Below are 57,671 nucleotides of genomic sequence, written 5' to 3' on the forward strand. Positions count from 1 at the left end.
GATAATTAACCAGTCCCAGACGTGAGACCAGAATTCCGTGTCTTTTTCAATCATGCGCATATTCCACCCCATCAGAACAATGGGCGTCCGTGGGGGGAGAGAGTCGCCCCTGTGAGTAGGTTAAAAGTAATGAGTTGATACTTAAGGTATGTTGTTAGATCAGCCAAATATTAACCAACCGAAGCGATGGCTGATTAGCTTCGGCATGAGGGTTTCAGATGTCTTATCAACCTATTGACTTAGCGGCTTTAATCGTAAAAATTGAAGCTCTTGAATCTGCTTTATCTATTACACTAGCTGGTTTGGATGCAGCTTCACCATCAGTTAAAAATGATGTGGTAGTTAATCTTAAGCGGTTTGCCGATCAACACCAAAACCCAACAGTAAAACAAGTTTATACGGAATTAGCCAATAGTCTTTGTGGACTAAATGTATCCATAAAATAACTGTCTTAAGATTTACTAATAATTGCGTGCTTAATTGCAATTGAATCCGCTCTTAGAGCATTAACATCGCAGCTCACTGATTTTTGAAAATTAGCGAACTGTTTTTCCAACTCGACAACTTTTCTTTCCAGTTCTTCAATACGCTTTTCCATCATTCACCTCACGTGAGTTAATAGGATGTCGTTATGGGAATTCCCATATCGGATGAGTTTCAAATAGTTAGGGTTGCCAGCCGCAATGCATGTATACGGATGTGATTAGAGTGATTGCGGTGGCAGATATGGAAAAGGCCACGCAATGCGCAGCCTTAGATTCAGGATTTGGGTTATTTCCACTTGAGGCTAAAATGCAGGGTTTTATCTACGTTTTGTTTTATTAGGTCGCCTAGTCTATTTGCGCCATCTGCCGGGTAATTGAAACCAGATTTATTCTGCCAATTAGAAATGAAAATACCATAAATTGAGCCATCAACCGTTACGTTACAAGAGTTATACCCTAATTCTGGGTAGTTTGGAGTGTCAATTTGCAATAATATAAATCCCCGTCTATCCCCGTCCTGCTTACAGAACCTGAACGATAGGATTTTCCCAACATCTATATTGCTTCGAAGATTAGTTAGAACGCCAAAAGGAGGTTTATCTGGATTTATGTCCCCAAAGTTCATATATCCCCAGTGTTCCCAGTCTTGCCGACGAGCAGTCCCTATCTTAAGGTCAAAAGAGAGCCTATAATCTTCTATCTTAGGTTTTACTTTCACCACTTCCCAATCACACTCTACCATATCTTCAACATTTGGTATCCACGGTTTCCAATGGCCATGTTTATCATGTGCTTCGATATAATCGTTTTGCTCTGTACCAGCTTCAACTTCCTTTGATGATATCAGGCGCAGATATTGATCGGGAGAATCCCAATCCTTACGCCGCAAGTTCTTACCTTTATACACTTGGATCATTGCCCAAGGAAAAGAGCCAACAGGGGCTGTTGCTGCATCAATCTGGTATTGCTTAGGATCAATCTGGCACAGGTTTGCCGGATTCTTGTTTTCTGGCTTATTCACTTCAGACATAAACACCTCACTTATTATTAATTATTAAAGGTCATTTCATCCTACTAATAAACAGCCAATTGATATTACTTAGGTCAGGTTTTTATCTCAATTGAATAGCCTTTGACAGAATCAATACGCATTGAAATATGGTAAAGCATTATAAAATTTGTCTGTTAATCGAGTACACAATTTAGTGAGGTGTAAATTTGAAGTTTGGTGCTGGTAGCGAGCCTCGTTTCGTGAGGCTAACGGTCAGTGACGCCATTCTGGCACCTGATGCAAGATAACATTGCCACGATGACAATATGTTTTGCGTTTTGAAACCTGTCATGCTGACTTACAGGTTGAGCTGTCCAGTAATTTCGGAGAGTTGGAGCATTATCTATGGGGATCGGAGTATTGACCAAACCGTACAGAATCAACATTAACACATTGATTTATAGATACTATAGGCGTTGACCGCCCCTGATCGAGTTGTAAACTCAAAGTTGACAACTGTCAGAAAGTAAAAAGCCCCGCGAGTGATCTGACCCTGCAACTGGGACTCACCCCGGTCATCAGCTATCGTCGGCCAAACAAGGGCCCCAATACGTTCCAAAAGAAACAGTTTATTTATGATCCACAACAGGATTGCTATTCCTGCCCGCAGGGCGAAAAGCTGATTTATACCACCACAGGCCGCCAAGGATACCGCTATTACCAGACGGCCGCCGGCATTTGCCAGAACTGTCCATTGCAAGCTGCCTGCACACGGGCTAAAAAGGGAAAAACCATAACGCGACACATCTGGGAAACAAGCAAAGAAAAGGCCCAATACATTCGATTGACGCCATGGGGCAAAAAAGTGCACAAGCGACGGAAAGAAACGATAGAGCGCAGTTTTGCGGATGCCAAACAGCATCACGGGCATCGTTATGCCCATTTCCGCGGGTTGCTGAACGTGCAGATACAGTGCCTGTTGGCGGCCACTGCACAAAATATCAAGAAGATAGCGTTACTGGTGGCGACGCTTTGCTGGTTTTATCTGAGGCTCCTCGGTGGATTTACGGTCAGACATCCAATCCTGTTCGGGAAAAGGGGAAATAACGGAGATACATCAGGAAAAACCTGAATAGGGTGATTGATAAGAGAGATTGCAACCGCGTTGAAAACCACGCGGTTTGTCAGCAGTCTGAAAACCAACCTTAACAGGTTGGTTTTTTTTATGTCTGGGATTTACAAGGGAAAATATGGAGGAAAAGCTAGACAGAAATGAATGATAAAAAATAACTAGAAGGGACTGATTTTTATAATTAGCACTCTTAAGCCACTATTTCCTTTACCGCTCTCTTTAATTCATCTTTAGCATTGGCTGTTCCCATTTGAAGATTATGATATCTTCCCCCCATAGCCGTCCAACTGAAATGAGTTTTCTGATAACCTAATACAACTCCCAACCGGTATGCAGGTTTATTTAAAAACCATCCTTTAACATTAAACTCATTGGGGTAATGCAGGTGGGTATGAGGATCGATTGATTAATCAACTGTTCCGGGAATAAACCAATCATAGTCATTAATTCTACCTGAGCTAACTGATGTTACAGATGTCCAACCTCTGGCATTTACTGTCAGCCAACTTAAAGCATCCCATTAAAATATTGTGCAAGACAGTTGCTCGTCCTTTGGATTGTCTCTTGGTTACATCTTGGAGATCTGTTGTTGGTCATGGCTTTGATAAAAGCCAGATGAAATGGCCGACATGAAACATCAAAAACTCCCCCCAATTTCATCAGTAATTCACCTATGGTTGAAAAAATGAAGGATATCAAATCGATAGATGAACAACAAAAATTAGAACTTGTATTTATGCCTTCACTTATCTCCATTCTTGTTCATCTTCAAGAAAAGAAAGGCTCACTGCTGACACAAGAAGAAGTCGAAGAAATTCGAGATAAGGCAGTATGTATTACTGTACCTACAGAAGTACATGAAAAAATAGAAGAGGAAAGAGGCTTTTCAGATATCAACCCAGATTTTGTATGGATAGAATGGCTAGATTATCTGGGAATACTGGAAGAATGCCTTACTGCAACTAAAAAATAATTAGTTACAGGGTATATGTCTTATTTATTAAATTAGTGTGATTTTTATAACTAAAGTCACACTAACATATACTTTCTCCTGATTATTTTATGCCAGCAGCTTACTCCTGAATCCATTTGGTAAGTCTGTGCTGTTGATGCTTAACTCGCATCATGAATGCGTTTTTACAATGTATATTGTAAAACTGGTGAAATTAAAAAAAATATAACTAATAATCCGCTAAATATTTTTAAGGGTATTTTCTTCGCTAGCTTCAGTGCTACGTAAGCAAAAAACAGCCCACTAGGAATGCATATATACCAAAGCGAATAACCAAATAATGCAATCCAAAACAATGACTCTGCTACAAACCCATCAATAGACATACGCACTCCCTTATGAATTCCATAATCATACCATGAATATATCAGAATAACCCACTAAATATAACTCAATAATGAGAAAAAATTAAATTTTATAGCAACATATATTTAATAAAATATATTGTAAATAAGCAATACGCTATTTTATAAATACGCTTTCACTACCTGAGAGGGTATTTAATTTCCTTTTAATTAAAATCCTCTATTAGAAATGCATTGAATTTTCAGACATGAGACCAGAATATTAATTTGTGATTCAGTATAAAATATATGTTTTTTATACTGAATCACCATGGCTATTCATTACGATAATTTTCCATCCAGCTAATCGCATAATCCAGCATTTCTTTAGCGGGAACCACTAATGTCGAGGCAGATCCAATAACATCTGTAACCGCTTCTGAATGTGCACAATATTGTTCAACAATATCCCCAAAATACCCCTCATTAAACTGCTCACAAACAGGATCTACCGTGTCAAACTCCTCCAACTTGAACCATATTACGTGGTTATTCTCCAAGAGGGGCACTTCCATTTTGCGAATATGTTTATTTGAAAGATTGGCTAAATGTTCCGCATGATGCAAAAGGCTCATAGTGTCATAAGGTGCCCCAATCATGAGAATTTTTCCTCGACAGGTTACTAGCTTTGCAAATGGTGAATCATTGCCATACCCATAATTTAATGAATGGTTTTCAATAAAATATTCTGCATCATTGCCAATAGCCACTACTGAAGCGCCCGGATTTTGGCTACGAATTGCGCCTTTAGTTGTTCTTACACTTTCGGCAAAAACACCATGATCTTTGCTTGCCCGGGAAGATAGTCGATCATATGGCATAATTTCAGATTTTAATTCTAAGGGAACACACCCATCCTCATCTAAGCTATCTTCATAATTTTGTTCCCAATTGGTATAACACAATAAAGTTCCTGTCGTTCCAAGAACAGTTAAAATAGCTTGAATAAGGTCATCAACCCCATTTAAACAGTTACCGACTGAACGCATCGAAACATGAGCCATAACAACATCTCCATGTTTTATATCCATATTTCGAAGTTGCTCAACAAGCACTGATTTTGTCCAATATGTATCTTCACCTATTTTAATCATGTATCAGCCTTACATATTAATATTGATTAATAGCCATTCATGCCCCATTCCCGGACGCTTTTTTCCACAGTCATGTTCCCCGTTTAAATTTGGTTTATTGCATATTATGCTATTTAGGTCTACTTTATTTATGTGTACTCAAATATCTTACTTTTTAGTACACCCTCATTTGCTTCTTATTTCGCTCTTCCCCTCCCTATTCCTAGGGAGGGATTTTTGTTTTTCTCAAAAATATCAATGAGTGACAAAAAAGTAGGGCTATCCTACAAAATTCATTGCATTCAACATATCAATATCCATTCGGTCTAAGAAAATTTCTTCTAGCATACCTCTATCATAAATTAAGCATTTATAGTTACCTAATTTTGTTATAAATATCTTTATACATTTCCATCAGAAGTACATTAAATTTCATTCATAACAATTAATATAATAACAATATTGAAAGTTACTTATTTTACAGTCAAGAACGGAAAAAATAGGAAACTCATCATGAATATTAAAAAATCGTTACTTCTAGCGGGATTAACTGCTTTTAGCTCAATCCCTTTCTCTAGTTCAGCTCAACCAACTGCCCTGCACGGTTATATTGATTCCCCTCCAAGCAGGGCCCTTTTGTGTGCTAAACGTATTAATGAAAAATGTGGGCCAATCATGTATGAACCACAATCGGTTGAAGGCCCTAAAGGCTTTCCACAAGGTGGTCCGCCAGATGGAAAAATCGCCAGTGCTGGCGTTGGGCAGTTCAGCCAATTAAATGAGCAAAGTGCAGATCGCTGGCACCATGTTACTGTTAATAAAGGCACGAATACTTTTATATGGACATTAACAGCCCGACATAGCACAACTTCGTGGCAATTCTTTATTACCAAACCTGATTGGGATCCAAATACACCTCTAACCCGAGCCCAATTTGATTTAAATCCGTTCTGTGAACGTGTTGATGATGGAAAAAAACCATCTCAAAAAGTGTCTTTGACGTGTGAAGTTCCAGATCGCTCAGGATATCATGTTATTCTTGGTGTTTGGACAATTGCAGATACTAACAATGCCTTCTATCAGGTTATTGATGCAGATATTAAATAATAATTTTTAGCTATATTAATATCGATTATGGAATTAAATTAACAATATAAATAATCAACGTAACAATTAATATTATAAAGTGCTGAAAAATTATCAGCACTTTTTCATAAAAAAACAAATAGCAATTAAAATATCATATTTTCTCCATTGAATTTAAAATAAAAAATATGAAAAAATCAACTAAAATTCGAATTGCTAGGCCAACAGATAATCTTATTGAAATTACAGAGATGTATTGTAAAGGTTTAAATTTTTCCCTATTAGGAAATTTTACTGATCATGAAAATTTTAACGGTGTCATGCTGGGACATCCGGACCACTTATGGCATCTAGAGTTTACTCATCATCAGAATACCCATGTAGGAAAAGCTCCGACAAAAGATAATTTACTCGTTTTTTATATTGAAGATAAACTTGAATGGCAGGAACAAGTAGAATCAATGCAAGCGGCAGGATTTACGTTGGTTCCTTCTTACAATCCTTATTGGGATCAATGTGGAAAAACATTCGAGGATATTGATGGCTATCGTGTCGTTTTAGAAAATAGGCCTTCAAAGTATTAACCGCTATTTTCGTTTACTCGAGACCTATTAATTCATAAATAATAATTTCGATTATTTAGGCTATTACGGATAATTTCTCCCAATTCACTGTTTATCTCTAATAGCCTGATTAGATATTCCATACTATTAACCTGCCCTCTATACGATATATTCAATGAATTCCAAATAGTGTAGAAGTAGCAAAAGAGTGGAAAATTTGCCGGAAACCGATTTGCTCAGCTAAAAACTTCTCTCTAGAGAAAGGCAGGAGCCTTTCATCAGCCTCCGGAAACAAGAAACCATATGTTTTATAAAAACAGTGACCAAAGTGGACAAGTGTCGCCAGTAAAGAGGCTATTTAAAAGGCCGCTGCTATATAGCAGTAAGCAGTATCGGCATATTTAGATTCATCTATGATAAAAATGTTTGCCGCTCTGATGCTCTCCTGCTACGTAGATCTGATAGTTCCCGCCCATCTGCACGATCCCATTTTAAAAATTCTTCTGCAGCACCTTGGTAATCACTTGCATTTAATTTTTTCAACAACGTTGAGTGACTAAAATTATTAATTCCAAGATTGAAAATAAATGAACATAAGGCATCAAACTGCCCTTGTGTTAGAGGAACCTTAACTAACCGTTGGATGGCGCTATAAACAGGTGCAAGATCTTCGCGTAAAAATGCCTCTGCTTGTTGTGCTGTAATAACCTGCCCAGGTTTTACGCCTCTTGTATGGCCATAGCCGATTGTCCACGGTTCAGCCCCCGTGGCAGGGTCAGGATATGCTTTTAATCTTAACCCTTCATAGCTTTTCAGCTTAATGATGCCATTTTCACTGATTTCCATTTTTTCTCTCCACAATTAGATTGAGAACCAGGTTGGGCTTTGTTTAAAAAACAGTCTAAAAATGAAGTATAGTCAAATAAAAAGTCAATGAAGCGACTGTATTCCCTAAGCTGAAGGTTTCTCCCCAAAAAGAACAACGACAAAAATCATTAATTTTCAATTGCATATAATTAATTGCATGTTTTTTTTAAATTTTAAAAAATTTATTTAATAAATATCTTGACTCTTTTTGTTTTGAGCATAAAATCTCCCCCAGAATTTAGATTTTCGTGAAGTAAATCACAATTTATAACCCCCAAAGGACATCGTCATGAAATCTGTAAAATCTTTTATCTCAAACGTACACTGCGTCGTGATTCGGTTGTCAACAACTCGCTTTATGTAATCGTTAAGCATTGTGTCAACACAGAGATTAGCCAGCTTAAAAACAAAGCTGGCTTTTTTTCATCATAAAAATCTAATGCGCTGATTTTATAGCCAACAATTCTCATTGAACTTCTATTTTAGAAAATTTGTCTCATATGTAGCATACTTAACATTCCCATATCCCTGAAAGCTTATTTGAATATTAGGAGAGCTATATGAACCTAATGGATTTCCGCAATCTTAAGTTAAAACCAGAATTAAGTATAATTGAGATTTTTTTGCATCTCATCGTTTGGTTTTTGATTACTTTATTGACATTAGGGCTAGGCGCCTTTGTGTTTCCTTATTATATGACTCGTTTAATCATTAACAAAACACTGGTCATAGATAGAAATAGCGGAAAGATTATCGGAAAATTAGATTGTGAGATAAATTTTGCTCAAATTATTGGTTATGTCATTCTCTGGGCTATTCTCTCTTTCATTACATTTGGCCTATTATATTTCGTATATCTTTATAAAATTATTGCACATTGTATTAACCATACACATATGGCTTCTGTTTAAATAAAAATTGAGAATATAAGATAAACAATAGCATAATCATCAGTTATTGTTTAATATACCATATTGCCACAGATAACCAATCAATATAAATAATAAATTCGACCTTTCATATTAATTTGAATAATAAAAAACCCGAATTCAATGATAAAAAGAATTCGGGCAAAATTAAATTATTTTAAAATTTAATATAACCAATAAAAAATAGGCGTAAACGAAAAAATAACTAATACGTATAAATGATAACTTAGAAACGATAACCTACGCCAAAAGCCCAGGTTCCCAGCTTAAATTCACCCGATTTGGCATGCGAATATGAAACATCAGCAGCCCAATTTGGAGCTGGGTTAAATTGCAAACCTATTCCATAAGACAATGACGTTTTTTTCATGCTGCCGTTTGTAGTTTTGTCAGATACATCAAAACTCACTTTCCTGTGAACCGCACCAAGTAAACCATACGCACTAACAAAATCATTAAAACGATATGCCGGGCCAGCCATCAAAGATGTATTACTCCATTTGAATTTTGATATATTGCCTAAGTTATCATCTGTATGTTGATTTTGCGTATAAGTTAATGAACTAATAATTCCAAAATGCTTGTCAAACTCATAACGATATTTCAAGTTTAATCCATGTTGTTTGTTATCCATCTTTTTATTAGCAAGTTGGATTTCAGCATCGCTATTTATCGAGCTTTGAGCATACCCTAAAGAAATAGTATGGTTATTGCTGGCATTAACATTAAAAGAAAATATAGATACCCCAACTGCAATAGCAGTTGCCAATAATGTGTGTTTCATAGATAAAAATTCTCTGTCATTCGTGTTTAATATACTCACCCTGCCTGTAACAGCTTTCGCAATATATAAAAATTATATTAGGAATTCAAGTATAGGTAACAAGTCAAACTAATCATGAATAATATTTTTTCATTTAAAATTCAAATAATTATACAAAAAATATCATTTTAAAAATACATAGGATGTATCCATAAACATCGAGAATAAAATAAAATAATAAATAAAATCAGCCAATTGAAACACATAAAAAGAAAATGTAAGATTATTTATTTTAAGATATATCTTAAAATAAATAATTAGAAACTAGAGTAAATTTAAGGCATTAAATATTCATGGGATATATTTAATTAAAATTGATTCATGAAAAAAATAAATTAATTGATTATTTACTTATTGCGCATGAATTATTAAAACACAAAGTTAACTCATTTATTTCGTTTACATCATGTTTTAATTATGTTACTTTCCAGTGTTGAATTGCGGTCTTGATAACAAAACCGCAACTTTTACTCTACGTCGATATAATTCATCGTAGCTCATTAGCTATGATCAAAATATTTTTCAACTAATGCGTATAAGATAGCTATCGTTTCTATATCTGGTAATCCATCGTAACATGACGGGCGGAAGTGCATCTGAAATGCTCGGTTAAGTAACTGAAAATTGTTATCATTTTCTGCGTCTAAAATATCATATCCATAACGCTTAAATTTAGCCAAAATCTCTACGCGATCAGGTAAACAGTGCTCAAATTGTTTGACATATTTTTGCTTAATATCCTCGTCGTACCATGCTCCAACGCCTGAATCATATAATTTTTTCCATGGAAATTTAGGACCTGGATCTGTTTTTCTTTTCCATGCAATATCTGAATGCCCTATAACATGAGTCGGCGTAATATCTGGATAACGTTGTAATATATTAATGGCTAGTTCTTTAATGGCATCAATTTGATCCGGATTATAAAGAGGGAAAGTTAAAACACCACAATCATCACTGGCTTCATTCACAATTTCGATACCAATAGATGTATCATTTAACCCTTCTCGTCCTGCCCAACTACTTACTCCTGCATGCCATGCCCTTTCCAATTCATCGACCAAATTAAATATATGAATTTCATCAAAGCCCGCAGCCTGATAAGTCGGATCATCTGGGTTCGGGACTAGGTAATGAGCACTAACAAGATTTCCAGTCAATGCCTTAATAGACGCTTCAAAATTCAGGGCTGTGTAGTGCATGATCAAAAAACGGGGGCGTCTGTTGAAACTTTGGATTGAGCGATATGAGTTGTAATCAATTTTATACATAATTATTTTCCTTTATTAATTTACGACGTATGAAGCTAACGCCAAATCATTGCGAAAATGCTCTCCATAACCTAGCTATGATAAATGAATAATTATATTTAGGCACGCTACAAACTCATTTTATGAGCTTAAACAATGGATGATGGTATTATTTTTTAATAAATTTAATGTAACCTATTTGCTATATTTTCAGAGTTATCTGTTAGTATTTTAGATAAAGACAACAAGAAAAACATGGCATCACTGTAAAAAAGCGTCAGTTATTATAAAGGGATCAAAAGCATTAACCGAAAAAAATAAATTAGTTTACAATAAAAACTATTATCCTATTTAAAGTTTATAGGTAAATATTTCAAAATCGATATTCAATACCAAAACTAAAACCACCGATATTTGAACTTTCATTTTCTGGCTTAATTTGCATTTCTTCATAACTGATATGAAAGATGAAGTTTTCCCACGGATTAATTAATGCCCCCGTACCCCATGCTAAAAATATATTTTTATCAGAACAAACATACGTACCAAAACAAGCTCTCCTTTCTTTTTCATTTCCACGATCTAACTGCGTTACACTCAAAATACCATATAAGCTAAAATAGTGGTTAACCCTATAACTGGGCGCTATCAGTGATGTTTTTAACATGCTCCATTCGGGCCTAAACTTGTAAATGTAGTTAGCATTATTCCGTTGTTTTTCTTCAATTTTAGCTACACTACTTTCCCTCATTGAAGTCATTTGTTCTCCAGAATAAAGAGCATGTGCTGGCAACGTCATGCAAGAAACAAATATAATAATGAGGAGTTTATTCATTGATTATTACCCCATAACTGAGATAAGTGCACTAACAATAATCCCTTGAATACAACTCATTAGACAGAATCCGTTGCTCATAATCCACCGAATGCGAGCTATCAAATACGATCTATCAAATACAATGAGTAAAAATCAATGCTAAGCCTAAAAGTGGCTTTGAATGCTATAACGTCAACTAATGAAAAAAAAACTTATGATAAATTATTATAGAACATCATGTTAAAATTAGGGGGGAGAAAAGAATGGATAATGTGAACACACTATAAACAGAAGTAATATGTTCACAAATGGAGATAGTTCAACATCCGTTATAATATTATGTTGACCTTTTAACTGTATATAATTATTTCCAATTTATTCTACAAGAATGAAGAAATTTACAGTTCAATCTCAATATCTGTCAATGGATGACAGCTACAGGGTAAAATTTCGCCCTCATTAACAAATGCCAATGGCTTACAGGGATAACCTACTTTTCCTTTTATCAAACGCACACGACAAGAACCGCAATAACCTTGACGGCATTGATATTCAGCTTGAACTTTGTTGTGTTCTAGAGCTTCCAGCAAATTTCTGTGCAAATCTGAAGAATAATAAAAGGATAAACCCTGCCGCAACGGCAGGGTAACTTTATAATCAGCCATATCAGAGCTCAAAGCCGCTGAGATCTTCAGCATTGACTTCCGAATCAATCTGACCAACCAGGTAAGAACTGACTTCGACCTCCTGTGGAGCCACTTGAACGTTGTCTGAAACCAGCCATGAATTAATCCAAGGAATAGGATTGGAGCGAGTTTCAAATGGTAATTTCAAGCCAACCGCCTGCATACGAATATTGGTGATATATTCAACATACTGAGACAGGATATCTTTATTCAAACCAATCATGGAACCATCTTTAAACAGATAGTCAGCCCACTCTTTTTCCTGCTCTGCGGCATCTACAAACAAATCGTAGCACGCTTGCTCACACTCTTTGGCTATCTCCGCCATTTCAGGATCATCCTGACCAGAACGCAGCAGATTCAGCATGTGCTGTGTGCCTGTTAGATGTAAAGCTTCATCACGGGCAATAAGTTTGATGATCTTAGCATTACCTTCCATCAGTTCACGTTCAGCAAAGGCAAACGAGCAAGCAAAACTAACGTAGAAACGAATGGCTTCCAATGCGTTAACACTCATCAGGCACAAGTAAAGTTGCTTTTTCAATTCCCGCAGATTTACTGTGATTGTTTTTCCCGCAACCTCATGTGTTCCTTCACCCAACAGATGATAGTTTTTGGTCATTTCAATCAGATCATCGTAATACCCAGAGATATCCTTGGCGCGCTTTAATATCTGCTCATTTTCCACAATATCATCGAACACGACTGAAGGGTCGTTCACGATATTACGGATAATGTGCGTATAAGAACGCGAGTGGATCGTCTCAGAAAATGACCATGTTTCAACCCAAGTTTCCAATTCAGGAATGGAAATCAATGGCAGGAAAGCCACGTTAGGGCTACGCCCCTGAATGGAATCCAGCAATGTTTGATATTTCAGGTTGCTGATGAAAATATGTTTTTCATGATCCGGCAACGCATTGTAGTCAATACGGTCACGTGATACATCCACTTCTTCCGGACGCCAGAAGAAGGAGAGTTGTTTTTCAATCAGCTTCTCAAAAATCGGATATTTCTGCTGATCGAAACGCGCCACATTTACAGACTGGCCGAAAAACATCGGCTCCTGTAGTTGGTTATTTTTTACTTGCGAAAAAGTTGTATAGGACATAGTTTCCTCAAATTAAATCTTACACGCGCCGCCTTCACAATCGGAATCAGCAGATTCAACAACCTCTTCCAGATCATCCTGAACATCTTCTGCACCATCACGAGTGTTGTGGTAATACAATGTCTTCACACCATACTTGTAAGCGAGTAGTAAATCTTTCAGCAATTGGTTCATCGGAACTTTGCCGTTAGGGAAACGAGCCGGATCATAATTGGTATTGGCAGAAATCGACTGATCGATAAACTTCTGCATGATCCCAACCAACTGCAAGTAGCCATCGTTATTTGGCATTTGCCACAACAACTCATAAATACCTTTCAGTGATTCATAATCCGGTACAACTTGACGCAAGATACCGTCTTTTGATGCTTTAATGCTGACATAACCACGCGGTGGCTCAATACCATTTGTCGAGTTTGAAATCTGTGAAGACGTCTCTGAAGGCATCAACGCAGACAATGTAGAGTTACGCAGACCATACTGTTTAATATCACTGCGCAACGCTTCCCAATCCATGTGCAAAGGTTCGTTGGTCAGTGTATCCAGTGTCTTTTTGTAAGTATCAATCGGCAGGATGCCTTGTGAGTACGTAGTTTCACCAAACCACGGACAAGCCCCCTTCTCTTTCGCCAATTCATTAGATGCTTTCAGCAAATAATATTGAATGGCTTCAAACGTTTTATGGGTCAGGTTATTGGCGCTGCCATCGGAATAACGCACACCATGTTTTGCCAGATAATAAGCGAAGTTAATAACACCAATACCCAGCGTACGACGACCCATTGATCCCTGTTTTGCGGCAACAATCGGATAATCCTGGTAGTCCAGCAGAGAGTCCAGAGCACGAACCGCTAATTCTGCCAGCTCTTCCAATTCAGTCAGATCCTTGATCGCACCTAAATTGAAAGCTGACAGTGTACACAACGCAATTTCGCCATTTTCATCGTTAATATTGTTCATTGGCTTGGTTGGCAGTGCAATTTCTAAGCATAAGTTCGATTGACGAACTGGCGCGATAGCCGGATCAAACGGGCTATGAGTATTACAGTGGTCAACGTTCTGAATGTAAATACGGCCTGTCGAGGCACGTTCCTGCATCATCAGAGAGAACAGCTCAACCGCTTTAATGCGCTCCTTACGGATGCTGCTGTCATTTTCATATTGTGTATACAGGCGCTCAAATTCATCCTGATCCGCAAAGAATGCGTCATACAAGCCAGGCACATCAGATGGGCTGAACAGAGAAATATCTTCCCCTTTTATCAGGCGCTCATACATCAGTTTGTTGACTTGTACACCATAGTCCATGTGACGAACACGGTTACCTTCAACACCACGGTTGTTTTTCAATACCAGCAGGCTTTCTACCTCCAAATGCCACAGCGGATAGAACAAAGTCGCTGCACCACCACGGACGCCACCTTGAGAACAAGATTTCACCGCGGTTTGGAAATGTTTGTAGAAAGGGATACAGCCTGTGTGGAAGGCTTCGCCACCACGAATTGGGCTGCCCAATGCACGAATACGGCCCGCATTTATACCAATGCCCGCACGCTGGGAAACATATTTAACAATTGCGCTGGATGTTGCATTGATAGAATCCAGACTATCACCGCATTCGATCAGAACACATGAGCTGAACTGACGTGTTGGAGTACGAACCCCCGCCATAATTGGCGTTGGCAGCGAAATTTTAAATGTGGATACCGCATCGTAGAAACGACGGATATAATCCAGGCGCGTTTCTTTTGGATAAGTCGAAAACAGGCACGCAGCAACTAAAATGTAGAGAAATTGTGCGCTTTCGTAAATTTCACCGGTAACACGGTTTTGTACCAGATATTTCCCTTCCAGCTGCTTAACCGCCGCATAGGAGAAATTCATATCACGCAAGTGATTGATAAAACCATTCATTTGCTCGAATTCTTCTTTGGAATAATCTTCCAGCAAATGTTTGTCGTATTTCCCCAACTCAACCATACGAGCAACATGATCATACAGCGCCGGTGGCTCAAATTGACCATAAGCTTTTTTACGCAGGTTAAAGATAGCCAGACGTGCCGCCAGATATTGATAGTCCGGTGCATCGCCGGAGATCAAATCAGCCGCAGCTTTGATCATCGTTTCATGGATATCGGATGTCTTGATACCATCGTAAAATTGAATCTGGGAACGCAGCTCTACTTGTGACACTGAGACATTTTTCAGACCTTCCGCAGCCCAGGTAACAACCCTGTGAATTTTATCAAGATCAATTTTTTCTTTATGTCCATCACGTTTGGTAACTAGCAGACTCTGGTTCATGGGAAAATACACCTTCTCTTTTTTCGTGCCTCCCTAACTGTTCGGTTTTCTTGATCTATCGACAGCACGATGCCCCCAGAATGGCTAAAAGCCAAATCGGAGCCTTACAACGATTTGCTTATCTCGAGCGTTGCTTATATCTATCGAACGCTCATGTCGCTACTATCTGTTTCGCTACTATTCGCTTCGTTACTGTTCGTTACTATCGGGTGACAAGAAACACAACATATAGGGGGTGATTTAAACGGTAATAACAAGATAATGTTAAACTCGCGTTTTTTCAAGTGCACAAAATCGAGAAGTTTTGTGGATAACTTGAGGATTAATTTTGCCAAAAAGCCGATAACCTGCGTAGTTACTTGATGTTACTTTCATAAAGCTATCGGCAAAACAGGAAAAATAAAATCTTAAAATAATGTCTAGTTGTTGTTTTATTAATCCCTTAATCGTCACTTTTAACAGATTGAGTATAGAGCATATAGTTCACATCCACATTGTGCCCAAGCCGAAACTTATCCGTCAGTGGGTTGTAATGTAACCCAATAATATGTTTATCTTTTAAGGGAGTTTTATCAACCCAGCTAATCAGCTCCGATGGGCGAATAAATTTTTTCGCATCATGTGTGCCTTTTGGCACCATATTAAAAATATATTCGGCGCCAATAACAGCCATTAACCAAGCTTTTCGATTACGGTTAATCGTTGAAAAGAAAACATGCCCGCCCGGCTTGACCAATTTGGCACAAGCGCGAACCACTGATTCCGGATCCGGCACATGTTCAAGCATTTCCATGCATGTCACGACATCATAAGCATGTTGATGCTGTTCAGCATGATTTTCTACCGTTTCCTGGACATAAGAAATGGAGATACCGGATTCCAAAGCATGCAGGCGGGCAACTTGCAGAGGTTCAAACCCCATATCCAGCCCTGTCACTTCAGCACCTTCACGTGCCATGCTTTCTGACAGAATGCCGCCGCCGCATCCGACATCCAGCACTTTTTTGCCAAAAAGGCCATCAGCATATTGCAAAATATAATTTAAACGCAGTGGATTAATGCGGTGCAGTGGTTTGAATTCACCTTCAAGATCCCACCAACGGGAGGCAACGGCTTCAAATTTCTCAATTTCCTGTTGATCCACGTTGGCATGGGACAGAGTATGTTGTTCGGGAGTTTTGACGTTCATCAGCAATATCGCTCCTAGAAACTGCTTCACAGAAAACTGGTGCACAGAAAACTGGTTCACAGAAAACGTAACAGTATTATGGGGATGTGTGATAGAAAACTATTATACATGCCTTAATCGTGAAATACCCGCATCAGGTTTTTATAAAACTGTCAATTTGTGGTATAATTCTAAGCCTTTGAATTCGGAGTATGAGGGACAGTGGCTCCATGAGCGACATTGCCAGAGAAATCACACCGGTCAATATCGAAGAAGAGCTGAAAAGCTCGTATCTGGATTATGCGATGTCCGTTATTGTTGGACGCGCACTGCCAGATGTTCGGGATGGACTGAAGCCAGTACACCGCCGCGTGCTTTTTGCGATGAATGTATTGGGAAATGATTGGAATAAACCCTATAAGAAATCTGCCCGCGTTGTTGGGGATGTTATCGGTAAATACCATCCACATGGTGACAGCGCTGTTTATGACACGATTGTTCGTCTGGCACAGCCATTTTCCATGCGTTACATGCTGGTTGACGGTCAGGGGAACTTTGGGTCAGTAGATGGCGATTCTGCGGCTGCGATGCGTTACACCGAAGTACGCATGTCAAAAATTGCCCATGAATTGCTGGCAGACTTAGAAAAAGAAACTGTTGACTTTGTGCCCAACTATGACGGCACAGAGCAAATTCCCGAGGTTATGCCAACCCGTATTCCCAATCTGCTGGTGAATGGTTCATCAGGGATTGCGGTGGGTATGGCAACCAACATTCCTCCCCACAATTTATCTGAGGTGATTGACGGCTGTCTGGCTTATATTGATGATGAAAACATCAGTATTGAAGGCTTGATGGAATATATCCCTGGCCCTGATTTTCCTACGGCTGCCATCATCAACGGGCGTCGCGGCATTCAGGAAGCCTATCGTACTGGCCGCGGTAAAATTTATATTCGCGCCCGCGCAGAAGTTGAAGCTGACGAGAAAAATGGTCGTGAAACCATTATCGTCAGTGAAATTCCCTACCAGGTCAACAAAGCCAGATTGATCGAAAAGATAGCTGAACTGGTTAAAGACAAGCGCATTGAGGGAATCAGCGCGCTGCGGGATGAGTCTGATAAAGACGGAATGCGCATTGTTATCGAAGTAAAACGCGATGCTGTCGGTGAGGTTGTCCTGAATAACCTATATTCACTGACTCAGCTACAGGTTTCATTCGGTATCAATATGGTTGCCCTGCATCAGGGACAACCAAAATTGCTCAACCTGAAAGATATTCTTTCTGCGTTTGTCTGCCATCGTCGCGAAGTCGTTACACGCCGGACGATCTTTGAACTGCGTAAAGCTCGCGAACGTGCTCATATCCTTGAAGCTTTGGCTGTTGCGCTGGCAAATATCGATCCTGTGATCGAACTGATTCGTCGCGCGTCTACTCCTGCTGAAGCCAAAGCCGGCCTGATTTCCCAACCGTGGGAGCTGGGCAATGTTGCTGCCATGCTGGAACAAGCGGGTGACAATGCAGCCCGCCCTGAATGGCTGGAGCCAGAATATGGTATCCGTGATGGTAAATATTACCTGACGGAACAACAGGCACAGGCTATTTTGGATCTGCGTTTGCAAAAACTGACAGGTCTGGAGCATGAAAAACTGCTCGACGAATATCGTGAGCTGCTGAAAGTCATTGCTGAGTTGCTGTTCATTCTGGAAAGCCCTGAACGTTTGATGGAAGTCATTCGTGAAGAGTTGCAGGCCATTAAAGAACAATACAATGACGCACGTCGGACTGAACTGACTGAGAATTCCGCAGACATCAATATTGAAGATCTGATCAATCAGGAAGACGTAGTGGTGACTCTATCCCATCAGGGATATGTCAAATATCAGCCACTGTCCGACTACGAAGCCCAGCGTCGTGGCGGCAAAGGTAAATCAGCCGCACGCACCAAAGAAGAAGACTTCATTGAACGCCTGCTGGTGGCCAATACCCACGATACCATCCTGTGCTTCTCAAATAAGGGCAAGATGTATTGGATGAAAGTCTACCAATTGCCGGAAGCAAGCCGTGGTGCCCGTGGTCGTCCAATTGTCAATTTGTTGCCATTGGATCAAAACGAACGCATTACCGCTATTCTACCTGTACGTGAATATGAAGATGGCTTGAATATCTTCATGGCAACGGCAAGTGGTATCGTTAAGAAAACCAAGCTCAGCGAGTTCAGCCGTCCACGCAGTGCCGGTATCATCGCAGTCAATCTGAATGACGGGGATGAACTGATTGGTGTTGATCTGACTGATGGCAGCAATGAAGTTATGCTGTTCTCTGCACAGGGTAAAGTCGTCCGCTTCCTTGAAGAAGAGGAAGAGACACTGGAAGATGGTACTGTGCGTGTGAAAGGTGTTCGCGCGATGGGACGTACCGCAACAGGTGTCCGTGGTATCAAACTCAGTGAAGGCGATAAAGTCGTTTCTCTTATCATTCCTCGTGGCGAAGGTGAAATCCTGACTGTCACCGAAAATGGTTATGGTAAACGTACTGCCGAGAATGAATACCCGACAAAATCCCGTGCAACCCAAGGTGTTATTTCCATTAAAGTCAGCGAACGTAACGGTAACGTTATCGGTGCAATACAAGTGGAAACAACTGATCAGATCATGATGATTACTGATGCAGGAACTTTGGTCAGAACGCGTGTTTCTGAGGTCAGCATCGTTGGCCGTAATACACAGGGTGTGACTCTTATCCGAACCGCAGATGACGAAAAAGTCGTTGGCTTGCAGCGTGTAGCTGAACCTGAGGATGAAGATGAGGAGGCTGCTGTTTCTGACGGTGAAGGACATGACGGTGAAGGACATAGCGAATCCGAAGACCAAGTGTAATCTTTATTCCTTAGTCTAATTCTGCTGTTGTATAGTCATCAAAAAGCAGGCACTCCAATGCCTGCTTTTTTGTGAAATATTTTGGCCAGGAATAGACAAGAATCAAATGCTACTTTGTATTCCCAGCTACACTAGTATATGCTGTGAATAGTTATTATTAATTTTGCTCTTCGTCAGGCGATCTCTTGAGATATCTATCTTCTTTTCAGACGTCATTAAAAATATCCCGTTATCTTTTTCGGGTGCTTGGTTTTATGGTATGGGCACTCGGTGCCTTATTAACAAGTTTTTATGTGATCGATATTTTTAATAAGGTCAAAGCGGATATTGCGTATGAATATAATGCTAACTACGATGTAGCATTCAGTTTTATGCGGGGTCTTACCGCTACTTTGCGTGATTTCCAATATATGGCCGAGGATCAATTATCAATAAGGAATGATAAAAGCCAAATAGTTACCCCACCATACGATTACAGCGTTTTCTCATATACATCCCTGAACTCGAATTCTGATTGTAATACCTTACGAAAAACAGAACATAATAAAATAGATGCATTGAATCGCGCGATTTCATTTTGGTCGCATAATATCGCTGCTTTGCGTGGAGTAAACCAAATATTTTTTATTGCTACACCTAGCATGTGCATGGTGAACTTTTCATCCCGCAATAACATAATAGCCAGTGATGCACTAAAAAAAATGCTTTACGATAATACTCTTAAGCTAGCTAGGTCACAAAATAACACAAGGGACAACTCTATCTTTTGGATTATTCCCAATTCAAGGATAGATGACGGGAACCTTTATGTTATTGCACCGATTTACGCTAATGGAAAATTGGCGGGACTTATTGGTTTCGAAAAGAGTATCAGGCTGGAACTCTTTCTCCAATTGAGAGAAAAACCCGTAATCATAACGATGCTAAATAGCTCGGGCCAAATTGATTTACAGCATCCAGTACAAACAAATAGCCAGTTACCACCAATAAAATTCAAATTACGATCATCAATAATGGGCTATGATGATAATTTCACTTACTACATGATGACACGGAAGCTAGCGCCTTCCACATTATACGTTTCCTATGCGTTGCCCACGACATATATTTATGACGCAGTAAAAGTTGAAACGATTAATGCCATTATCTTGAATGTTATTTCTGCAATATTGATTACCTTTTTCGTTTGGCTGCTTGAGCGAAGAATATTCGCTCCAGCAGAAAATAACGCCATGCGCCTTGAAGAGCACGAACAATTCAATCATAAAATTGTTGCGTCTGCTCCTGTAGGAATAAGTATATTAAGAGTGAGTGACGGTGCAAATATCCTAAGTAATGAACTGGCTCATAACTATATCCAAATGCTGACGTATGAAGATCAAAAACGTATCGTGGATATTATTTGCGATAAGAACAGTAGCTATATTGATGTTGTTACCAGCAACAATAATCACTTGCAAATTAGTTTTGTACATTCACGCTATCTTAATGAAGAAGTGGCAATCTGCGTATTGATCGATGTCAGCACTCGCGTGAAAATGGAAAAATCACTGCAAGAGATGGCGTCAGCAGCAGAACAAGCCAACCAAGCAAAATCAATGTTTCTTGCAACTGTCAGCCATGAATTAAGAACCCCATTATATGGGATCATTGGTAATCTGGAGCTGGTACAATCGCATTCATTGCCGCTAGAATCTTCTCGATTGCTGGCAACAATGAGCAACTCATCCTCATTATTGCTAAAAATTATCAGCGATATCCTCGATTTCTCTAAAATAGAATCCAATCAATTGAAAATCGAACCCAAGGATTTCAGTTACAAGGAAATCATATCGCATGTAATTTCAAATTATCTTCCTTTGATTGCTAAAAAAGGATTGGGATTATACTGCTATATTGAACCCGGCCTGCCGGATATCATTCGCAATGATCCGCTCAGATTACAGCAAATCATCTCTAACCTGCTTAACAACGCAATAAAATTCACCGCTTCTGGCTGTATTATTATTGAAATTAACTCAAAACATGGTTACCTGTATATCAGCATCAAAGATACAGGGTTGGGAATTGAAGATAAGTTGCAGTTCCAACTATTCGAACCCTTCTTCCAAATAACGTCTAATAAAGAAAACTCTTCGCAAGGTACTGGATTGGGCTTGGCTATTTGTGAAAAGCTCATCAATTTGATGGATGGAGATATCGAGTTCGTTTCACAAAAATATATTGGCAGTATTTTTTCTATTCGGCTACCTCTGTATGGCGTGAAGTTTAATGCCAGAAAAATACCGGAAAAACGAGACCAGAAAAAGATCTTGCTGGCTATCCGTAATGATTTTATGGAGGAATATTTACAGAATTTGCTCTCAAAACATCATTTTCAAGTTGTCCTCTTTGATGGGTATAATATAGACAGTTCAGAAATACTCATTAGCGACCAACCGAATGAGCAAAATATTACTGCCCATTATTACATCGAGATATCAGAAAAACATATTGGTCCACCGAAACAAATTCATGAAAATTATTGGCTGCATAATACATATGAGCTAAATAAATTAGATGAAATGCTGGACAATCTACTGGCAGAGCAAAATAGTATCATTTCTAATCCAGTAATATCGCTTCCTCTACTTTCAGCAAAAACGATTAAAACTGATAGCAATTTGAATAAAGTTAAAGTATTGGTTGTTGACGATCATCCCATCAATCGACATTTGTTGGTCGACCAATTGAACTCAATAGGATTTAATACATCTATGGTTAATGATGGCGTAGAGGCCATTGAATATTTGAAAAATAATCCAGTAGATATTGTTCTGACCGATGTCAATATGCCAAATATGGATGGATATGAGCTCACTGAATATTTAAGAAATGGCGGCTATATTAAACCAATTATTGGAATTACCGCTAACGCATTGGCAGATGAAAGACAACGTTGTGCTAATGTCGGAATGGATAATTGCCTATCAAAACCTGTTTCACTCGCAACGTTAAAAGATGTACTAATAAAATACGTCAATACTGAATATAATAAATATTGATTTTTTAAATAACAAAAAATCGGTAACTTCTGCTACCGATCCTCTGTTAAGGAAGATAACCCATTACCTATTTACCAAAATCTTTGTCAATGGTGACAGATGATAAATAATTCAACAACGCAATATCGTTATCAACCCCCAGTTTCAACATCGCTGATTTTTTCTGACTACTGATAGTCTTAATACTGCGATTAAGTTTCTTGGCAATATCAGTGACCAAAAAACCCTCAGCAAATAAACGCAGAACTTCACTCTCTTTTGGAGATAAACGCTTATCCCCATAACCATTAGCATTTACTTTTTCCAACAATTTAGACACGCTTTCAGGCGTGAATTGCTTGCCTTTTTGTAAGGCAGAAAGTGCTTTCGGTAAATCAGTTGGCGCTCCCTGCTTTAACACTATTCCTTCAATATCAAGCTCAAGTATAGCGCTTAAAATTGCTGGATTATTGTTCATCGTGAGAACAATAACGGCTAATGTTGGGTAATGACGTTTAATATATTTTATTAAGGTGATACCGTCGCCATATTTATCCCCAGGCATCGATAAATCTGTTATGAGAACATCTGCTTCTATATGTGGCAAACTATTAATGAGCGTAGTTGAATTTTCAAATTCACCAACGACATTAATCCACTCAATTTGTTCAAGTGATTTGCGAATGCCAAACAAGACTATGGGATGGTCATCAGCAATAATGACATTAAGGTTATTCATATTATTGGTTACCTTGCTGCAACAGCTTTGTGACAAAGGAATCAATGAGGCTGATGCTATTTTTGATTTCTACTTCATTATTGTCTGCTATGTGTTTTTCCAACGCCTCACATGATGACCTAAGAAATTTAAGCTCTAACATAGCGAACACCCCTTTAAGGCGGTGTACCGTTTGCGAAAGCGATACCAAATCATATTGTTCTATATCAGTATACAGTTTAGTGATATCCATAGGCACTGTCTCTATAAATAATTCCCTATAGTCACTATTAGCCAATTGAATTTGACAATTCTTGATAATATTCCAAATGTTACTATCACCAGACGCAAATAAATCAATGTTTTCTACCGCATTCGTATTATCAGAGAGATCGTATGTTAGCTGAGTGAACTCAGGCGTTTCTCTGGATTCATCCAAACTGAAATTTTCTTCAATCAAAAGCGATATAGCATTGATAACAGAATCAACAAAATTGTAATTACATTTAATCAGGCCGGGTTTTACTCTCTCGAATCCAGCTAGACTACCTACTAATAATATAGTTGATTTTTTCTCTTTGTATCGTTTGTCCGTCAGAATAATATCGCACTCTTCCGTGACATTTTCTTTGCCTTTAACGAAATATGTTGCACCATAATCATCAAGATATGTATGTATTATTTTACTAATTTCAGGATTATTGATATCAATTAAAGCGGTAACTCCCTCCAGAAGCCGAGGTGTTTCACTGTTTTCCTCATCATGTTGTACCAATGGTAGGTTGATCACATAATGCGTACCCAAGCTCAGTTTACTTTTAATCTCAAGGCTTCCATCCATTCTTTTGCATAACTGATTACATAAATAAAACGTCATGCCAGAATTAGTAGAATACTTATCTTCTGCAGATTGGTTCAAAAACGGATAATTCAAACTCATCAAATCCTTTTCGCTTAAACCAGAGCCACTATCCACCAGCTCAATCTGAATATGGTTGTCATATTTACCAGAGCTATTAACAGTCAATGATATTTTACCATAGCTGGTTGTCGTCATTGCATAATTAAATAACAGCGTGACAATTTTACTTAATGCATAGCCATCTCCAATGAATAAAGATTCATGGGGAATATTAAAATGATAATAAACCCGTAATCCCTTCGCATTTAAGGTTGCCAATGAAGCCTTTAAAATATTCTCCAACCGTGAGGATAGAGAGAATACCTCATTTACAGGCTGCCAGTCACCTAATTCTAGCCCATTAAGTAACGAAATATTATCAACCCATTCTGTAATATATTCAGATTTAGCCAATAATTTATCCAATAACTTAAGTTCGTTTTCATCTTGCGATAACTGTTTTAGTTGGACGGCAATGTCATTCATTCCCTTAATTGGGATTTTTATTTCATTGTTAATATTCGAAAGCATTGAGCGTCTGGCTTGAATGCTTTTGTCATATTCTCGATGAGCAAGTTGCAATCTCTTATTTATCATGACTTCCTGATCTTTGTCTTGCAACAAGAATAAGTATGTTTCAGGCAATAAGTCATTATTATACATTTTCACTTCATAAATCGCCTCATCAATAGATGTTTGAATGACACCATGATGTTGTTGCGCGACTGTCTTTACTTTATTCAAATCCAGATGTGGTATCAGCTTCTCTGCAATTTTATTATATATAACCATCTGATTTGATTCAAAATCATAGACCAGCAATCCAACAGGAATATTGGCGATAATATCCTTATTCAGGGCATTTTTAATTTTTAGTTCATGGCCCATGGAAGCATTTGGTGCAATATATCGCCGACGAATATAAAATATACCGCTTAATGAGAATAAAAAGAAAAGCAATATTGAAAGCAGAAGCCAGACATTTCTGAACAATAAATCCGCAATCAGTGTTTTCAGTGGAACTTGATAAACCAATTTATACGGCATCATCTTAAGAGGTTGCGAGAACTCTAGCCAAAAACCGTTCAATGAAACATCTACATTATTGGAGTTATCAAAATCATGCAGATTAGTCGCTTGCAGACGGAAGTTTGCAGGTGACATATCAACCGGCAAAAGATTATTGATAGGTAGATCAAAAGCAATAACGGTGGTTAATTGACCTACTGTATTAAACGCCGCCTTGTAAGTATAAAAATAAAGGTTCTCACTACGCAGTACATTGATAGGGGAAATACTTTCTTTTTCCTCCAGTGTAATAGATTGATCCAACATCTCAGAACGCCTTATATCCGGAGTCCTGGTCAGGTAGCTCTCCTTGAGCTTTATTTCTGGTTTTAAAACTGAATGATTAGTTACCAGAAGTAAATTGTTGTCTTTCCCATTGAGATAATACATGGACAAGTATTCATTGCGTGATCCCCAGAGAATTCCCAGATAGTTAGAAAGCTGCTGGGCAAGTTGAACGCTCGAATCGTTGAACTGCCCGAAAATAATTGCATCAACACTTTGATTACGATTTTCTAGCCAATAGGCATCAGGACGAAGTTTTATCAATGATGCACTATTTTGAGAAGAGACTGGCAAAGTATTCGATTGCTCAAAGATGTGATTTGCGTGATAGCGATAATCTCCAATCTGCAATCTCATCTTTGCGGTTACACTACTGATAGCATATTTTTTCTCCATCAGCCAAATATCAAAATAGTTATACCCGAATAAAAATAGAGACGTAAAAAGCAAAGTAACAAATAACGTGTAAAAACGAGGGATCGCGGATGGCTTGATAGGTGGTTGCTTAGACATTCTTTAGATCATTGCCTGTAATGTGAATATATTATGGTCAATATGACATCAACCCATAAATAAATAAGCAGATGGATTGCGCTTAATACTAGCAGGTTAGCGGATGAAAAGGCCATTGCAGATCGAAGATTGAGCAAACAGTAAAAAAATCGCGATTTTTTATCTTTGGGGGGTAGACACATCAGAACGATATAGGCATAATCTCGCGCCATGGAAGGATGGCCGAGCGGTCGAAGGCAGCGGTCTTGAAAACCGCCGATGGGAAACCATCCTAGAGTTCGAATCTCTATCCTTCCGCCAAATTTCGCCGGCTTAGCTCAGTTGGTAGAGCAACTGACTTGTAATCAGTAGGTCACCAGTTCGACTCCGGTAGCCGGCACCATACAAAAACCCGTTATCTCAGTGAGATAGCGGGTTTTTACTTTATGCTATTTCATTGAAAATTCTGCTTTATTTCGTTGAAACAAAGTCAATTGAAGCCCTGCTGGCGCCTCAAGCCGACTATTAATGGAATGAAAAGGTGTCTGTCGTGGCAGGCCGAGCACCTCAGCACCAGCGCTCTGTAATGATGAAGTCGCCTCCATTACATCGGTGACTTCAAATCCACCCCGAAACCCGTCTGCCCACTTCAATTCTATCAATAAAATCTGCCGTAGAAGGTTCAACCAACTCAAGCGTAGCACGCCCTGCTTCCAATATTGCGACCTTGCCATTATCCGGCGGCACTGAGTCGATCTCAGTCAGCCCTAAAGTATCACGATAAAATGCCAAGGCTCTGTCAAAATCTTCTGTAGCCACGACGAGTCGCAATTCTTTTACAACTTGCTTTGTCATAAATTCCCCACCCCATATACTGAGTTATTTTCATCACTGGATTTAGAAAAATAGACGATATCGCCATTATTTTGTGGTGCTCAAATTCAATGTCTTCAGCAAAAGATGAGAATAATTCAGCATGAAACGACGATTGCCGCCATTAGGTTCATTGAGAGTTTTCGATACCGTAGCACGATTGAAAAGCTTCAAATTAGCTGCAGAAGAAATTGGTGTTTCTCCTACAGCAATAAGCCATCAAATTAAATTATTAGAAAACCAATTAATGGTGCGTGTTTTTGAGCGTTCACCACGTCACGTGAAGTTAACCACAGAAGGAAACATTTTATATTCCGCGACAACCCAAGCTTTTTCATTACTTAAAACAGCCATAGCAAAAATTGACTCACAGCATACTCCCGTTCCTTTAACGTTAACGGCTACCACTGCTTTTATCAGTTTCTGGTTAGTGCCACATCTTACACTTTTGCGTGAGCAACTTCCTGATATCGACCTTCTGTTTCATGCAAATGATAATGTGGTTGATATTGAATCGGCTGGTGTTGATTTAGCTATCCGCTATGGTTTTCCTTCAGAAGAAGAAACAAATTCACACCCCATTTTTAAAGATGATTTTGTCCTTGCAGCCAGCCCTTCTTTACGCATAAATAAATTAGAAGACTTATTGCAAACGACATTAATTCATACCGATGGCCGACGTATTCCTGACCCTTCTCCGGATTGGAATATCTGGCGTTCTCAGTTTGGCCCAAAAGAATTAGCTGTTTCGCATGGTTTACATTTCACAGATGAAGTTCACTCAATACAGTCTGCGATTGCTGGTCAAGGTGTCGTCATTGCCAGCCGGCTTATGATCCGGCAAGCCATTAAAGATGGCTTATTGGTCTGCCCCTTTCCTTATCAATTACGTGGTGCCACTTACTACATTGTCGAAAATCCAAGCAGTCAACATACCAATGCCATTAAATATTTTCGTCAATGGATTGAGACACAGATAAATAAATAGCCAAGAAAATAGTAAAGCAGTGTTTACACCTAATGTATCATTGATTTGACAGCCATAAATCAATCATTTAACCTGCCAGTCTTATAACTATTTTTCAACATAACCAGAAACGAGGAAAGCGTGAAAAATCGCACTATTGGCAGTATTTTTATTGTCGCCGGAACGACGATTGGTGCGGGGATGCTGGCTATGCCACTGGCATCAGCGGGAGTGGGTTTTGGCACTACATTCGCTATGCTAATCGCCCTATGGGCATTAATGAGTTATACAGCACTCCTGCTTGTAGAAGTTTATCAACATAATAAATTTAATACCGGATTGGGGACTATAGCAAAACGCTATCTCGGATTTGGTGGTCAGGTGTTGACGGGCTTCAGTATGCTTTTCCTTATGTATGCCCTGACAACCGCTTATATCAGTGGCGCAGGAGAATTGCTGGCAGCAAGCCTTTCTTCTTGGCTCGAAAAACCCATCTCTGTCACTACCGGGATTATTACTTTCACGGTTATTGCTGGCGGCGTTGTCTGTATCGGCACCCAGTCCGTTGATTTAATTAATCGCCTGCTGTTTACAGCCAAAATAGTTTTTCTGGTTATCGTACTCGGCGTAATGATGCCGCATATTGATAAAATTAATTTGATATCCATGCCCATAGAACAAGGGTTGGTATTATCGGCCATTCCCGTGATTTTTACGTCATTTGGGTTTCACGGCAGTGTACCAAGTATTGTTGCTTATATGGGTGGTGATACCAATAAGCTGCGTAAGATCTTTATCATCGGCAGTGCCATTCCCCTGTTCGCTTATATTCTGTGGCAACTCGTCACCCTCGGCGCCATTTCCTCAAATACGTTTGTTGGTATTCTTGCGCACCAGTCTGGCTTGAATGGTTTGTTACAAGCGGTCAGGGAAGTTGTTGCCTCTCCAAAAGTAGAGCTTGCCGTTCACTTGTTTGCCGACCTTGCATTGGCAACGTCTTTCTTGGGTGTTTCTCTGGGGCTATTTGATTACCTGGCCGATTTACTGAAGCGCCGCAATCATGCGAAAGGCCGTTTGCAAACCGGGTTAACTACTTTTGTTCCGCCTTTATTGTGTGCGTTGTACTACCCTAACTTTGTTATGGCACTGACATATGCCGCTGTTGCGCTTTCCATTTTGGCGCTGGTATTACCTTGCCTATTGGTTTGGCGCAGCCGTGAAGAAAACAAGGGAGGCTATCGCGTCAAAGGGGGCAAGCCAGCCTTGATCTTTGTCTTCCTATGTGGAATTGCAGTCATCGCCATTCAAGTTAGCATTGTGACAGGCATTCTGCCTCAGGTAGGATAAGTTCCCAATGCAAGGTTATCCGCATTAATATTGATGCGGATAACCTTAACATCTATGACTTGCTATAAATTAAAACGATTTCTAGAAACTAAAGCCCGCCCCGACGTAAAAACCGTCAGAAACTTTATTGTTACGATGACCGTTCTTCCCTTTTATATCAATGACTCGATAACCTGCATTAACCGTCAGTGGCTTAAAGAGGACATAGCGCAATCCCCCTGTTGCTTCCGTATAAGAATCCACGCCTGACGTTAATCTTTCTGGTGCGCCGTAAGCCTCACCATACAGGGATAAAGATGGGAGGACCTCCCAACTGAGTCCGACACCTCCCGCCAATGCCGCGCCATTTTCTCCATCCTTTGGCGACAGATAAAGCGCCTTGCCACCGACACTAGCCGTAAATGGGCCAACAGGCAGAGCAAAAAGCGCTCCTAAGCTGCCAAGCTGACCATTATGATCACTGCGAGTCCAGTTGCCATTGAAAGACAAGCCCGCATTTTTGTTACCAATTCCCACAGATGTACTTGTATTATGTTTTCCTGTCTGTATATCCATAGAAATAGCATTTGCCGCACCAGCTACAAAGAACAAGCTGAGCGCGCCGACAGTAATCAAATTTTTCATATTCATCTCTCTTTTTAATGATTGAATGCTGATGCCACTACTTAAGATATTTTACTAAAATACGGGGGATGCCATAGCCACCAAAGGAAATGAAACATTTATATTTATCAAGATGTGTAAACACGACAGCGATTGTTTATTTTATATCTGTTTTTTCCACAGCTCTTTCCAAAACCCATTGTTTAATTTGCTGGCGTGAAATCTTTATTCCACCATTTTTCAATTGAACGGGTAATAAATAGCAATCCACAGGGCGCTGGAAAACAGCAAGTTTATCCGAGAGCCAGTCAATAAGCGTTACCACCAGCTCAGGATATTGGGTGTCAATCACCGCGACCGGGCGATGACCAAATTCCATATCAGGAATGGGAACAACAATACTTTGTTCGATCTGAGGATGCTGGTTGATGATTTTCTCGATATCTTCTGGCTGGATCCCCTCTCCGCCACTAAAAAATTGATTATCGAGACGCCCTAAAATACACAACTCCCCAAGATTGAACATACCCCGATCACGGGTTGGAAACCAACCATCGCTACCTGTCAGGGGTTTCAATTCACCATCAAACCAATAACCCAAGGCGATGCTATCCGCGTGAATTTGAATTTCTTCATCCACCACGCGAATGGATTTGCCCGGAAGCGGATTTCCGACTCCCGGCAACTCATCTGCCCTTTTCGCACAAACAGTCGATGCCATTTCTGTCAGGCCATAACCACACCAGCAATGAATTCCCAACTGTTCCGCCTGTTGAGTCAATGCCGTTGGTATCGTTGCCCCTCCCAACAGGACTTCTTTCAAGGTCAATTTATGTTCATTGGATTGATTCAGCAGACGCCAGAGCTGGGTAGGAACGAGCGATGCATGAGTGCAACCGGATAGTGCGCGGCTCAGTGGATGTAAACGCCTCAATAATGCCAATTCTGCCCCGGTTTGCAGCCAGCGCCACAAGATCCCTTGACCTGAAACATGATAGAGCGGCAATGAAAGCAACCAACGATCATGTGGTTGAAAATCCATGCAAGACAGAATGCCCTGTGCGCTGGCAAAGTGGGCATTAATGGAATGCACTGCGGCTTTCGGCAATCCCGATGAACCCGAAGTCAGGATCATGCTGGCAGGGCGATGGCTTTGCCACAATATTTTAGGCTGTTCAGGAATAACCAGTGGTATCTGGCACCAGTCAAGTTTTCTGATCTCAAGGCTTGGTGAAGATGAATCGGTGAAATCCACGCCATAATCGATATTGAGGTGAGGCAGCAGCTCCACCAATAATTTTTCTGGTAGTTGAGGGTTTAAAGGCAAGGCCCTTGCACCACATTGCAGTGCGGCAAGATAACATAACAGGAGCTCCACACTGTTTTTGCCCCTGAGGAGTATACCATTGCCTTCAGAAAGCCCCTGTTGTTGGAAACTGGCAGCAGTTACATCAATTTTTCGCGCTAATTGCTGCCAAGTTAATGACTCATCATCTAACTGAACAGCCAGTTTATTTGGATGGATTGCAGCCCAATGCCGCCACGGCCATTCCATGAATTCTATTGCTGGCATTCATGGCTCCAAACGCATGCCAGTTTATCCAATGCCGTACATGAAATATCACTTTCCGGCCAGCATCGAATAAGCTGTGACTGAATAAGATCCAGTGTATCCAGGCCAGGAACTGTATCTGGCGTCAGCCAATAAGCAAGACGGGCCAATTGAGTCAAACCAAAGCTCGTTTCAATGCTGGAACTGATCACTGCTTCCAACCCTGCTTGATGTGCCTCCGCGACCAACCGACGACAACGGGCAATACTGCCTACCAGCATTGGTTTAATGACAATGGCAGAAACCCCTTCTTGTGCTTCTACTGTAAAATCTGCTTCACGCACACTCTCATCCCATGCGATTGCGATCCCAGTCTTGCGGGCAAATTCCAGCGATTCTTCCCGAGTTTTACAAGGTTCTTCAAGGAAAGCTATTCTTCGCCGATATTCAGGATTGACATATTTCGCAAAACCATCCGCTTTTGCAAGTGTCCAACTGCGGTTGGCATCCAGTCGCAGTTTAAGGTCCGGTACAGCTTCCAGCATGACATTCACGACCATGCCATCCCGCACGGCTTCATATAATCCGACTTTTATTTTGGCAATCTTCTGGCCCGGTATCTTGCCCAACCGCAGGATTACATCATCAGGATCTCCCGTGCATAGTAGAGCCTTGTGATAATTGGCTTCTTCCGGCAGTTCCCCCTGTAATTCAGCCAAAGCACAACTAATGCCAAACGCAACAGATGGAAGAGCGCTTTCTTCCTGCTGAGTTTTTTCTGCGCATGAAGAATTCAGGCACCATTGTTGTAACCATTCCATTGCAGCGGATTTCGCCTGTTCGAGTGTTTCGTGGCTGAATTCAGGTAACGGGGAGATTTCTCCCCAACCCTCACGCCCGTTATCCTGCAAATGAACCAAAAAGCCATCACGACTTTTCAGGCGCTGGTAGCGCAGAATGACACCAGCCTCCATTGGCAGGCTGAATTGATATAAAGTCGCTTTACGCATTATGGATTTCGCTTGAATTTGCTGAAATCAGGGTGACGTTTTTCATTGAATGCATTACGCCCTTCCTGCCCTTCTTCCGTCATATAAAACAGCATCGTGGCATTCCCCGCCAGCTCTTGCAAACCTGCCTGACCATCGCAATCTGCATTTAATGCAGCTTTCAGACAACGCAGCGCCATTGGGCTATTTTCCAGCATTTCCCGGCACCAGCGCACAGTTTCTTTTTCCAGATCAGCATAAGGCACGACCGTATTGACCAGCCCCATATCCAGTGCTTCTTTTGCATTATACTGACGGCACAGGAACCATATTTCACGGGCTTTCTTCTGCCCCACGATCCGGGCCATATAAGATGCCCCCCAACCGCCATCAAAAGAACCAACTTTGGGGCCGGTTTGACCGAAAATGGCGTTATCAGCAGCAATGGTCAAATCACACATCAAATGCAATACATGACCACCGCCAATGGCATACCCTGCAACCATAGCAACGACAGGCTTTGGACAAGTGCGGATCTGGCGCTGGAAATCCAATACATTCAGGTGATGTACTCCACTGTCATCTTTGTAACCACCGTAATCGCCACGGATTTTTTGATCCCCGCCCGCACAGAAGGCTTTTTCTCCCATCCCCGTCAGAATAATCGTACCAATCGCATCGTCATATCGGGCATCGGCCAGCGCTTGCATCATCTCTTTGACGGTCTGGGGGCGAAATGCATTGCGTACCTGTGGGCGATTAATCGTAATCTTGGCGATTCCGTCAGTGGATTTATGATAAAGAACGTCTTCAAATTCATGGGAACAATCTTGCCATTCAACAGGGGCATACAATTCTTTTTCGTTTGGGTAGAGCATTACTGAATTTCCTTAACCAAAAAGTGATAAAAAGTGATTCACTGCAGCCGAAAAAGCCACAGAATTACCATAATGAGCATTATGCCCAACTTGAGGGATCGTTTTTAATGGCAGAGAATAGCGCGCCGCTATTTCCTGAAACTTACAATCATTTTCGCCACATAGATAGGAAAAAGGCATATTTAGTTGCTGTAAATCAGGAACTAACCAAGATTGATGTGCCAAAGAGGTGTTTTCCAGCATATCAGCGATACAACTACCGCTATTTTGGCTGCGGATATGGAGCAATTGCTCACGCGGTTCCGAAGTAAGATCGGCAAATACCGGCTGCTGATACCAATCAATCAGAACAGATTCGATTGGCTCTTGTCGAAAGCGTTGTGCCCAATGTTTATCATGCTGCAATCGCACGGTGCGATCCTGCTGAGTAGGCAACCCCGGATTTCCCCCTTCTACCAATAAACCCCGCAAGCCATCATGTTTGCCGTGAGTTGCATGATACATGGCAATCCGGCCACCCAATGAATAACCAATCAACCAATAATCATCAATCTGCTGCTCAGACAACGTTGCATCCAACAACTCGCTCATCTCAGCAAAGCCGCCTTTTAATGTAATATCGGCGGAACTGCCATGACCGGGAAGATCAATAACCAATGACGCATACTGATCACAGGCATTCACCACAGGAAGCCAATCATCGCCCCTTCCCAGCAAGCCATGCAGCCAAACTAACCATGCGCCTTGATTATGCGGATAAAACTTCTGGCAACCCAATGTCACAGCATTTCCACCTGTTTCAGCAATTCTTGCAGGCATTTAGCCCCGTCACTGCCTGCAACTTTTAATTCAATCAATGTGGTTTCGTTGTTTTCCCACACTTGTTCAGAGAGCCTTTCCAATTCCGCCCAACTTTCCGGTGCGGCATACTTCAGGCCAAACATCGCCGCAGCGTGGTCAAAATGGACATTTTGCGGCATGCAGTAAAAATGTTGGCGCTCTGTCTCCGGTGTCGGTAACAATGAGAAAATCTGGCCGCCATTATTGTTGACAATGATCAGCAGTAACGGCGTTGAGAGATCACGCAGCAAAGCCAAGCTATTTAAATCATAGAGTGCGGAGATATCACCAATAATCGCCAGTGTCGGCTTATTGGTTGCCCGTTGAACACCGGCAGTGGTTGCAATGAGACCATCGATGCCACTGGCACCCCGGTTACTGTAAACCGGATATCCCGCCGGCAACTGCCCTAAGGCATCGACCAAACGCACGATCAAACTATTGCCGATAAATAATTGCCCATGCTCCGGCAGCAATTGATGCAATTGGTGGGCAACTGACGCTTCACTGAATTTTCCCGCCAGTTTCGTTTCAACACACTCATGCGTTTTTTTTGCCCAGATGCCCAATTCATCTGCCCAAGGTAATTGTCGGGGATGCGCAGGGTTTTCCTTCAGCCAATCAATTACACGGCAAGTAAATTTTCGTCCTCGATGGTGGGCAGGGTCAAGCCTGCCGGCAATAGGGTCTATAATCCAATATTCTTCCGGCTGGCATTTGGCCTGCCATTGCAACAAGCGTTTTCCTGTCAGGCTGGTGCCAAATTGAATGACTAAATTGCCCTGCGCCAAAATACGTTGAGCTTGGGGATGATTCAGCCACAAATCCGCATTCGGTAAAGGCTGCCCTGTTTGGGACAATACATCACTAATCAGCGGCCAGCCCATTTTTTCCGCCCACAGGGCAACAAGCTGCCCTTCTTCAGCACTCATTCTGCCAGCCAGCACGATGCCCTGCTTTTCCTGCCAATATTGCCAATCATCTACCTTGGCAATAAAGTGAGCTTCAGGCTGTTTCAACCAGGGCTGATCTCCTTGCCACCAATCTCCCAATGTTTGCAGCCATTCTTGCTGCTCGCTGGCATCAGCGCCATATAACGGTTCAGCAAAAGGGCAATTAATATGCAATGTTCCTTGCCTTAGGTTTGACATTCCATTATCGATAGAAGAAACCAGCCAACTGGCAGGAATATCGGCGGTAGGGCGTGGCAACGCAAGGGCTTGAGTGGGATGGGAAGCAAAAATACCGGTTTGGCGGATAGCTTGATTTGCACCACAATCGATTAATTCTGGCGGTCTGTCCGCGGTAAGAAAAACCAAGCGTTCACCCGTCAACCCGGCTTCAATCAATGCAGGATACAAATTAGCGACCGCTGTTCCTGATGTCACAATCACAGCAACGGGTTCTTTTCCTGCTTTCGCGAGCCCCAAAGCCAAATGGCCCAAGCCCCGCTCATCAAAATGAGTATGGCAGACAAGTTTGTGATTTTCTGCGGCTGCCAACGTTAATGGCGTTGAGCGGGAACCTGGCGCAATACAAACATGACGCAATCCATGGCGGGTTAATGCTTCCAATAAAAGTGTCGCCCAATGGCGGTTCAGTGCGCTGTTTGACATACGATGCCCAAAAATTTCTTTTCAAAAACGACGATAAAAAATAAAAGGTATTATATAAGGCATTCATCCAGTTAATCCTTGTAAAAGCCATTTCTTTATCTTAGTTCAAAGAATTGTTATTTAATTGGCAGTATTTCATCCATTAAGTTTCGTGTAACACGCTGATACCGGAGACGGTTATTCAGAATATTGAGCGCCTAAGACATAGGCAGGTAAGAAGTAAGAAGTAAGAAGTAAGAAGTAAGAAGTAAGAAGTAAGAGGCTAATGTATGAAATTGCTTGGAGATGGGTTTATTTAATTATAAAAGAGAAGGCCAGCCAAAAATAACTTATGGCTGACCTTACAAGTTAGGGTAACTTAAGGATAATTGATATCCAATGTTGCCGTTGCTTTGACTTTACCTGCGGTGATATGGTCAGCTGTTTGGATATAGCGAGCCTTGAAAGGAATCGAATAAGTGCCATGCTCACTGTTACCCAGTTTAACCAAAGAATTAAATATCACAGGTTGCTCTTGATATAAAACCTGAATACCAACACCTTCCGCTGAACCATTGTCTTGCTCAACGCCCAATACATCATTAGTACTGCCGGAACTCGTTGCTCCGAATACAAGCCCAATCGGTGTATTGGAATTACACTCTAAATTAATATCAAATGGACGCTCTCCCGCCGTACTATTGATACCAGAGAAATCTCTAGTTCCTATCTTGCCCATCGGGACAAGAATATTACCGTTCTCCAGATTACAACTAGACATTGAGAACTTTATTCCTATGATTTTTATAGAATATATTCTAAGATCTGATACGCGGGCTGTAATTGTAATCGGTTTCATAGTACCGAAGCCGATTTCATGTTTTGTTTTAACAAAATCAATCTCTGCTTGCTCGCCTTGATTCCGGATCTGCATACCGATACCCGGTATATCTGTATCATAAATCGGCCCGTTGTTTGTTATAACATGGGAATGCCCGTTTACTTCCCAGACGATTTTTTCCTGAGAACTGCAAGAGTAGCTTTGTGTTCCCATTATATTCATATTTATGGGATAGGCACCAATCGATTTCCACACTCTTATGTCTCTGCCCACAATATATTCTGAATTTCCACTAATATTGAATTCTTTTTCTGTCAAACCGGGTTTGAAACGGCAAGAGCCTGCATAACTATCATTGATAAATAATCCAGTTAACACACCGATGGCAGCCAATAATAATGGGTATTTCTTATAAAAAATAAACATATAAAGCAGGATCCTATTCACAATTCATATCCAAGGTATATACGCCAGATGATGGTCTTTTTTCCGGCAGGATATAATTGACCATGCAGGTTTTGGAGTTTATTCCCCCCCATTGAACCCGTAACTTGCCACTATCCGGCATGGCCGTGAGGTAGACTTGCCCTTCGCTGCTGACAATTGCATGCGGGGCTTCATCAAGCTCGTTTGATTTCTCCAGCATGACTGTGGCGCCAAAAGGAACTGGTTTGCCACGATAAAACAGATACATCAAAACCCTGTTTCCCACGCGGGCTTGAAAATCAGCCAGAACGAGTGCGCCTTTTGTCGGTACAACAGATTGTGTATTCACCTCAATATCAACATCGTCAGCAAAGGAGTGCGGTTCCAAAGCCACCCTGTTTTTACGGTAGCTGCTGGCATAAGGTACAACGGCATAACCATTCCAATCCGTAGTCACGGCTGCATGATTGGCAATTTTGATGTCTTTCACATCTTTTGCCCGCACTAATACTGCGGTTTCACCAATCTCCTGAGAGAGCGTTAGCCCATAGGGATGAATGACAATTCCACCATTAATACCGTAATTTAATTGCTGGCTATGACGCTTCTCATTTCCGTATTGATAGTTATACCCGGCACTGACTTGGCCATAATTTCCTTTATAATTCGCATGGATACCGCCATTAGTTTCCTTGTCTTTATTGGCATAACTTTGTTGCAAACTATAGGACAGATTATTATCCGCCAACATGGTTCCATTCAGATTGATTTGCTGTGACAGGTGGCCGTGTCCATTGAAATTAGCACCATAGCTCGCCCAACTATTTTTCAACCAACGCTCGAGGGGAATACTGACACTCAGTGAAAATAGTTGATCATGCTCGCTGGCATTCGGCTGCATGCTATAGGAATAAGACAGACTATAGTTGATTCCTTCGTAACTAACGTTATAACTCGCATTAACTGAGCGCTCATGTCCCTTTTTTTTCCAATAATCTTGCTGCGATGCCGAGATATATAATCCGCCAAGATCCCCCAATGATTGGTTAATTTGTAACTGCAATTTATTTTTTTTATTCAGGCTTCCAGAATAATAAGGCGATGTGTCAATACGATTGGCCTCAGCAAAATCATAAAAACCTTTCGTCGCATATCGGTAATCCGCTACCGTAAAATACGTGCCTGTCTGAGAAAAACTTTTCGTATATTCCACCCCATAGGCTAGACCTGTTGTTCTTTTATTTGAGGGCAATTCAGCCCATGCGTGGGTAATATGGGTCGAAAGTGCGCCAAAGTTGCCTAAATCGATACTCGTTCCAAGCAAAGCTGATTGATAATTATGGGATAAAATCGTTCCGCCATAAGCAGTCAGTTTTTTGTGCAAACCGTAGTTCAATTCTCCCTGGAAAAAATACGGTTTACGTTTGTAGTTACTCATTGTGCGATAACGCCCCATTGCCAATGAATACCTGATATTGCCTTCCCTTAGCATAATAGGGGCTGTTGTGAATGCCTGAGTAAACACTCGCTCTCGGCCATCGGCCTCTTTGACGATAATTTCTAAATCACCGCTGGTTGTTGTTGGATACAGATCGTTAATTTCAAATGCCCCCGGAGGAACATAAGTCTGATAAATCACATAACCATTTTGCTTAATTGTTACCTGAGCATTGCTCTGGGCAATACCACGCACAACAGGGGCGAAGCCCTTTTGGCTATCCGGTAACATATTTTCATCAGATGCAAGCTTAACGCCACGGAATTGCAACCCACTGAATAAACGGCTGGATGTAAAACTATCACCAATCGTCAACTGCCCTTTGAGGGGATGAATATCACGCTGTAAATACGTATTGGTACTTTGCCAATGCTTATTCTGATCGGAGTAAATAGCTTCATTACGAAAACGCCAAGATTGCCAATTCGCTCTTGATGCCAAATTCAGGAAATTACTCCGCGTTGAATCATGCTGATTTTGCCAATTTGTGGATCCAGTATAATGATAATTAATCATCAAGGCGGTTAACCCCTGATCCCACAACTTAGGGGAAATATCATTTTTAGCGATATAATTCAACGCTATTTGCGGAATACTAATAATGAGCTGTTGCCGATTAAAATCTAAATCAACACTTGAGTCAGGGATATATTTACCGATATCTGTCACAACTGTTTCGGGAGGTAAATCAGCCAATGCAGGAAACATATCCAGTTTAACGCCCATTTCCTGCCATTGCTTCACGGTTAGTTTTGGCTTTAGTTTTTTATCCTCCACAATAAATTCAAGACGTTCTTTGCCTATTTCTTTGGTATTTAAATAAACATCCACCAAGTAATTTCCCGGTGGCTGCAAATCGTTTTTGAAAATAGACAAATCTATATCTTCAGGCAATAACCCATCAATTTTTAGTGCTTGGATATTGAATTTATCTTCCGCATGTCCTGTTATGTGATAAGAAAAATCTCCTATCACAATCAATGCGGGAAGTAAAAATCTATAATTCTTGCCATGATAAAATCGATTGGCAAGATTATGTTTGATATGTTTTGGCATATAAATATTCTAAAATGTGATGAAGTCGTTTTGTTGGCTATGATTTAAAATTCACTGGATATAAAAATTAAATATCCATAGATTCAGCCTGAGTTTCACCGCCATAATCATTAATAGCCTTCCAATTTACTTTTTGAGCGTTTTGAAGCGGCAAAGGCCAACTTAATTGACCAAAAGGCTTAATCATACCGGCATGGTTAATTTTGTGATTATCAACATAAAGAGATGAAAATGAGATAAAATAAGGCGTAGGGTTTTCAGCTATCAGTTTCCCATTTTCTTTTTTAAATTTAATTTTTTTATAAGCAACCACCGCCTTATCTTTCAACTGTGCAGGGCGATGGAATAATTTTAATCGCGAATTCACGATGATTTGCAACTGGTTTATATTTGAGTCTGAATTTAATATCTTGGGAATAGATTTAATATTAACCCAAAATACTGATTCCCGATCCATTGGGAATTCATTGCCAACCTTAACAATTCGCACAACATTTTCGTTGTTGGCCGGTAGCTTAAATAATGGTGGCGTTACGATAAAAGGGGTCTTTGTTTTATCGTTTTCATCTTGGATCCATGTCTGAATCAGATAAACAGAATCCTGTTCAGGATTAGTCACAGAAATAGAAACTTCTTTCTTATCACTTAAATAAACAACTCGGGTTCCACCAATAACAACACCTGCAACAGCGATACTACCACTTAAAAAATAGAATAAAATAACAAAGAACAGACGATAACAGGACACGGTTATTTCTCCACCCAATTATGGTTGGTTATATTTAATAAGGAAAACCCAGCATCCTTGTCAGGTTTACACACATATACCCACAGTCTTTCAAGTTATATTTTTGTTGGCCACACTCACTCCTCCCGCAAACATAATTGAATATGCTCCCGGAATAGTCTCCCTTTTACCAACGCATTGAAACTCGAAATCTATAAGGTATAAATTCTCGAACTACAGTTTTTTGAATTTAACTGTAACTAGAAAGTTATCAAGGATAATATATGAATTTGAAACTATTAATTATATGCTACAGTAAAGTTAGTTACCGCATTAGCAGCGCCTGGACCTACCTGTTTTTGAGTGGCAACATATTTAGCAACGAATTTTAACGATTGCTCTCCACCTTTAACAAGTGAATTATTATTAGAAGGTGAAGCTAAAGAAATATTAGCTTGAGTGTCTGCTTCATAAATGCCGATAGCAACACCAGTTGCAGCATTATTCTCTTTGGTCAACGCTAAAAGATCTCTATTTTGGTTATCACTAGGACCATCAAATTTAATAGTCACATGGTTTTCTTTCATCTCGCTTGGACAATCCAGTAATTTGATTTCAAATTTTGTTGGTGCAGCGGTGTCACCTACATTTTTGAATGAGCTAGAACTAACAACTCCCATTTTAACGGTTTGATCCGCAGAGTCGCTATGAACCTTACAAGCATTCTGTATTACTTCTCCTTCAAACCGAACTATGCCATTTGCTGCATTTGCAGTTGTAGCAAATAAAGAAGAAACGAAAAGAGAAGAAATAAGCAGCTTAGATTTCATTAAATTAAACCCCATTAGTCAATATAAATAATCCTCTCAACTGATTAAAAATTACAGAAGATAAGGAAATATGATCATGTACTTGATAGACACTTCCGACACACTTCGTTAGCGCATCTACAACGATTGCCTTTCATCCAAATAACGCAGCTCTCCCGTCCCCTATGTGGCCTATAAGAGATTAGGTTGAGCATTTTGGTTAAGACAGGATCATAATAGCGTTAATTTAACATAGATCAACATAATTCCCCGAATAGCATATATATTCAGAACTTTATGCTACATTTTTACTAAATGTTTACTATAGCGCATTATGTATAAGCGAAATCAATAAATTTAATGCTGAAAAATCACTAATTATAAAATTATATATAATTAGCACTCTAATGATAACAGTTGTTTTATAAAAATAATCTATGTTTTGCTTTACCAATTAAATGATTTATAAAGTTATATTAACTAATGGAATCATCTGTTTTTATATTGATTAATTGTGTAAATTCAAAATGATAGAAATAAAAAACGATGATTTTGAGCAAGGAAAAATCAGATTAGATATCAGCAGAGAATTAACAGAATTCTTAAGGTCAATAAATGATCAGATCGCCATTTGGAAAATTAATCAAATTAATGATGATAATAAATAACGAAATTAATATTCCCACAGAAATGATATTGAATAGCGACCTGAGAGATATAGAAAAATAATTTACTCATCAATCAAATTGATCAGCAATGTACGCAAACCGGCGGCTTTATTCTCTATTTCAATCCATTCCTGTTCAGGATCTGAATCAGCAACAATACCTGCCCCCGCATACAATGACAGTTTATTGTCATGGATCTGCGCACAACGCAGTGAAACAGCAAATTCACTCTGTTCCAGACATAAATACCCCGCTGAGCCAGCATACCACTCACGGTTAAATGGCTCATTTTCCGTCAAAAATTGCCGTGCTGCCTCACGGGGTAAACCTGCAACAGCCGCCGTTGGCTGCAAACGACGCAAACAATCACTGTCGCTTACCTGCTTCAAGACGCCACGAATATGTCTACGCAGGTGCTGAACTTTTCTCAAACGGATCACATCAGGCAAACCAACATCAATCGATGTGACACCACCTTGCAAACGCTGGCAAATATCATCGACAACAATCAGGTTTTCATGCTGATTTTTTTTATCTCCCAGCAACCATTGGGCCAATTCAGCAGCTTCCTGAGCATCTTCAGCATTGGCCACCGTCCCAGCCAATGCTTCAGTATAGAGCTGTAACTGATTTCGGTAATACAGCCGTTCAGGTGTCGAAGCCATAAAAGCGCGTTCAGCATCAAATGCCAGCATAAAATGATAACAGTGGTGATTTACCTGACGGCTGGCTGCCATAAATTGGGCTGGCGGCAAAGAGGAATTGAGGATCAGCTCAGTTTTTCGTGCCATGACAACTTTTTCCATTTTATTCTGGGTAATGGCATCCAGTGCCTGACCAAGCAGAATATTCCACCGTCCATGCTCAGGTGTGTGCCTTGCCTGCAAAATGGCTGTCTGTAACGGGTAAAGTGTTTCATGGGGAAGAAACTGACTAAGGAACTGGCAGGCATTTTCTATATCAGTTTTTCCATCAATATTGATGTATAAACGATTTTCATCATGATAACGGCGTAATTCAAACCGGGGGAGAAACAGAAAGCTCTCTCCACACATGGCATCTTCGAGTTTGCCCTGCCCTGCATTTTCATCATAAGGATGATAAAAATTCACTTTATTCCAAGCATTTAAACCCCAAAGCCGCATTTGGGAGAATTGGTGATGCCGCTGGAGAAATTCCTCAGCCTCACGAATGTTGCTGAATAGACGAATTTTCCCGCAAGCAATAACTTCTTCATGACCTTCTCTATGTTGCCAGTAAAACTGAGGGTAATGAGGCTGGGCGGCTAACCATGCCAGCCACTGGTCACTTTTGCCAGCCGGCAATGCGAAAGAAAACGATTGGATGCCAATTTCGCTAACATTTTCAGCATTAAGAGACTCGCATACATTAGCGATAATATTGGCAATTTGGTTCACAGCTTTCCCCGTTAACAACATGATAAAAAAAGAATTATACGAGCCACCAAAAATTATGAAAGCACTATCGTTTATATGGTTATCGTTTGGGAGTTTTTTTACCTACGGTACCTTAGTTTCTTAGATGTCCTGCTACCTTTTGGGTGCAGTCAGTTGCCAAGCAGACAGCTGGGTGAAAACAGCTTTAATCCTAATGAATATAATTCCCTTCAATAATATATTATTACTTACAGTGCCCATAAAAATAGAATTTAATTTCAAAATATAACCAGTGGCTGACGAATCAACCATATTTAAATTCTGAAATAAAATCCATTAGTTTAATATTGTTTATTTATTCTTCATTGAAAACTTCAATACTAATTAATATTTTATCCCGATAATAAACCCCCCATTTAAAACGTAGCAAATAGGGTTAATAACTCATCTTATTCAAGCCAGTAGCTTAGTTATTGTGATAATAAATCATGGGGAAGTTATGTTGTTTTTATAAAAAACAACAATGAAAAACACTTGCACTCAGACTAAGTATTTTTTATTGAAAAAGTTAAAATGACTATCCATTTCCTTTCTTAAATTTTAATAAATCTCAAATAATTTTACGTAACATAATGATTTTTATAATTAAATATATAATTAGTTATCGAAGGTATAATTCGATATTACTATATTTAATTCAAATAATATCAAACTGAAATTAAATAAGGGTATTTATTTTCTGAATTTTCCCCATTGATATAAATTAACCCAGTGCGTATTATTCTGCCTCTTCAAAAATGGATAGTTAAAAAACTCTCCTTAATTTAAATTAAATCTAGTTCCATCTAATTTTGCTGTTCTAAAAATCAATGGGCAGTATAAAAAGGGGATACCGTGTCATATCTTTATTTCCGTCCGATAGGCTATCATAGATATCGGTATAAACTGTTATCGCTATTTATATCATTAGGTTGTGCAATAACAACAGAAGCTGCACAAATGGATTACGATTCATTAATTCAACAAGCCAGAAATGGGAATACTGCTCCCATGCTTGAATATATTCGTCAGGAAGAGAAACAGCGCCACCTTTCTTCCTCACAAATTGCCGACTGGCTGCAAATAGCAAGCTGGGCCGGGCATGATGATGAAGTCATTTCCCTTTGGCAACGTTACCGCTCAATGTCTATCCCTGCCAGAGGAATAACGGCTGCTGCCCGAGCCTATCGCAATGAACGCCAGTGGCCACAGGCAATTCAACTGTGGCGTACAGCACTGACTTTAGAAAAACAAAACGATGATATAAAAGCCGGTCTTATCATGACATTGGCTGATGCCAAACAGGATAAAGAGGCACGTCATCTGGCAAAGAATTTACTCGAACACCAACCCAATGCGGCCAATTATCGTTTAATGGCATATGTTGATCAGGCAGCCGGACGCAGGTGGGATGCGATGCAAATGCTTTCTACAGCCCATGAGCGGTTTCCCAATAATACAGAAGTGGCGAAGGATTATCTTGCCAGCCTGAAAAACAATCGCTTGAACGGCCCTGCATGGAATTTAGGGCAGCAATATACGGCGCAATTATCCCCAGAACAAATGCGCAGATTGGAATCTGATGCCGCAGCAGAGTTGGTTCGGCTGTCAATAATGCCTAACCGGAGCGAGAAAGAGCGATTTGATATCGCAGACAAAGCCCTTGCCCGTTACGAACAGATGTTCAAACAATGGCAGGCGTTGCCGGATGCCCAGCAAGATTACCAACGGGGGCGCATCGATCGCCTCGGTGCCCTTCTCGCCCGCCATCGTATGCAAGAAGTGATCGATGAATATCACTCTTTGCAGGCCGAAGGAATAAATATGCCGGAATATGCGCGAAAATGGCTGGCTTCGGCTTATTTGAACCTGCGCCAACCTGACAAGGCGCGGGATATTTTACGTTCGCTGAATTATCCCAACGGCAATATGCTGACTGTCGGCAAAACGCCTGCGCCCGCAGTTTCCCCAGAAGATGATAGTGTCCTTTTCTATGCAGATGTCGAAAGTGAGCATCTCGCGCAGGCACAGCAACTTGCCAGCAGCATCAAGCAACGGAATGCATATATGGTCAATGTTTTTGGTTCCCCCATACCTGTTCCCAATGATAACTGGTTGCAAGGGAAACAATTTTTAGCTGAATCGGCACAGCTACAAGAAGATCTCCCTCTGGCAGAAAAGCAATTTACTCATTTGGCCCGCACCGCGCCCGGCAACCAGAAATTACGCATGGATCTGGCTGCTGTTTGGCTGGATCGCGGTTGGCCGCGTCGGGCAGAAAGTGAGCTGAAACAAATTGAAGGAATTGAGCCTCGCAATATTTTTCTGGAAATCCAGCAGGGTTTTACCGCCTTGGCTCTGCAAGAGTGGGAGCAAATGGATTTACTGGCCGATGATGTGATTGCCCGTACACCAGAAAACATGCTTGCCAGACGCTTTGATCGGCTACGCAATGTGCATCACATGTCAGAACTTCGCGTCAACATCAATCAGGGCATTGACTCCGAAAGCCCTAACAGTGGTAAACATAATTCAGATATTGATGTGGTGCTCTACAGCCCGCCGATTAATGATAATTGGCGCCTATTTGCCGGTGGTATTTACAATCGCGGGCAATTTTCAGAAGGCCAAGGCCTGAACCGTGATCTGCGTGGCGGTATTGAATGGCGCTCACGGGGTTTTTGGTTGGAAAGTGAAATCTCCGTCCGTGACTATCGGCATGGTAAGAATACAGGACTACGTATCGCCGGATGGCATGATTTCAATGATCAGTGGCGGCTGGGAGGCTCAGTTGAACGTCTTTCCCGTAGTACACCATTGCGCGCCCTGAACAGCAATATCCACGCCAACGGCGGGCAAATTTATACGCGCTGGAAACAGAGTGAACGCAGCCAATGGACTGTACGGTTCGCACCTTTGTTTTTCTCAGACGGCAATAATCGATTTGAATATGGCATCGACGGCATTCAACGTTTGTATACCACACCGTATTTAAAACTTGATGCAGCTTTGGAACTGAGCGCATCCCACAATAATCTTCGTGGCAAATACCAGAACCGTCTCAGCGACACCCAAAACAATACACCTTATTTCAATCCCAGAAGTGATTACACATTTCTGCCTAAATTGGCAGCAGATCACATCATATACCGCCATTACCAAACGGTCTGGAGCCAACAACTTGAAGCAGGCATCGGGCAATATTGGCAGCAGGACTATAGCAATGGATTAATCACAATGGTGGGATACGGCCAACGCATTAAGTGGAATGATGTCATTGATGCCGGGGTGAAAATTACACTAGACAAGCGTCCTTATGACGGTAAACGCGAGCGCAATCTGCAAGCTGCTTTTGATTTAATCTATCGGTTCTAAAGGATTTTTTATGACACACAATGTTTTTCGCCACTGGTTAATGATATCAGCATTGCTGATTAGCCTCATTCTTTCCCAATTTCATACGGTGGCATACGCAGAAAAACCAGATTTCATTCCACCAGCACAGCGTCCGCTTCCCATGAATGAGCGCGCCTGGCCAAAAAATGGTTACATGGTTCTGGCTTATCATGATGTCGAAGATGATGGTGCAGACCAACGTTTTATGTCAGTCCGCACCAGCGCCTTGAATGATCAATTTGCCTGGTTGCGGGAGAATGGATACCAGCCCATCACGGTCGATCAGATCCTTGCGGCCAATCAAGGTGGCGTCCCCCTTCCGCCCAAGGCTGTGTTGCTGACTTTCGACGACGGCTACAGCAGTTTTTATCATCGTGTTTTTCCTTTGCTCAAAGCCTATAACTGGCCTGCCATTCTGGCACCGGTCGGGATCTGGGTTGATGCTCCCTTTGACAAGCCAGTGAACTTTGGTGGTCTGATGGTGCCACGGGAACGCTTTACTACATGGGAACAAATAGCCGAGATGTCTCGCTCTGGTTTGGTGGAAATTGGCGCCCATACTTATCAACATCATTATGGCGCTATTGGTAATCCACAAGGCAATACAGAGCCTGCCGCCGCCATTCGCATTTATGACCCCAAGACGGGTAAATATGAAAATGAACAGGCCTTTCGCCAACGGATGGAAAAAGATATTTCCACCATCACCCAAAAAATTGTTGCTGCAACCGGCAAGCAGCCACGGGTTTGGGTCTGGCCTTATGGCATGGACAGTGGCGTAACACTGGAAATAGCCAAGCGCCACGGCTACAAGATGTCTTTGACCTTGGATAATGGGCTGGCAGATGTCAATAACCTCGATAATGTTCCACGCATTTTGCTTACCAATAATCCTTCTCTAAAAGAATTTGCGGAACAGATCATTCAGGTGCAAAACAAACGCATTATGCGGATTGCCCATATTGATCTGGACTATGTTTATGATTCGGATCCGATTCAACAGGCCAGCAATCTCGACGAACTTGTCCAGCGCATCGCTGATCTCCGCGTCAATACTGTTTTTCTGCAAGCGTTTGCCGATCCCAAAGGAGATGGCAATGTGCACCAACTCTATTTTCCCAATCGCTGGCTACCGATGCGGGCAGATCTGTTCAATCGTGTTTCTTGGCAGCTCCACAGCCGACTGAACATTGATGTTTACGCATGGATGCCGGTTCTGGCATTTGAACTGGATCCCTCATTGCCACGTATCATGAGCTACAATGAAAATAGCAATAAGCTGTTTGTGAACCCTACGCAATATCGCCGTTTATCTCCCTATAGCCCTGAGAACCGCCAGCGAATCAAAGAGATTTATCAGGATTTAGCGGCCCATGCTATTTTTCAGGGAATTTTGTATCACGATGATGCGGTCATGTCGGATTTTGAAGACGCCGGTCCTGATGCCATCAAGGTCTACCAAGCTGCGGGGCTGTCCAAATCCATTGCCGACATTCGTCAGGATCCTGAACAATTCGCCCGTTGGACCCGTTTAAAAAGCCAGTATCTGGTTGATTTCACCCATGAACTAACCCGTGAACTTAAATCTATACGGGGCTATCAACTCAAAACCGCACGCAATATCTTTGCCATGCCAATTCTCGAACCTGACAGTGAGGAGTGGTTTGCGCAAAATCTGGATGATTTTCTTGCCCATTATGATTGGGTTGCTCCAATGGCTATGCCACTAATGGAAAATGTTCCCCTGTCAAAAAGCAATCAGTGGTTGTCCCGCTTAGTAAAAATCATCGCACAACGCCCACAGGCGCTGGAAAAAACTGTTTTTGAGCTTCAATCCGTGGATTGGCGCAAGCCAATAAATAAAAGAGCAATCCCCGGACGGCAGATAGCAGAATGGATGCGTCAATTGCAGCTCAATGGTGCGCAGAGTTTTGGTTATTACCCTGATGATTTTCTCAACGATCAACCAGAAATGAACGAGATTCGCCCAGTTCTTTCTCCAGAATGGTATCCACTCAATGATTGACCGTATCCTTGCATTTCTCGCGCTCAGCCTCGTATTGAGCATCCCTCTTGGCATCGCGGTGACTTTTACCGGCGAAGTTATGTTGCACTTTGTTTTTTTCTGGCCTCTGTTTATGTCTGCCATTTGGATTTCAGGCGGCATCTATTTTTGGTTCTATCGGGAGAGGCACTGGAAAATTATTGATGAACAAGCGCCTCACCTTGAAGGCAATCCTCTCATTTCAATCTTAATTCCTTGTTATAACGAAGGGCCAAATGTTCGTGAAACATTGCTGGCGGCACTAAACCAGCGTTATCCCAACATTGAAGTCATTGCTATCAATGATGGCTCAAGCGATAGCACCGCAGATGAACTCAATGCCATAGCAAAACAGTATCAGGCCTTAAGAGTCATTCACTTAAAGCAGAATCAGGGGAAAGCCACCGCACTTCAAGCCGGGGCTGCCGCCGCCAATAGTGATTATCTGGTTTGCATTGACGGAGATGCGTTGCTCGATCGCGATGCTGCCGCTTGGTTAGTCAAACCCATGATTGATCATCCCCGTGTGGGCGCGGTAACCGGCAATCCTCGGGTTCGGACACGTTCAACCTTAGTCGGCCGGGTTCAGGTCGGTGAATTTTCTTCCATCATTGGCCTGATCAAACGAACTCAACGGGTTTATGGTCAAGTCTTTACCGTTTCTGGGGTTGTCGCCGCCTTTAACCGCAGGGCGCTGGCAGACGTCGGCTATTGGAGCAACGACATGATCACCGAAGATATTGATGTGAGTTGGAAACTTCAGCTACATCATTGGGCTATTTTCTTCGAACCCCGTGCCATATGCTGGATATTGATGCCTGAAACTCTGCGGGGATTGTGGAAGCAGCGATTGCGCTGGGCACAGGGCGGTGCGGAAGTGTTCCTGAAAAATCTACGCAAATTGTGGTCATGGGAATATCGCCGGATGTGGGTATTATTTGCCGAATTTTGTTGTTCGGTTATTTGGTCATTCACCTTTGCCCTTTCCATTATTCTGTTTTTCCTTGGCTTGGTAGTCGCATTACCAGAAAACATTCGGGTTTATACGTTGTTTCCACCCGGTTATACCGGGTTAATACTGGCAGCCACTTGCCTGCTTCAATTTGCCATTAGTTTAATCATTGAACGGCGCTATGAAAAACACGTTGCTTCATCGCTGTTCTGGGTAATTTGGTATCCAATGGTGTATTGGATGCTGAATCTGTTTACGACACTGATCTCTTTTCCCAAAGTCATGCTCAAAGTACGCAGAAAACGAGCACGCTGGGAAAGCCCTGATCGAGGAATAGAGAGAATCGAATCATGAAAGATCCCTTGATTTTTACCGAACAAAAACTATCACCTCGCTTGATCGATATTTTACTGACAATTCTCGCTTGGGCAGGATTTATCTATTTATTCGTACTGGGCTTATTTTACGCCTCCCACAATGGCCCCAAGCCTTTTATTCTGACATTCACTTCAGAGTGGGGGTCAATAACCCTTTATATCGCCATTGCAATATTCAATGCACTCCTGTTAATCGGCTGGGCAAGGTACAACCAATATCGTTTCAAAATAGAACGACGCAGTCATCGCCCCTTTCTTACTCATGCAGAAGTGGCAAAAAGTTTTTTCTTGGAACAAGAATTATTAGATGCCTTACGGAAAAGCAAAGTTTCCAGTATCACTTATGACAATCATGGACATATAATGGAAATCAATAAAAACTCATCGATACAGAGTTAGCAGCCTATTAATTTAGGAAGTAAATTATACTGAAACACCAATCTCAAATAATACTCTTTGGTTATCAATGGATTTTACAACCTATCTCAGACGGTATCATTAATACCATGATGAGATAGGTTCTTACTGAGAACATACTCTTATTCGTAACCTGAACATTATTATTTACACCATATGAAAGGCAATTACCGGAAAACGTTATGCAAGTGATTGAACGGATTCATCATCTTTGTGAGCGTACAATTTTCAAATGTATTATTAATACCCAGTGTATTTTCAGATTATTTCTGCGGTTATTGACTGCCTCATATTTAACCGTCGTGATAAGTAATTCAACAGTCATGGCTATGACTGATACCAGTGAAAAAATAAAACTCAATGAAAACGTCGCACGAGTGGTTTCTGGCATCATCAGTTATACACATTGGCCAGCTACACATACAGTCCTGCGTTTATGCCTGGTACCTCCGTCCAATTACATTAGTGCCTTAGCCAATCTAAATATGATTTCTGATGATACAGAATTACAAATAGAAACTTTGAATTTCAACGTAGAGCAATTAATAGAAAAATGTGATGTTATTTACTATGGCCAGATTGATCCGTCACGCCAACATCTGGTTATTAGCAAAAAAAACAGTAAACCCCTGCTGACAATTGCGGAAAATAATTCTCAATGTGAAATTGGCAGTGCATTCTGCTTAAACATCGACAGTACCCAAGCAACATTCAGCCTAAATCTCGATATTCTGACACGCAGTGGTGTACGCGTGAATCCGAATGTCCTTCAATTGGCACGCAAGGTGGAATAATCTTATGAAAAAGCGTTATTCACTGATGCCATCACGCCCTACCCTGCGTCAGGCTTTTCACCGGATACATCTGATTATCACATTCGCCATACTTTCTGTTGTGGGTTTATTTTTATCTTCATTGGCATTGCTTGCCATGCAAAAGTACGCGGAAAATAACCTGAAACTGATAGCAGAGACGATAGCCCATACGGCACAGGCTGCTGTCGTTTTTCAGGACAAGACCGCAGCCAAAGAAGTATTGGAAATGATTGCAGTTCATGATGGTTTTACAGAAGCCAAGATTTTTGATGCAAAACAACAACTGTTGGCAAGCTGGCAAGTGGATCAAGAAACTCGCACCGGAAATTTTAAAAGATTAGTCGAATACTGGCTTTTTCCTGAGCCCTTCGTCCAACCCATTTATCACCACCAACAAAAAGTAGGCTCCGTTTGGTTAATCGGTAATAGTGATCACATTATCCAATTTATTTATCAGGCTTTATTTGTGTTATTTATCTGCCTGTTGTTCAGTGCCGTAATTTCACTTTATCTCTCCCTGCGTATGCACGACGGAATTGTCAGAGCGTTGCAGAATATTACTATAGTTGCCCATGACGTCCGGCAACGTCGTGCATTTTCACGGCGCGTTCCTTCTGCCCATATTGCTGAATTACATGAACTGAGCCAAGTCTTCAACCATTTACTTGAAGAACTGGAAGAGTGGCAACATCACCTGCAAACGGAAAAAGCGGTTCTAACCTGGCAGGCACAACATGATTCGCTGACCGGATTACCCAACCGGGCGACCTTTGAGCGAGTCCTTTCTACCGTGATGAACGACAAATTTATGCGTGAAAGCGCAGCGATATTGTTCATTGATGGTAACAGACTGAAATATGTAAATGACGTTTATGGGCATGCCGCCGGAGATCATGTTCTGGTCACTATCGCTGCCACTTTAAAAAGAAGAGTCAGGAAAACAGACACAGTTGCCCGGCTCGGAGGAGATGAATTCGCCATCTTATTACCTTCGGCCAATCTGGAAGATGCAGAGCGCGTCGCTAAAAATATCATTCATGCCATGGATATCCCCATCCTTCTTCCCAACGGGCAACACCTGCGTATCACCCTGAGCATTGGCATCGCCTTATCCAATGGTGACTTGACCGCCGAACAACTATTGTCCGAAGCCGACGCTGCCATGTATCACATTAAACAACGGGGTGGCGGCTGGCATTCCGCAAATACAACAAAACTAAATTACCTATCAAGGAATTCATTATGAGCAAAAATCGTTTTTTTATTATTGTGTTCGCACTCATCAGCACTCTTTTTCTCAGTGCCTGCCAAAATAAAGGCGCCCTGACAGCAGCACAAATCGCTGCGCTCAAACAACAAGGATTCCAGCAAACTGATGAAGGCTGGTTATTTGGCATGTCAGAAAAGGTACTGTTTGGTAATAATCAATCCCACCTGCATCCAAGCGGCGAAGCGAAATTAAAAGAGCTGGCAAATGTTTTAACCAAAGTCGGCATTAACCACGCCCGCCTGGATGGTCATACTGATAACTATGGTGAAGTGAGTTACAACGATCAACTCTCCCTTAAGCGTGCCAATACCGTTGCAGATGCCTTGACTCGGGGTGGAATGCAACGCAATAACCTGAGCACCCGAGGATTGGGGCCAAGCCAGCCAATTGCTGATAACCGCAGTTCAAAAGGCCGGGCAGAGAACCGCCGGGTTGCCATTGTCATTACTGCGCCATAAGCCATAAGTAATGACAATACAGTGAAAAAATCCCGCAATCATTGCTCATCTTTGCCAAGGAAGGCGAGGATATACTGCTTATTTTAGAACTCCCCGCCAATCACCGTGTTTTTATTCAGAGTTTGCCCTATGAACATCTAGCTGTTTCCTGTCCCTTATTTCTTCCTGTAACATAGCCGAAACTCTGATACTGTTTCCCAAAGAAGAAAACCTGATTATTTGTAGCTGTATGAAGTTTTGTAACCGATGGGTTAATGAAAGTTTGCGTATTTGAATAACAAGTCTACTGTTGAATTATGAGCTTTATCAAAAAGGAGAAATGATGGGGCTGGATCTGAAATCATCCCGATCTCTATATCGGATATTCGTGATGTTATTCATTACCATCACTATCAGCATAGGTTTTATATTCTGGAGATTATTTTCCAATAATCGGGGTAATATCCAACCAAATGTGGAATCGGAGAGTATCTTTATTTTACTTTCTGTGTTTACTCTTTTATCTACAATATTTCTGTATAAGTACACAAAATCCACTATCCTGCCTGAATTCCGTTTGAGAAAAGCAATTGAAAATCAGCAATTCATCCCTTACATACAGCCAATCATTTGCAGTGAAAACAATCAAATAACTGGATGCGAGATCCTTGTTCGCTGGCAGAATCCCATACGCGGATTATTGGCACCCAATAAATTTATCGCGCAGATCGAAAAATCAGATCTCATTATTCCTTTAACCCATAATCTGATAACTCAAGTGCAAGATTACTTTGCACCGATAGCCCATCGATTACCCAAGCATTTCAATTTTAATTTCAATATCAGTGCGAGGCATTATAAAGACGTCCATTTGGTGGATGATTGCCAACGTTTCCTGAAATCATTTCCAGAAGATACAGTGAAGCTGATTCTGGAAATCACTGAACGGGAATTACTGGAACCAAATGAACATACCATTAATTTATTCAACAAATTGGATGAATTAGGTGTCTTGATTGCTCTGGATGATTTCGGTTCAGGTTATTCCAACTATAATTATTTACAAAAATTTAACGTCAATGTGGTAAAGATCGGACATAATTTTGTTAGCAAAATGAATACCGATTTGACTTCAAAGCACATTGTCGAAAATATCATTGATCTTGCCCTGCGGCTCAATCTGGATATTGTGGCAGAAGGCATTGAAAGCCAAAAACAGGCTAATCAGTTAAAGCACTATTCTGTCAATTACCTGCAAGGATATTACTTTGATCACCCATTGCCATTGGATGAATTTGTAAAAAAATGGCTGTAACGAGAAATAGATGTCATTAGAAATAGACGTAATGAGAAATAGATGTGATAAATGCGTCCTTGCAAGATTATCACATCACATACAATTTTTATTGACCCCGATTTATTGCTTTAAATTTCTGGATAGTCTGTTTAATAGCTCTCTCTGTTGGCAGACGTTCCATCGAACTGGCGCCATAGAACCCGTGACAATCGGGACAGTGAGCCAAAATATAGGCGGCATCTTTCGGTTCCGAAATTGGCCCCCCATGACACAAAACAATTATGTCATCACGGATAGCCTTAGCCGCCGAAGCACAAGCATTAATGATTGGTATACAAGACGCCAAATCATGCGAGGTATTGGCGCCAATATCGCCGCCAGTAGTCAAGCCAAGATGAACAACGATAATATCAGCACCTGCTTGTGTCATCGCTTCAGCATCTTCTACACTGAAAACATAAGGAGTAGTCAGCATCTCCTTCTCATGTGCCAAGCGGATCAACTCCACTTCCTGAGCATAACCCATGCCTGTTTCTTCTAGGTTTTGTCTGAATTTTCCATCAATTAGTCCCACAGTTGGAAAGTTCTGGATACCGGCAAAACCTTGAGCTTTCAGCTCATCCAAGAAACGGGGTATATTGCAGAATGGATCAGTACCACAAACACCAGCCAACACGGGTGTTTCTTTAACAACTGGCAGTACTTCATTACCCATATCTTTAACAATATCGTTCGCATTGCCGTATGGCATTAACCCGGCCAATGATCCCCTGCCCGCCATTCTGAAACGTCCAGAATTATATATGACAATGAGATCTGCCCCTCCAGCCTCTTCGCAACGAGCCGAGAGTCCAGTGCCAGCACCGGCTCCAATAATAGGTTCGTTACGTTCGACCTTTTGTTTTATTGTTTTAATCAGATGATGATACTTCTTCATAAGGAATTCCCTGGTGTTGCATAATTTCTCTGAAGTGCTGAATTACAAGAGAACAAAATTGTGGTGAGTTTATATGAAAAGGTGTTTTTATAACTTTTCGCAATCCAGTTTGCTTTATTGTTTTTTCCAATCCATCACAAAATGCCTGCGTTGATGCAGGTAAATAAAAAGGCTGTTCAGGGCAATCGAGCGCCGAGAAGCCACCTTCAGGAATAATGAACCGAACCGGCCCATTACATTTATTAAGTTTATTTCCGATCCAGACACCAAGCTGATAGTTTTCTTCAGGTGTGGTTCTCATTAAAGTTACCTGAGAATTATGCTCAACAAACAGTCTATCGCTGTAGCGTTCTGGGATTGTGTCCTTTGAACCGAAGTTAACCATGTCCAAAGCACCGGTACTGCCGATCCACGGAATACCTTTTTCTGCAATGATATCTAAACGCGCGTCGGGACACCCCAAGACACCGCCAAATAACATATCGGCAATTTCGGTTAATGTGATATCCAAAACACACGACAGCTCACCGTCCTTAACCAATTTCTCCATACTTGTTCCACCATTGCCAGTGGCATGGAAAGCCAGACAATCGTGCTGGGTGTTTAATTCAGCTGCAAGCTGATTAATACACGGAGTGGTTACACCAAACATCGTCAACCCCAGAGCGGGTCTATTGGTGCTGGTCAACGGAATAGAATAATTGATTGCCCCAGCAATCATGTTTGCTGCATTTGTCAGTATTGGCCGAGAAACACTGTTTAGTCCGTTAAGATCGGTTACCGTATAAAGCATCGTGATATCACTGGCCCCAACGTAGGCTGCGACATTTCCTGATGCCATAGTTGATACCATCATTTTAGGTAAACCAATCGGGAGATTTTGCATAGCCGGGGTTATCAATGCAGTACCACCGGAACCTCCTATGCCAATCACTCCCGCAATATCATCAATTGAACTATTCAAAAAATTAGTAAGTGCGATAGACATCTCGCTTATCGCGTTACCCCGCACTCCGCAAAAAACAGCATCCGCTCCAACAGGATGATATTCAGCCACTTGCAGTGGACTAATATCTATTTTTTCATTCTGTTTATCGTCCGGTGGAGTTGATGTAGATACATCTATGATAATTGAATCAACTTCTGCAAGGCGTAAACAAGATTTCAACCAGATTAACTCATCCAGTTTTGTGTCTGCCGTCCCGATGACGAACACAAATTGTGTCATATCGCAAACTCCATGTGGCCTGACCATTCAAAAACCAAACATGAAGCTATGCTAATATTTTACTTCATGCAAGATATTTTTTATCATTGAAGATATTTTTTATCGCAAATGATATCTAGTTAAAAAATTTAAGGTATTTGAATGACCCAATATGATGAGAAAAACCTGTCACCCGTTCGACGCCGTACTTTAGAACGTATGACAAACTCGGCTTTGAAGTTGTATCGAGAGAAAAGATTTCCCTCTCCCGAAGAGATTGCCAGTGAAGCTGAATATGCAAAAATAACGTTGAGAAAATATTTTCCCATTCATAGTGAATTCATAGAATACCTTGTAAAACAAGTAATTGGCTCATTCGTCATTCCGCCCATGGGAAATAATGCTGAGGAAAACATTGAAAGATTATTGACATGGGGTTACGGCGAAATCGATGCCAATGAAGCATTGATGAGAGATGCCCTTCGTATATCTCAGTTACGTTGGCAAGAATCTCCATCTGGAGAGGGAAACAACAAAAAACCTGTATTTTCCAAGAAAAGCAACCGCAGAGAGACAATCTCCACTGCTTTGTCACCCTTAAAAGGGCAGCTTAAAGATGAAACAATACATAAGATTATTATGCTTATCTCTGTTTTATATGGCACCGAAGCTATGGTTGTTTTAAAAGATACTTTTGGCTTAGAAAACGATGAAATCGCCGATTTAACAAGCTGGGCAGCAAAATTGCTCATTCGTCAGGCTATGAATGAGAGCTCAGAATAATGAAAAGTCCGCCCTTAACTTTAATATGAAGGCGATAAACTGAATGGAACAGCCCTTGTTACATCAAGGGCTGGAATCGAGCGAAAAAAATCCAGTTACAAGTCAGAAAATCCATTTAATCCGCCACAAAAACCAGCTTACCTGACGTTAAAGCAAGTTCTTATCTCATAATAAAATCGGTCTATTTTTGATAAGAATCAGGAATTGAATGGATAAGAGCAGAATTACAAGGGCATGTAGTATGGCTATCCAAAGTACCGGCTAACTTTGTTCCTTTATCTAAGAAAGAGCCGACACCCCCTACAATGGCATAATTTCCTGAATGTTTACCACAAGTCACACTAGAACCTTCAATTGCCGCTTGTTTTCCGTAAAATTTAATATTGTCGGTTCCTGTTAGAATTGCACCGCCACATGTGGTTTTATCGCCAACTGTCAGAAAATTTCCTTTTGCCATTTGATTCCTCTCTTTTTAAAGCCAATTTAATTTACAGTGGTACAAGCGTTTTCGTTCCCATTCAATTTTTCATTCAACTTCGATGCCCGATGAATTTTAAATTGCATCAAAGCGGCAAGAGAATGACAAATCCCACTTTCAGTGCATTTATTGTACATGTTTTGTATTAA

The 57,671-nt window shown here is 40.9% G+C and carries 47 protein-coding genes, 2 tRNA genes and 2 pseudogenes; 21 read left to right on the forward strand and 30 right to left on the reverse strand.

Annotation, left to right across the window (positions count from 1 at the left end; genetic code table 11):
- Positions 1-218 precede the first annotated feature (218 nt).
- Positions 219-446, forward strand: a complete 228-nt coding sequence (locus tag BM100_RS01685; protein ID WP_092507337.1) for a hypothetical protein — start codon at positions 219-221, stop codon at positions 444-446.
- A 5-nt stretch (positions 447-451) separates the two neighbouring features.
- On the opposite strand, the gene BM100_RS22895 is transcribed toward BM100_RS01685, so the two are convergent.
- Entirely contained in the window at positions 452-601 is a 150-nt protein-coding gene (locus BM100_RS22895) for a hypothetical protein (protein ID WP_175494897.1), read from the reverse strand.
- A gap of 170 nt (positions 602-771) precedes the next feature.
- Positions 772-1,515: a Thoeris anti-defense Tad2 family protein gene (locus BM100_RS01690; RefSeq protein ID WP_092507339.1), complete on the reverse strand. Its 744-nt coding sequence runs from the start codon at positions 1,513-1,515 to the stop codon at positions 772-774.
- A 493-nt stretch (positions 1,516-2,008) separates the two neighbouring features.
- Between BM100_RS01690 and BM100_RS01695 the strand changes: the two are divergent.
- A pseudogene (locus BM100_RS01695) lies at positions 2,009-2,608 on the forward strand (transposase); the annotation flags it as partial.
- Positions 2,609-2,798: 190 nt separating this feature from the next.
- On the opposite strand, the pseudogene BM100_RS24015 reads toward BM100_RS01695, so the two are convergent.
- Positions 2,799-3,116 (reverse strand): annotated as a pseudogene (locus BM100_RS24015) (omptin family outer membrane protease); the annotation flags it as partial.
- 177 nt (positions 3,117-3,293) lie between these two features.
- Here BM100_RS24015 and BM100_RS01705 point away from each other — a divergent pair.
- A complete protein-coding gene (locus BM100_RS01705; RefSeq protein WP_092507343.1) occupies positions 3,294-3,581 on the forward strand; it encodes a hypothetical protein in 288 nt (95 codons plus the stop codon).
- Between the two features lie 164 nt (positions 3,582-3,745).
- Here the strand turns inward: BM100_RS01705 and BM100_RS01710 are convergent, their stop codons facing one another.
- Both BM100_RS01710 and aac(3) read right to left on the reverse strand, forming a co-directional pair.
- Positions 3,746-3,946: a hypothetical protein gene (locus BM100_RS01710; RefSeq protein WP_092507345.1), complete on the reverse strand. Its 201-nt coding sequence runs from the start codon at positions 3,944-3,946 to the stop codon at positions 3,746-3,748.
- A 293-nt stretch (positions 3,947-4,239) separates the two neighbouring features.
- Positions 4,240-5,058, reverse strand: a complete 819-nt coding sequence (gene aac(3) / locus BM100_RS01715; protein WP_092507347.1) for an aminoglycoside 3-N-acetyltransferase — start codon at positions 5,056-5,058, stop codon at positions 4,240-4,242.
- Positions 5,059-5,550: 492 nt separating this feature from the next.
- On the opposite strand from aac(3), the gene BM100_RS01720 reads away from it, so the two are divergent.
- Both BM100_RS01720 and BM100_RS01725 read left to right on the forward strand, forming a co-directional pair.
- On the forward strand, positions 5,551-6,144 hold the full coding sequence (locus tag BM100_RS01720) for a lytic polysaccharide monooxygenase (RefSeq protein WP_092507349.1): 594 nt from the start codon (positions 5,551-5,553) through the stop codon (positions 6,142-6,144).
- A 167-nt stretch (positions 6,145-6,311) separates the two neighbouring features.
- A complete protein-coding gene (locus BM100_RS01725) occupies positions 6,312-6,707 on the forward strand; it encodes a VOC family protein (RefSeq protein WP_092507351.1) in 396 nt (131 codons plus the stop codon).
- Positions 6,708-7,097: 390 nt separating this feature from the next.
- Here the strand turns inward: BM100_RS01725 and BM100_RS01730 are convergent, their stop codons facing one another.
- Positions 7,098-7,532, reverse strand: coding sequence for a lysozyme (locus BM100_RS01730; protein ID WP_092507353.1), 435 nt, complete (start codon positions 7,530-7,532; stop codon positions 7,098-7,100).
- 581 nt (positions 7,533-8,113) lie between these two features.
- On the opposite strand from BM100_RS01730, the gene BM100_RS01735 reads away from it, so the two are divergent.
- Positions 8,114-8,464 (forward strand): DUF6693 family protein, encoded by a 351-nt coding sequence (locus tag BM100_RS01735; protein WP_211284480.1) that lies wholly within the window; start codon positions 8,114-8,116, stop codon positions 8,462-8,464.
- A 244-nt stretch (positions 8,465-8,708) separates the two neighbouring features.
- Here the strand turns inward: BM100_RS01735 and BM100_RS01740 are convergent, their stop codons facing one another.
- From BM100_RS01740 to ubiG, 7 genes are all read right to left on the reverse strand, one after another.
- Positions 8,709-9,266, reverse strand: a complete 558-nt coding sequence (locus BM100_RS01740) for an Ail/Lom family outer membrane beta-barrel protein (protein WP_092507355.1) — start codon at positions 9,264-9,266, stop codon at positions 8,709-8,711.
- Between the two features lie 539 nt (positions 9,267-9,805).
- Entirely contained in the window at positions 9,806-10,576 is a 771-nt protein-coding gene (locus tag BM100_RS01745) for an N-acetylmuramoyl-L-alanine amidase (RefSeq protein ID WP_092507357.1), read from the reverse strand.
- 352 nt (positions 10,577-10,928) lie between these two features.
- A complete protein-coding gene (locus tag BM100_RS01750; protein WP_092507359.1) occupies positions 10,929-11,390 on the reverse strand; it encodes a porin family protein in 462 nt (153 codons plus the stop codon).
- A 380-nt stretch (positions 11,391-11,770) separates the two neighbouring features.
- Complete coding sequence (gene yfaE, locus BM100_RS01755; RefSeq protein WP_092507361.1) at positions 11,771-12,037, reverse strand: class I ribonucleotide reductase maintenance protein YfaE; 267 nt, start codon at positions 12,035-12,037, stop codon at positions 11,771-11,773.
- Position 12,038: 1 nt separating this feature from the next.
- Positions 12,039-13,169, reverse strand: a complete 1,131-nt coding sequence (gene nrdB, locus BM100_RS01760) for a class Ia ribonucleoside-diphosphate reductase subunit beta (RefSeq protein ID WP_092507364.1) — start codon at positions 13,167-13,169, stop codon at positions 12,039-12,041.
- Between the two features lie 12 nt (positions 13,170-13,181).
- The gene (gene nrdA / locus BM100_RS01765; RefSeq protein ID WP_092507366.1) at positions 13,182-15,473 is read right to left on the reverse strand and encodes a class 1a ribonucleoside-diphosphate reductase subunit alpha; all 2,292 of its coding nucleotides are present in this window, start codon (positions 15,471-15,473) and stop codon (positions 13,182-13,184) included.
- 442 nt (positions 15,474-15,915) lie between these two features.
- A complete protein-coding gene (gene ubiG / locus BM100_RS01770; RefSeq protein ID WP_092507368.1) occupies positions 15,916-16,662 on the reverse strand; it encodes a bifunctional 2-polyprenyl-6-hydroxyphenol methylase/3-demethylubiquinol 3-O-methyltransferase UbiG in 747 nt (248 codons plus the stop codon).
- Positions 16,663-16,871: 209 nt separating this feature from the next.
- Here ubiG and gyrA point away from each other — a divergent pair, with 209 nt between their 5' ends.
- Entirely contained in the window at positions 16,872-19,520 is a 2,649-nt protein-coding gene (gyrA, locus tag BM100_RS01775; protein WP_092507370.1) for a DNA topoisomerase (ATP-hydrolyzing) subunit A, read from the forward strand.
- Positions 19,521-19,705: 185 nt separating this feature from the next.
- Positions 19,706-22,564: a two-component system sensor histidine kinase RcsC gene (gene rcsC / locus BM100_RS01780; RefSeq protein ID WP_092507372.1), complete on the forward strand. Its 2,859-nt coding sequence runs from the start codon at positions 19,706-19,708 to the stop codon at positions 22,562-22,564.
- Positions 22,565-22,631: 67 nt separating this feature from the next.
- Here rcsC and rcsB read toward each other — a convergent pair whose 3' ends face one another.
- On the reverse strand, positions 22,632-23,282 hold the full coding sequence (gene rcsB, locus BM100_RS01785; RefSeq protein ID WP_092507374.1) for a response regulator transcription factor RcsB: 651 nt from the start codon (positions 23,280-23,282) through the stop codon (positions 22,632-22,634).
- Position 23,283: 1 nt separating this feature from the next.
- Entirely contained in the window at positions 23,284-26,028 is a 2,745-nt protein-coding gene (gene rcsD, locus BM100_RS01790; RefSeq protein WP_092507376.1) for a phosphotransferase RcsD, read from the reverse strand.
- A 212-nt stretch (positions 26,029-26,240) separates the two neighbouring features.
- Here rcsD and BM100_RS01795 point away from each other — a divergent pair.
- Together BM100_RS01795 and BM100_RS01800 are read left to right on the forward strand one after the other, a co-directional pair.
- Positions 26,241-26,328 (forward strand) — tRNA-Ser (locus BM100_RS01795).
- A gap of 6 nt (positions 26,329-26,334) precedes the next feature.
- Positions 26,335-26,410, forward strand: a tRNA-Thr gene (locus tag BM100_RS01800).
- A gap of 215 nt (positions 26,411-26,625) precedes the next feature.
- On the opposite strand, the gene BM100_RS23490 is transcribed toward BM100_RS01800, so the two are convergent.
- Positions 26,626-26,862 (reverse strand): VOC family protein, encoded by a 237-nt coding sequence (locus BM100_RS23490; RefSeq protein ID WP_244590540.1) that lies wholly within the window; start codon positions 26,860-26,862, stop codon positions 26,626-26,628.
- 121 nt (positions 26,863-26,983) lie between these two features.
- Between BM100_RS23490 and BM100_RS01810 the strand changes: the two genes are divergently transcribed.
- Both BM100_RS01810 and tyrP read left to right on the forward strand, forming a co-directional pair.
- Positions 26,984-27,868, forward strand: a complete 885-nt coding sequence (locus tag BM100_RS01810) for a LysR substrate-binding domain-containing protein (protein WP_092507378.1) — start codon at positions 26,984-26,986, stop codon at positions 27,866-27,868.
- Between the two features lie 120 nt (positions 27,869-27,988).
- Complete coding sequence (gene tyrP / locus BM100_RS01815; protein ID WP_092507381.1) at positions 27,989-29,194, forward strand: tyrosine transporter TyrP; 1,206 nt, start codon at positions 27,989-27,991, stop codon at positions 29,192-29,194.
- Between the two features lie 81 nt (positions 29,195-29,275).
- On the opposite strand, the gene BM100_RS01820 is transcribed toward tyrP, so the two are convergent.
- The 11 genes from BM100_RS01820 to BM100_RS01870 all read right to left on the reverse strand — a co-directional run bounded on the left by BM100_RS01820 (position 29,276) and on the right by BM100_RS01870 (position 43,094).
- Positions 29,276-29,818 carry a YfaZ family outer membrane protein gene (locus tag BM100_RS01820; protein ID WP_092507384.1) on the reverse strand — a complete coding sequence of 181 codons (543 nt, stop codon included), beginning with the start codon at positions 29,816-29,818 and terminating at the stop codon, positions 29,276-29,278.
- Between the two features lie 136 nt (positions 29,819-29,954).
- Entirely contained in the window at positions 29,955-31,370 is a 1,416-nt protein-coding gene (gene menE / locus BM100_RS01825) for an o-succinylbenzoate--CoA ligase (RefSeq protein WP_092507386.1), read from the reverse strand.
- Entirely contained in the window at positions 31,358-32,359 is a 1,002-nt protein-coding gene (gene menC, locus BM100_RS01830) for an o-succinylbenzoate synthase (protein WP_092507387.1), read from the reverse strand. Before menC ends, menE begins: the two co-directional genes overlap by 13 nt.
- The gene (gene menB, locus BM100_RS01835; RefSeq protein ID WP_092507389.1) at positions 32,359-33,216 is read right to left on the reverse strand and encodes a 1,4-dihydroxy-2-naphthoyl-CoA synthase; all 858 of its coding nucleotides are present in this window, start codon (positions 33,214-33,216) and stop codon (positions 32,359-32,361) included. Before menB ends, menC begins: the two co-directional genes overlap by 1 nt.
- Before the next feature lie 12 nt (positions 33,217-33,228).
- Positions 33,229-34,035, reverse strand: a complete 807-nt coding sequence (gene menH, locus BM100_RS01840) for a 2-succinyl-6-hydroxy-2,4-cyclohexadiene-1-carboxylate synthase (RefSeq protein WP_092507391.1) — start codon at positions 34,033-34,035, stop codon at positions 33,229-33,231.
- On the reverse strand, positions 33,996-35,672 hold the full coding sequence (gene menD / locus BM100_RS01845) for a 2-succinyl-5-enolpyruvyl-6-hydroxy-3-cyclohexene-1-carboxylic-acid synthase (protein WP_092507393.1): 1,677 nt from the start codon (positions 35,670-35,672) through the stop codon (positions 33,996-33,998). Before menD ends, menH begins: the two co-directional genes overlap by 40 nt.
- A gap of 358 nt (positions 35,673-36,030) precedes the next feature.
- The gene (locus BM100_RS01850) at positions 36,031-36,918 is read right to left on the reverse strand and encodes a fimbrial protein (protein WP_092507395.1); all 888 of its coding nucleotides are present in this window, start codon (positions 36,916-36,918) and stop codon (positions 36,031-36,033) included.
- Between the two features lie 13 nt (positions 36,919-36,931).
- The gene (locus tag BM100_RS01855; RefSeq protein WP_092507397.1) at positions 36,932-39,472 is read right to left on the reverse strand and encodes a fimbria/pilus outer membrane usher protein; all 2,541 of its coding nucleotides are present in this window, start codon (positions 39,470-39,472) and stop codon (positions 36,932-36,934) included.
- 67 nt (positions 39,473-39,539) lie between these two features.
- The gene (locus BM100_RS01860) at positions 39,540-40,220 is read right to left on the reverse strand and encodes a fimbrial biogenesis chaperone (RefSeq protein ID WP_092507399.1); all 681 of its coding nucleotides are present in this window, start codon (positions 40,218-40,220) and stop codon (positions 39,540-39,542) included.
- A gap of 278 nt (positions 40,221-40,498) precedes the next feature.
- Positions 40,499-41,029, reverse strand: coding sequence for a fimbrial protein (locus tag BM100_RS01865; RefSeq protein ID WP_092507401.1), 531 nt, complete (start codon positions 41,027-41,029; stop codon positions 40,499-40,501).
- A gap of 709 nt (positions 41,030-41,738) precedes the next feature.
- Complete coding sequence (locus tag BM100_RS01870) at positions 41,739-43,094, reverse strand: isochorismate synthase (protein ID WP_092507856.1); 1,356 nt, start codon at positions 43,092-43,094, stop codon at positions 41,739-41,741.
- 873 nt (positions 43,095-43,967) lie between these two features.
- Here BM100_RS01870 and pgaA point away from each other — a divergent pair.
- From pgaA to BM100_RS01910, 8 genes are all read left to right on the forward strand, one after another.
- Positions 43,968-46,487 (forward strand): poly-beta-1,6 N-acetyl-D-glucosamine export porin PgaA, encoded by a 2,520-nt coding sequence (gene pgaA / locus BM100_RS01875; protein ID WP_211284481.1) that lies wholly within the window; start codon positions 43,968-43,970, stop codon positions 46,485-46,487.
- 10 nt (positions 46,488-46,497) lie between these two features.
- Positions 46,498-48,534 (forward strand): poly-beta-1,6-N-acetyl-D-glucosamine N-deacetylase PgaB, encoded by a 2,037-nt coding sequence (gene pgaB, locus BM100_RS01880; RefSeq protein ID WP_092507403.1) that lies wholly within the window; start codon positions 46,498-46,500, stop codon positions 48,532-48,534.
- Complete coding sequence (gene pgaC / locus BM100_RS01885) at positions 48,527-49,858, forward strand: poly-beta-1,6-N-acetyl-D-glucosamine synthase (RefSeq protein WP_092507405.1); 1,332 nt, start codon at positions 48,527-48,529, stop codon at positions 49,856-49,858. Before pgaB ends, pgaC begins: the two co-directional genes overlap by 8 nt.
- Positions 49,855-50,280: a poly-beta-1,6-N-acetyl-D-glucosamine biosynthesis protein PgaD gene (gene pgaD / locus BM100_RS01890; protein WP_092507407.1), complete on the forward strand. Its 426-nt coding sequence runs from the start codon at positions 49,855-49,857 to the stop codon at positions 50,278-50,280. Before pgaC ends, pgaD begins: the two co-directional genes overlap by 4 nt.
- Positions 50,281-50,621: 341 nt before the next feature.
- Complete coding sequence (gene yfiR, locus BM100_RS01895; RefSeq protein WP_244590541.1) at positions 50,622-51,092, forward strand: regulatory sequestration protein YfiR; 471 nt, start codon at positions 50,622-50,624, stop codon at positions 51,090-51,092.
- Positions 51,093-51,096: 4 nt separating this feature from the next.
- A complete protein-coding gene (dgcN, locus tag BM100_RS01900; protein WP_092507411.1) occupies positions 51,097-52,359 on the forward strand; it encodes a diguanylate cyclase DgcN/YfiN in 1,263 nt (420 codons plus the stop codon).
- A complete protein-coding gene (yfiB, locus tag BM100_RS01905; RefSeq protein ID WP_092507413.1) occupies positions 52,356-52,841 on the forward strand; it encodes an outer membrane lipoprotein YfiB in 486 nt (161 codons plus the stop codon). Before dgcN ends, yfiB begins: the two co-directional genes overlap by 4 nt.
- Positions 52,842-53,397: 556 nt before the next feature.
- A complete protein-coding gene (locus BM100_RS01910) occupies positions 53,398-54,135 on the forward strand; it encodes a cyclic diguanylate phosphodiesterase (protein ID WP_244590542.1) in 738 nt (245 codons plus the stop codon).
- A gap of 88 nt (positions 54,136-54,223) precedes the next feature.
- Here BM100_RS01910 and BM100_RS01915 read toward each other — a convergent pair whose 3' ends face one another.
- Positions 54,224-55,054 carry a phosphoenolpyruvate hydrolase family protein gene (locus BM100_RS01915; RefSeq protein WP_092507417.1) on the reverse strand — a complete coding sequence of 277 codons (831 nt, stop codon included), beginning with the start codon at positions 55,052-55,054 and terminating at the stop codon, positions 54,224-54,226.
- Positions 55,029-56,282, reverse strand: a complete 1,254-nt coding sequence (locus BM100_RS01920; RefSeq protein ID WP_092507419.1) for a Tm-1-like ATP-binding domain-containing protein — start codon at positions 56,280-56,282, stop codon at positions 55,029-55,031. Before BM100_RS01920 ends, BM100_RS01915 begins: the two co-directional genes overlap by 26 nt.
- Positions 56,283-56,423: 141 nt before the next feature.
- Between BM100_RS01920 and BM100_RS01925 the strand changes: the two genes are divergently transcribed.
- Positions 56,424-57,044 carry a hypothetical protein gene (locus BM100_RS01925; protein ID WP_092507421.1) on the forward strand — a complete coding sequence of 207 codons (621 nt, stop codon included), beginning with the start codon at positions 56,424-56,426 and terminating at the stop codon, positions 57,042-57,044.
- A gap of 181 nt (positions 57,045-57,225) precedes the next feature.
- Here the strand turns inward: BM100_RS01925 and BM100_RS01930 are convergent, their stop codons facing one another.
- On the reverse strand, positions 57,226-57,501 hold the full coding sequence (locus BM100_RS01930) for a PAAR domain-containing protein (RefSeq protein ID WP_092507423.1): 276 nt from the start codon (positions 57,499-57,501) through the stop codon (positions 57,226-57,228).
- Positions 57,502-57,671: the final 170 nt, after the last annotated feature.

The organism is Xenorhabdus mauleonii (assembly GCF_900113945.1).
Lineage (GTDB): Bacteria > Pseudomonadota > Gammaproteobacteria > Enterobacterales > Enterobacteriaceae > Xenorhabdus > Xenorhabdus mauleonii.

Excerpts from the sequence above, each read along its gene's own strand:
- BM100_RS01685 (WP_092507337.1), top strand. The coding sequence starts at position 219 with ATGTCTTATCAACCTATTGACTTAGCGGCTTTAATCGTAAAAATTGAA.
- BM100_RS22895 (WP_175494897.1), bottom strand. The coding sequence starts at position 601 with ATGATGGAAAAGCGTATTGAAGAACTGGAAAGAAAAGTTGTCGAGTTG.
- BM100_RS01690 (WP_092507339.1), bottom strand. The coding sequence starts at position 1,515 with ATGTCTGAAGTGAATAAGCCAGAAAACAAGAATCCGGCAAACCTGTGC.
- BM100_RS01705 (WP_092507343.1), top strand. The coding sequence starts at position 3,294 with ATGAAGGATATCAAATCGATAGATGAACAACAAAAATTAGAACTTGTA.
- BM100_RS01710 (WP_092507345.1), bottom strand. The coding sequence starts at position 3,946 with ATGTCTATTGATGGGTTTGTAGCAGAGTCATTGTTTTGGATTGCATTA.
- BM100_RS01720 (WP_092507349.1), top strand. The coding sequence starts at position 5,551 with ATGAATATTAAAAAATCGTTACTTCTAGCGGGATTAACTGCTTTTAGC.
- BM100_RS01725 (WP_092507351.1), top strand. The coding sequence starts at position 6,312 with ATGAAAAAATCAACTAAAATTCGAATTGCTAGGCCAACAGATAATCTT.
- BM100_RS01730 (WP_092507353.1), bottom strand. The coding sequence starts at position 7,532 with ATGGAAATCAGTGAAAATGGCATCATTAAGCTGAAAAGCTATGAAGGG.
- BM100_RS01735 (WP_211284480.1), top strand. The coding sequence starts at position 8,114 with ATGAACCTAATGGATTTCCGCAATCTTAAGTTAAAACCAGAATTAAGT.
- BM100_RS01740 (WP_092507355.1), bottom strand. The coding sequence starts at position 9,266 with ATGAAACACACATTATTGGCAACTGCTATTGCAGTTGGGGTATCTATA.
- BM100_RS01745 (WP_092507357.1), bottom strand. The coding sequence starts at position 10,576 with ATGTATAAAATTGATTACAACTCATATCGCTCAATCCAAAGTTTCAAC.
- BM100_RS01750 (WP_092507359.1), bottom strand. The coding sequence starts at position 11,390 with ATGAATAAACTCCTCATTATTATATTTGTTTCTTGCATGACGTTGCCA.
- yfaE (WP_092507361.1), bottom strand. The coding sequence starts at position 12,037 with ATGGCTGATTATAAAGTTACCCTGCCGTTGCGGCAGGGTTTATCCTTT.
- nrdB (WP_092507364.1), bottom strand. The coding sequence starts at position 13,169 with ATGTCCTATACAACTTTTTCGCAAGTAAAAAATAACCAACTACAGGAG.
- nrdA (WP_092507366.1), bottom strand. The coding sequence starts at position 15,473 with ATGAACCAGAGTCTGCTAGTTACCAAACGTGATGGACATAAAGAAAAA.
- ubiG (WP_092507368.1), bottom strand. The coding sequence starts at position 16,662 with ATGAACGTCAAAACTCCCGAACAACATACTCTGTCCCATGCCAACGTG.
- gyrA (WP_092507370.1), top strand. The coding sequence starts at position 16,872 with ATGAGCGACATTGCCAGAGAAATCACACCGGTCAATATCGAAGAAGAG.
- rcsB (WP_092507374.1), bottom strand. The coding sequence starts at position 23,282 with ATGAATAACCTTAATGTCATTATTGCTGATGACCATCCCATAGTCTTG.
- rcsD (WP_092507376.1), bottom strand. The coding sequence starts at position 26,028 with ATGTCTAAGCAACCACCTATCAAGCCATCCGCGATCCCTCGTTTTTAC.
- BM100_RS23490 (WP_244590540.1), bottom strand. The coding sequence starts at position 26,862 with ATGACAAAGCAAGTTGTAAAAGAATTGCGACTCGTCGTGGCTACAGAA.
- BM100_RS01810 (WP_092507378.1), top strand. The coding sequence starts at position 26,984 with ATGAAACGACGATTGCCGCCATTAGGTTCATTGAGAGTTTTCGATACC.
- BM100_RS01820 (WP_092507384.1), bottom strand. The coding sequence starts at position 29,818 with ATGAAAAATTTGATTACTGTCGGCGCGCTCAGCTTGTTCTTTGTAGCT.
- menE (WP_092507386.1), bottom strand. The coding sequence starts at position 31,370 with ATGCCAGCAATAGAATTCATGGAATGGCCGTGGCGGCATTGGGCTGCA.
- menC (WP_092507387.1), bottom strand. The coding sequence starts at position 32,359 with ATGCGTAAAGCGACTTTATATCAATTCAGCCTGCCAATGGAGGCTGGT.
- menB (WP_092507389.1), bottom strand. The coding sequence starts at position 33,216 with ATGCTCTACCCAAACGAAAAAGAATTGTATGCCCCTGTTGAATGGCAA.
- menH (WP_092507391.1), bottom strand. The coding sequence starts at position 34,035 with ATGCCTGCAAGAATTGCTGAAACAGGTGGAAATGCTGTGACATTGGGT.
- menD (WP_092507393.1), bottom strand. The coding sequence starts at position 35,672 with ATGTCAAACAGCGCACTGAACCGCCATTGGGCGACACTTTTATTGGAA.
- BM100_RS01850 (WP_092507395.1), bottom strand. The coding sequence starts at position 36,918 with ATGTTTATTTTTTATAAGAAATACCCATTATTATTGGCTGCCATCGGT.
- BM100_RS01855 (WP_092507397.1), bottom strand. The coding sequence starts at position 39,472 with ATGCCAAAACATATCAAACATAATCTTGCCAATCGATTTTATCATGGC.
- BM100_RS01865 (WP_092507401.1), bottom strand. The coding sequence starts at position 41,029 with ATGAAATCTAAGCTGCTTATTTCTTCTCTTTTCGTTTCTTCTTTATTT.
- pgaB (WP_092507403.1), top strand. The coding sequence starts at position 46,498 with ATGACACACAATGTTTTTCGCCACTGGTTAATGATATCAGCATTGCTG.
- pgaC (WP_092507405.1), top strand. The coding sequence starts at position 48,527 with ATGATTGACCGTATCCTTGCATTTCTCGCGCTCAGCCTCGTATTGAGC.
- pgaD (WP_092507407.1), top strand. The coding sequence starts at position 49,855 with ATGAAAGATCCCTTGATTTTTACCGAACAAAAACTATCACCTCGCTTG.
- yfiR (WP_244590541.1), top strand. The coding sequence starts at position 50,622 with ATGGCTATGACTGATACCAGTGAAAAAATAAAACTCAATGAAAACGTC.
- dgcN (WP_092507411.1), top strand. The coding sequence starts at position 51,097 with ATGAAAAAGCGTTATTCACTGATGCCATCACGCCCTACCCTGCGTCAG.
- yfiB (WP_092507413.1), top strand. The coding sequence starts at position 52,356 with ATGAGCAAAAATCGTTTTTTTATTATTGTGTTCGCACTCATCAGCACT.
- BM100_RS01915 (WP_092507417.1), bottom strand. The coding sequence starts at position 55,054 with ATGAAGAAGTATCATCATCTGATTAAAACAATAAAACAAAAGGTCGAA.
- BM100_RS01920 (WP_092507419.1), bottom strand. The coding sequence starts at position 56,282 with ATGACACAATTTGTGTTCGTCATCGGGACGGCAGACACAAAACTGGAT.
- BM100_RS01925 (WP_092507421.1), top strand. The coding sequence starts at position 56,424 with ATGACCCAATATGATGAGAAAAACCTGTCACCCGTTCGACGCCGTACT.
- BM100_RS01930 (WP_092507423.1), bottom strand. The coding sequence starts at position 57,501 with ATGGCAAAAGGAAATTTTCTGACAGTTGGCGATAAAACCACATGTGGC.